At 38.9% G+C, this 54,283-nt stretch carries 40 protein-coding genes and 8 pseudogenes (1 of these 48 running past the window's edge); 34 read left to right on the plus strand and 14 right to left on the minus strand.

Annotated elements, in window-relative coordinates; translation table 11 throughout:
- The 10 genes and pseudogenes from A3835_00555 to A3835_00600 form a co-directional block, all read left to right on the plus strand.
- Positions 1–454: the 3' portion of a nitrite reductase gene (locus tag A3835_00555; protein ID ORI10836.1), read on the plus strand. The gene continues 218 nt to the left of window position 1, outside the view; only the last 454 of its 672 coding nucleotides appear in the window; the start codon falls outside the window, past its left edge; its stop codon occupies positions 452–454.
- A 1-nt stretch (position 455) separates the two neighbouring features.
- A complete protein-coding gene (locus A3835_00560) occupies positions 456–1,421 on the plus strand; it encodes a nitrite reductase (protein ID ORI10837.1) in 966 nt (321 codons plus the stop codon).
- A gap of 14 nt (positions 1,422–1,435) precedes the next feature.
- Positions 1,436–4,051 (plus strand): NAD(FAD)-utilizing dehydrogenase, encoded by a 2,616-nt coding sequence (locus A3835_00565; GenBank protein ORI10838.1) that lies wholly within the window; start codon positions 1,436–1,438, stop codon positions 4,049–4,051.
- An 8-nt stretch (positions 4,052–4,059) separates the two neighbouring features.
- Positions 4,060–4,781: pseudogene (locus A3835_00570) on the plus strand (HcpA family protein).
- Positions 4,782–4,860: 79 nt separating this feature from the next.
- A complete protein-coding gene (locus tag A3835_00575; protein ORI10839.1) occupies positions 4,861–5,982 on the plus strand; it encodes a NosL family protein in 1,122 nt (373 codons plus the stop codon).
- Between the two features lies 1 nt (position 5,983).
- Positions 5,984–6,169 (plus strand): hypothetical protein, encoded by a 186-nt coding sequence (locus A3835_00580; protein ORI10840.1) that lies wholly within the window; start codon positions 5,984–5,986, stop codon positions 6,167–6,169.
- Positions 6,159–7,268: an acyl-ACP--UDP-N- acetylglucosamine O-acyltransferase gene (locus A3835_00585; GenBank protein ORI10841.1), complete on the plus strand. Its 1,110-nt coding sequence runs from the start codon at positions 6,159–6,161 to the stop codon at positions 7,266–7,268. Before A3835_00580 ends, A3835_00585 begins: the two co-directional genes overlap by 11 nt.
- Positions 7,265–7,933 carry an ABC transporter ATP-binding protein gene (locus A3835_00590; GenBank protein ORI10842.1) on the plus strand — a complete coding sequence of 223 codons (669 nt, stop codon included), beginning with the start codon at positions 7,265–7,267 and terminating at the stop codon, positions 7,931–7,933. The genes A3835_00585 and A3835_00590 overlap by 4 nt, the downstream gene beginning before the upstream one ends.
- Positions 7,930–8,883, plus strand: a complete 954-nt coding sequence (locus tag A3835_00595) for a hypothetical protein (protein ID ORI10843.1) — start codon at positions 7,930–7,932, stop codon at positions 8,881–8,883. Before A3835_00590 ends, A3835_00595 begins: the two co-directional genes overlap by 4 nt.
- Entirely contained in the window at positions 8,880–9,389 is a 510-nt protein-coding gene (locus A3835_00600) for a hypothetical protein (GenBank protein ID ORI10844.1), read from the plus strand. Before A3835_00595 ends, A3835_00600 begins: the two co-directional genes overlap by 4 nt.
- Before the next feature lie 93 nt (positions 9,390–9,482).
- On the opposite strand, the gene A3835_00605 is transcribed toward A3835_00600, so the two are convergent.
- The 5 genes from A3835_00605 to A3835_00625 form a co-directional block, all read right to left on the minus strand.
- Positions 9,483–10,118, minus strand: coding sequence for a hypothetical protein (locus A3835_00605; protein ID ORI10845.1), 636 nt, complete (start codon positions 10,116–10,118; stop codon positions 9,483–9,485).
- 9 nt (positions 10,119–10,127) lie between these two features.
- The gene (locus A3835_00610) at positions 10,128–10,901 is read right to left on the minus strand and encodes a pseudouridine synthase (protein ID ORI10846.1); all 774 of its coding nucleotides are present in this window, start codon (positions 10,899–10,901) and stop codon (positions 10,128–10,130) included.
- 2 nt (positions 10,902–10,903) lie between these two features.
- Positions 10,904–11,857 (minus strand): hypothetical protein, encoded by a 954-nt coding sequence (locus A3835_00615; protein ID ORI10847.1) that lies wholly within the window; start codon positions 11,855–11,857, stop codon positions 10,904–10,906.
- 9 nt (positions 11,858–11,866) lie between these two features.
- Positions 11,867–13,588, minus strand: a complete 1,722-nt coding sequence (locus A3835_00620) for a ribonuclease J (protein ID ORI10881.1) — start codon at positions 13,586–13,588, stop codon at positions 11,867–11,869.
- 340 nt (positions 13,589–13,928) lie between these two features.
- Positions 13,929–14,804: a 16S rRNA (adenine(1518)-N(6)/adenine(1519)-N(6))-dimethyltransferase gene (locus A3835_00625; GenBank protein ID ORI10880.1), complete on the minus strand. Its 876-nt coding sequence runs from the start codon at positions 14,802–14,804 to the stop codon at positions 13,929–13,931.
- A gap of 106 nt (positions 14,805–14,910) precedes the next feature.
- Between A3835_00625 and A3835_00630 the strand changes: the two genes are divergently transcribed.
- The 4 genes and pseudogenes from A3835_00630 to A3835_00645 all read left to right on the plus strand — a co-directional run bounded on the left by A3835_00630 (position 14,911) and on the right by A3835_00645 (position 20,759).
- Positions 14,911–18,195: a hypothetical protein gene (locus A3835_00630; GenBank protein ID ORI10848.1), complete on the plus strand. Its 3,285-nt coding sequence runs from the start codon at positions 14,911–14,913 to the stop codon at positions 18,193–18,195.
- Positions 18,192–18,947, plus strand: coding sequence for an imidazole glycerol phosphate synthase subunit HisF (locus A3835_00635; protein ID ORI10849.1), 756 nt, complete (start codon positions 18,192–18,194; stop codon positions 18,945–18,947). Before A3835_00630 ends, A3835_00635 begins: the two co-directional genes overlap by 4 nt.
- The gene (locus tag A3835_00640) at positions 18,947–19,627 is read left to right on the plus strand and encodes a purine-nucleoside phosphorylase (protein ORI10850.1); all 681 of its coding nucleotides are present in this window, start codon (positions 18,947–18,949) and stop codon (positions 19,625–19,627) included. Before A3835_00635 ends, A3835_00640 begins: the two co-directional genes overlap by 1 nt.
- Positions 19,624–20,759: pseudogene (locus A3835_00645) on the plus strand (23S rRNA (adenine(2503)-C(2))-methyltransferase RlmN). The gene A3835_00640 and the pseudogene A3835_00645 overlap by 4 nt, the downstream one beginning before the upstream one ends.
- A gap of 271 nt (positions 20,760–21,030) precedes the next feature.
- On the opposite strand, the gene A3835_00650 reads toward A3835_00645, so the two are convergent.
- Complete coding sequence (locus tag A3835_00650) at positions 21,031–21,945, minus strand: RNA pseudouridine synthase (protein ID ORI10851.1); 915 nt, start codon at positions 21,943–21,945, stop codon at positions 21,031–21,033.
- 185 nt (positions 21,946–22,130) lie between these two features.
- Between A3835_00650 and A3835_00655 the strand changes: the two genes are divergently transcribed.
- From A3835_00655 to A3835_00665, 3 genes and pseudogenes are all read left to right on the plus strand, one after another.
- Complete coding sequence (locus A3835_00655; GenBank protein ID ORI10852.1) at positions 22,131–23,462, plus strand: adenylosuccinate lyase; 1,332 nt, start codon at positions 22,131–22,133, stop codon at positions 23,460–23,462.
- Between the two features lie 5 nt (positions 23,463–23,467).
- Positions 23,468–24,031 (plus strand): hypothetical protein, encoded by a 564-nt coding sequence (locus A3835_00660; protein ORI10853.1) that lies wholly within the window; start codon positions 23,468–23,470, stop codon positions 24,029–24,031.
- Between the two features lie 21 nt (positions 24,032–24,052).
- Positions 24,053–26,427, plus strand: a pseudogene (locus tag A3835_00665) (ribonucleotide-diphosphate reductase subunit alpha).
- A 113-nt stretch (positions 26,428–26,540) separates the two neighbouring features.
- Here the strand turns inward: A3835_00665 and A3835_00670 are convergent.
- Together A3835_00670 and A3835_00675 are read right to left on the minus strand one after the other, a co-directional pair.
- Entirely contained in the window at positions 26,541–26,993 is a 453-nt protein-coding gene (locus A3835_00670; GenBank protein ORI10854.1) for a hypothetical protein, read from the minus strand.
- Positions 26,977–27,510 carry a hypothetical protein gene (locus tag A3835_00675; protein ORI10855.1) on the minus strand — a complete coding sequence of 178 codons (534 nt, stop codon included), beginning with the start codon at positions 27,508–27,510 and terminating at the stop codon, positions 26,977–26,979. The genes A3835_00670 and A3835_00675 overlap by 17 nt, the downstream gene beginning before the upstream one ends.
- A gap of 312 nt (positions 27,511–27,822) precedes the next feature.
- On the opposite strand from A3835_00675, the gene A3835_00680 reads away from it, so the two are divergent.
- From A3835_00680 to A3835_00730, 11 genes and pseudogenes are all read left to right on the plus strand, one after another.
- The gene (locus A3835_00680) at positions 27,823–29,925 is read left to right on the plus strand and encodes an anaerobic ribonucleoside triphosphate reductase (protein ORI10856.1); all 2,103 of its coding nucleotides are present in this window, start codon (positions 27,823–27,825) and stop codon (positions 29,923–29,925) included.
- 260 nt (positions 29,926–30,185) lie between these two features.
- Positions 30,186–30,860: an anaerobic ribonucleoside-triphosphate reductase activating protein gene (locus tag A3835_00685; GenBank protein ORI10857.1), complete on the plus strand. Its 675-nt coding sequence runs from the start codon at positions 30,186–30,188 to the stop codon at positions 30,858–30,860.
- A gap of 74 nt (positions 30,861–30,934) precedes the next feature.
- A pseudogene (locus A3835_00690) lies at positions 30,935–32,079 on the plus strand (butanol dehydrogenase).
- Between the two features lie 29 nt (positions 32,080–32,108).
- Entirely contained in the window at positions 32,109–32,750 is a 642-nt protein-coding gene (locus A3835_00695; protein ORI10858.1) for an oxidoreductase, read from the plus strand.
- Positions 32,747–33,505, plus strand: coding sequence for an oxidoreductase (locus A3835_00700; protein ID ORI10859.1), 759 nt, complete (start codon positions 32,747–32,749; stop codon positions 33,503–33,505). Before A3835_00695 ends, A3835_00700 begins: the two co-directional genes overlap by 4 nt.
- A gap of 21 nt (positions 33,506–33,526) precedes the next feature.
- Positions 33,527–34,962, plus strand: a pseudogene (locus A3835_00705) (alpha/beta hydrolase).
- A 15-nt stretch (positions 34,963–34,977) separates the two neighbouring features.
- Positions 34,978–35,658 (plus strand): annotated as a pseudogene (locus tag A3835_00710) (antibiotic biosynthesis monooxygenase).
- A 270-nt stretch (positions 35,659–35,928) separates the two neighbouring features.
- Positions 35,929–36,489 (plus strand): NAD(P)H dehydrogenase, encoded by a 561-nt coding sequence (locus A3835_00715; GenBank protein ORI10860.1) that lies wholly within the window; start codon positions 35,929–35,931, stop codon positions 36,487–36,489.
- Positions 36,486–36,710 (plus strand): hypothetical protein, encoded by a 225-nt coding sequence (locus A3835_00720; protein ID ORI10861.1) that lies wholly within the window; start codon positions 36,486–36,488, stop codon positions 36,708–36,710. Before A3835_00715 ends, A3835_00720 begins: the two co-directional genes overlap by 4 nt.
- Positions 36,711–36,803: 93 nt before the next feature.
- Positions 36,804–37,448, plus strand: a complete 645-nt coding sequence (locus tag A3835_00725) for a rubrerythrin family protein (protein ID ORI10862.1) — start codon at positions 36,804–36,806, stop codon at positions 37,446–37,448.
- 99 nt (positions 37,449–37,547) lie between these two features.
- Entirely contained in the window at positions 37,548–37,838 is a 291-nt protein-coding gene (locus A3835_00730) for a hypothetical protein (GenBank protein ORI10863.1), read from the plus strand.
- 30 nt (positions 37,839–37,868) lie between these two features.
- Here the strand turns inward: A3835_00730 and A3835_00735 are convergent, their stop codons facing one another.
- Both A3835_00735 and A3835_00740 read right to left on the minus strand, forming a co-directional pair.
- On the minus strand, positions 37,869–39,437 hold the full coding sequence (locus A3835_00735; protein ID ORI10864.1) for a hypothetical protein: 1,569 nt from the start codon (positions 39,435–39,437) through the stop codon (positions 37,869–37,871).
- Positions 39,438–39,518: 81 nt separating this feature from the next.
- Positions 39,519–41,192 carry a dihydroxy-acid dehydratase gene (locus A3835_00740; GenBank protein ID ORI10865.1) on the minus strand — a complete coding sequence of 558 codons (1,674 nt, stop codon included), beginning with the start codon at positions 41,190–41,192 and terminating at the stop codon, positions 39,519–39,521.
- A gap of 547 nt (positions 41,193–41,739) precedes the next feature.
- Here A3835_00740 and A3835_00745 point away from each other — a divergent pair.
- Positions 41,740–42,090, plus strand: coding sequence for a hypothetical protein (locus A3835_00745; GenBank protein ORI10866.1), 351 nt, complete (start codon positions 41,740–41,742; stop codon positions 42,088–42,090).
- A gap of 35 nt (positions 42,091–42,125) precedes the next feature.
- Here the strand turns inward: A3835_00745 and A3835_00750 are convergent.
- The 4 genes and pseudogenes from A3835_00750 to A3835_00765 all read right to left on the minus strand — a co-directional run bounded on the left by A3835_00750 (position 42,126) and on the right by A3835_00765 (position 47,028).
- Positions 42,126–43,894, minus strand: a pseudogene (locus A3835_00750) (aryl sulfotransferase).
- Between the two features lie 264 nt (positions 43,895–44,158).
- Positions 44,159–45,283 (minus strand): cytochrome C oxidase assembly protein, encoded by a 1,125-nt coding sequence (locus A3835_00755; protein ID ORI10867.1) that lies wholly within the window; start codon positions 45,281–45,283, stop codon positions 44,159–44,161.
- On the minus strand, positions 45,276–46,811 hold the full coding sequence (locus A3835_00760; GenBank protein ID ORI10868.1) for a cytochrome C oxidase subunit II: 1,536 nt from the start codon (positions 46,809–46,811) through the stop codon (positions 45,276–45,278). Before A3835_00760 ends, A3835_00755 begins: the two co-directional genes overlap by 8 nt.
- Before the next feature lies 1 nt (position 46,812).
- Entirely contained in the window at positions 46,813–47,028 is a 216-nt protein-coding gene (locus A3835_00765; GenBank protein ORI10869.1) for a DUF4492 domain-containing protein, read from the minus strand.
- Between the two features lie 124 nt (positions 47,029–47,152).
- Between A3835_00765 and A3835_00770 the strand changes: the two genes are divergently transcribed.
- The 5 genes and pseudogenes from A3835_00770 to A3835_00790 form a co-directional block, all read left to right on the plus strand.
- The gene (locus tag A3835_00770) at positions 47,153–48,787 is read left to right on the plus strand and encodes a CTP synthetase (GenBank protein ORI10870.1); all 1,635 of its coding nucleotides are present in this window, start codon (positions 47,153–47,155) and stop codon (positions 48,785–48,787) included.
- Between the two features lie 105 nt (positions 48,788–48,892).
- Positions 48,893–49,444, plus strand: coding sequence for an NADPH dehydrogenase (locus tag A3835_00775; protein ID ORI10871.1), 552 nt, complete (start codon positions 48,893–48,895; stop codon positions 49,442–49,444).
- A gap of 352 nt (positions 49,445–49,796) precedes the next feature.
- Positions 49,797–51,371, plus strand: a complete 1,575-nt coding sequence (locus A3835_00780) for a single-stranded-DNA-specific exonuclease RecJ (GenBank protein ORI10872.1) — start codon at positions 49,797–49,799, stop codon at positions 51,369–51,371.
- Between the two features lie 226 nt (positions 51,372–51,597).
- Positions 51,598–53,594: pseudogene (locus A3835_00785) on the plus strand (nitrilase).
- Positions 53,595–53,816: 222 nt separating this feature from the next.
- On the plus strand, positions 53,817–54,283 hold a 467-nt coding region (locus tag A3835_00790; protein ORI10873.1), incomplete at its 3' end, for a hypothetical protein.

Genomic DNA, 54,283 nt, shown 5'->3' on the forward strand with positions numbered 1-54,283 from the left:
TTTTATAGAAGATAAGACTAATCCTAAAAATTTACTCGATAAAAGATTTGTAAGAGTATCTTGTCAGCAGTGCGTCGATGCGCCTTGTGTAGCTGTTTGTCCGACCAAGGCTTGTCATAAAGACGAAAAAACTGGCATACAAACTACAAATATAGATGATTGTATCGCCTGTAAATACTGCATCGTAGCCTGTCCATATGATGTGAGATATATCGATAAGGTTACGCACTCAGCTCAAAGCTGTAACTTTTGTGTAGATACAAATTTAAAGGACGAAAAAGAGCCAGCTTGCGTAGAAGCTTGTAGATATGAGGCGATCGTCTTTGGTGATCTTAACGATGAAAATTCGCACATCAGTAAGCTACTAGCCGTAAAAGATAGCATAAGGCTAAGAGCAGAGCTTGGCACAAAACCAAGCCTTAGATATATTCCTAAAGTAAAAATGGGGGTGTAAGATGGATGGTGCATTAAATTTTACTGCAACATTTTCGCATGGAGTAGAGTGGGGCTGGCCGATCGCTGTTTATCTTTTGCTAGCTGGTATGAGTGGTGGAGCGCTAATCGCTGCCATACTTTTAAAACACTATAAAAAGCAAGAGAGCTTTAGCTCATTTTTCAAGGCTGCTTCGCTTTTAGCATTTGTTAGCATCATGCTCGGTATGGTTTGCTTGATAGCTGATCTTGAAAAGCCGCTTTTATTTTGGAAAATTTTGATTAATTATAATTTCACATCAGTTATGTCTATCGGTGTTGCTGGACTTTGTGTATTTATACCGCTTAGCTTTTTGATGTGCCTTTATGCATTTAATGATGAGATTTCAAATTTCTTAGCCAAAAGTTTAAAATCCTTTAGCGCTCTTTTTGCATTAATAATGAAAATTTTAATACCGCTTTATCCATTTTTAAGTCGTATTTGTCTTATTTTTGCTGTAATAATTTGTGCTTATACTGGATTTTTGATCTCAGTTTTGATTAGATTTCCACTCTTAAACACAGCTGTGCTTCCAGCTTTATTTATAGCTTCAGGACTAAGTGCTGGTATAAGTGGCAGTAGCTTGGTCGCAGCCGCTTTATTTAAAGAAGATCCTCATTCAAGCGACCTTCATTCGCTTCATAGCGTAGAATTTAGCGTTTTGGGAGCTGAAATTTTACTCATTTTAATGCTTTTTGTATCGCTTTTGCTTGGTTCAAGTTATCAGCAAAATGCAGCTGTTGCTTTTTATAGTGGCGTTTGGGCAAATTTCTTTTGGCTTGGCGTTGTGCTAGTTGGCTTCATTGTGCCTTTTGTTTTAAATTTTGCATTTGGCAAAAAAGTAGCTAGTCTAAAATTTAGCTTTTATATCAGTTCATTAGCAGCTGTTATCGGTGTTTTACTGCTTAGGGTGTTTATACTTTATGCGGGACAAACTTATAGCATTTAAAGTAGAGGCGAGCGATGAGAATTTTAAATATCTACCGCTTGTCTTTGATATTATTATTTATTCTTGCTTTTGGTGCAGGGCTTGCGACTTTTTTAGAAAATTTTTATGACACACAAACGGCCAGAGTGCTTGTTTATGAAGCGCTTTGGTACGAGTGTGTTATGTTTGCTTGTGCCATTTGTTTAGCCATTAGTATCGTAAAAACCAAGATGTATAAAAAATTTGGCGCATTTTTGATACATCTTGCTTTTATCGTTATCTTCATCGGAGCTGCGCTTACAAGGTATTTTGGCGAAGAGGGCGTTATGCATCTTAGAACCTTGCAAAGCTCAAATGTAATGCAAAGCGTTAAGCCTTATCTTAGAGTCGAAATGCTTGGAGAAAATTTTAGTTATCCATTAAAATTAAGCTTATTTGGTAAAAACGACTTTGAGTTTAAAAATTTTATAGATGGCAAGGAATTTATAATTAACCTGCTTGGATATAAAAAAGATGAGAAAAACGCTCCTGCTACGCTTAGTTTAGAGATAAGCTTTAACGGCGAAAAAAAGAGTGTTAAGCTAAAAGGCGGAGCTGGATATGAGCTGGAGCCAAGTGTGCTAAGTTTTGGTGGGCAAGAGGTGAAATTTTACTTTAGCTCAAAGGCTTTAAATTTACCATTTTCATTAAAGCTTGACGAGTTTATTTTAGAGCGATATGCGGGGCTAAATACTCCATCATCTTATACAAGTAAAGTAAGTATCGCTGGCGGCAAGTACGACATCTCGCTAAATAATCCACTAACGATTGATGGCTATAAAATTTTTCAGTCTTCATACGATCCTGACGAGCTTGGAAGCGCTTTTGAGATCAGCCGTGATCCTGGCAAAATCCCAACTTACATAGGATATTTTTTACTTTGCCTTGGCTTTGTGGCAAATTTATTTAGTAAAAAGAGCCGATTTTTTAGACTGCTAAATTTTATAAAAGGTTCGCAAATTGCATTTTTGGCGATTTTGCTTTTAAATGCTACTCCAAATTTTGCTAATGAAAATAATAAAAATTTAGACGCTCATGCAAGCAAATTTGCCAAAATTTTAACTCAAGCTGATAGCAGAATCGCTCCAGCTGGCTCTTACTCAAGAGCTGTGATAAGTAAAATTTCAACCAAAACCACGCTATTTGGGCTTAGCAGCGAGGAGCTAATGCTCTCTTTTGCCATCTCGCCAAAAGAGTGGATGGACAAAAGGATAGTAAAGATCACAAGTGAGCGTGTGGGCGAGCTTTTGGGAGTTAATGAGAAATTTGCTAGTTTTAACGATGTCTTTAATGAAAATGGCGAGTATAAGCTTGCTAAATTTGTAGAAGCTGCAAATGAGAAACCCGTCTCGAAAAGAGATAAATTTGACAACGACGTTATCAAATTTGACGAGAGATTAAATGTCTTGTATCTTGCACTAAAGGGAGAAATTTTAAAATTTATACCAGCTAAAAATGGCGATAAATTAACGTGGCTAGGCGTAAATGAAGCCTTTGGCTCAAGCGAAATTTCGAATGAGCTTAAAAGCGTTTTAGGCGCTTATATAGAAAATTTAAGCCTTTGCGTAAAAAGTGGCGAGTGCAAAGAGGCTGATAGGAGCTTGGAGAAAATTTCAAGCTATCAAAGAAGCACTCTAGGCTCTCTTGCGCTAAGCGAGGGAAAGGTTGAGCTTGAGGTGCTTTATAACCAAATGGAAATTTTTAAATTTCTTATATATTTTTACATGATTCTTGGGCTAGTTTCGCTCGCTCTTGGTTTTTATAGGCTATTTTCTGGAAAGAAATTTAGATTTGAAAGCGCATTAAGCCTTGCATTTTATTTTGGCTTTGCGGTGCATTTGTTAAATTTAGCTCTTCGTGCTTATATCTCAGGGCATGCACCTTGGAGTGATGCCTATGAGAGCTTAGTGTATATCTCGCTTGCAAGTGTACTAGCTGGAGTTTTATTTTTTAAACATCAAAGCTTTGCTCTTGGAGCTGCTTCACTTTTTGCAAGTGTGAGCTTGCTTGTAGCTCATCTAAATTTTATAAATCCACAAATAACAAATCTAGTTCCAGTTTTAAAGTCATTTTGGCTTAGTGTGCATGTAAGTGTCATCACGGCAAGCTACGGCTTTTTAGGCTTTAGCTTTGTGCTTGGGCTTCTTGGGCTTCTTTTAATGGCTATAAAAAATCAAAAAAACGAGCAAAAGCTTAGCGAGCAGATAAGATACCTCACCGCAACTAATGAGCTAAGCCTCATCATAGGACTTAGCTTGCTAACTATTGGAAATTTCCTTGGCGGTGTCTGGGCAAACGAGAGCTGGGGTAGATACTGGGGCTGGGACAGCAAAGAGAGCTGGTCGTACATTACGATAATTATTTATGCCATTGTGCTTCATTTAAGATTTATTCCAAGATTAAAAAATATTTTTACCTTTTTAGTAGCTAGCGTACTATCTTTTAGTTCAGTTATTTTTACCTATTTTGGTGTAAATTTCTATCTAAGCGGACTTCACTCATACGCAAATGGCGATGGATTTAGCGTTTCAAATTTGCTTTATTTGCTTTTAATGCTCTTGGCTTTGCTAATCGCCTTTGCTTATAGAGGTAAGGATATAAAAGAGATTTAGGAGATATGATGAAAAAGAGTTTGGTTTTATTGTTTGCTTGTTTGGGACTATTAAATGCTGGCTATATCAAAGAGGCTTTAAGCGCAAAAGACGATCACAATAAGCTAGCACAAATTTATGAAGATGCTTGCGATAAAGAGAAAAAGGCATCAGGCTGCTACAATCTAGCTGTGCTTTACAGCAGGGGCGACGGCAACGTCAAAAAGGACGAAGCAAAGGCGGCTATACTTTATGAAAAAGCTTGTGATCAAAATTTCTCTATGGCTTGTAGCAACCTTGCTACGCCTATGAAAAAGGCAAAGGTGTGGAGAAAGACCTAGCAAAAGCAGTTAAATTTTATGAAAAGGCTTGCAAGGCAGGTGATGGCATAGGATGTAGCAACCTTGGCTATCTATACGCGCAGGGTGAAGGTGTAGAAAAAGACTATGCAAAAGCCAAAGCAAACTACGAAATGGCTTGTGCAAACGAAGCTGGCATAGGGTGTGATAATCTTGGATTTTTATATGTTTATGCACAAGGCGTTGATCAAAACCTCACAAAAGCCACAAAACTTTACGAGCAAGCGTGCATATATGGATATGAAAAGGGCTGCAATAATTACGCTATCATGCTAGCTGAAGGCAAAGGTGTAAAAGAAGACGTGGAGAAAGCACGTGAAATTTTTACTAAAAGCTGTAAAAATGGCTTAAAAGAAGCGTGCGAGAATTTAGAAATTTTAGGAAAGCATTGATGCTTGATAAAGTTAGCTCAGTGGCATTTAAAGCTTATAAATATAAATATAAAAATAAAAAATACTAAAGGAGATAATTATGATTTTACGTTCTATCTTGGGTTCAGCACTGCTAGCAACCATACTTTTTGGTGCCTCGGCAAATGAGCAAACTGTCAAAATGAAACCGATGTTTCAAAGCGTGGATCCTAGTAAGGCTACACTAGTAGGAAGTGGCGAGGGCAAGGAGTATTGTGCTGTTTGTGGAATGAATTTGGTTAAATTTTATAAGACTAATCACGTCTACAATGGCAAACAAGTAGCGTCACTACACTGCCTATACGAGCTAACAGAAGGCAAGATCCCAAGCGAGGCACAAGTCGTTGATACTAAAAATCTAAATTTAATCGATGTCAATAAAGCTTTTTATGTCGTTGGTAGTAGTGTCAAGGGCACAATGACTAGAAATAGTAAATATGCCTTCTCAACCGAGGCTGATGCAAAAGAATTTCAAGCAGAAAATGGCGGCGAGATAATGAATTTTGCTAAAGCTTACGAGATCGCTGGACAGGATTTTGAAGGCGATAATAAAATGATAAAAGCTAAGCGTGAGGACGGCGTTTACGTACATGGTAAGGAATTTTACGAGGCAAACTGCGACAAAACTGATCCAAAAAGCTTTAAGGCTATCTCTGAGCTAAAAGCTCATCTTAAAAAAGTATGCGACGCAAAAGAGGCTAACAAAGCTCCAGAGTACGACAAGCACTTGCAAGCCGCTGCTCTTTATCTATGGGACGCTCCAGCAAATTTAGGTACTAGCAACCAAGCCTCAAAACCTAAACAAGAAATAAAAAAACCTGAGAGAATAGTCGTACCAAAAGGTGCAAGATGTGCGGTATGTGGCATGCTTGTCAAAAATTCTCCATGGGCGACGCTCATCAAAGCAGATGGCAAGGATTATTATTTTGATGGCGTAAAAGATATGGCACAATTTTATTTTGCGGATAGCAAAATGAAAGATGCTTATGTGAGCGATTATTACACGCTAGAAAAGCTTGATGCAAAAGATGCGTTTTATGTTCATGGCTCAAACGTTTATGGACCAATGGGCGATGAGTTTATCCCATTTAAAGATGAAGCAAAGGCAGTGAGCTTTTTAAAAGATCATGCTGGCAAAGGTGTCATAAGATTTGACGAGATAAAGAATTTTATCGGTAAATAGTGTGAAATTTCTAGTTTTTTTGGCGTTATTTTTTGGACTTTCTTATACGCTTTTAGCGGCACACTATCTTAGCTTTGATCATAAAGCAAAGCAAGATGAGCTAAGAGAAATTTCTAAGATAACAAGAGCAAATGCTGCTTTTAGTTTTAATCAAAAGGGGCAAAAAGGCTTTGTCTATGATAGGTAAAAATTTTATAAACTACGCCGCGGTTCTGCTTTTTAAAGATAGAAAGGATCACCTTTTTAGCTTTTGCCTCTTTGCACTCATTATATTTGTGCTAAGCTCGGTACTTTTCATTTCTGGATCGATCCAACATGATCTTATAAATTTAGTAAAAGATAGATCCAGTATCGTAGTGAGCGCATTTCGTGCTGGCAAAAATGATCTCATGCACCCTGGCTATATCTACGATATCTCGAAGATCGATGGCGTAAGTGATGTAAGGGGCGTGGTTGATGGAGAGTACTACTTCGTTCAAAAGCGTGTTTGGTTTCATCTATATGAAGATGATAGCTTAAAAGAGGATGAGATGATCGTCGGAGAAGGTGTAAAGGCGGCGATGAATGAGCTTTACTACGACGAGAGCTTTAATTTTTTGACTGAAGAGCGCATGATACCAGTAAAGATATTAAAGACCATGCCGGTACAAAGTGGCTTAATCACAAATAACGCTATATTTTTGCATCCAAATACGCTAAGGGCTATCTTAAATTTAAAAGATGAAGAGTATACAAAGCTCTACGTTGAGGTGCCAAACACCGACGAGATCAGTGAAGTAGCTTTAAAGATAGAGAATTTATATCCAAATTCTTTCGCTCTTAGTATAGAAGATGAGGTGGCTAAGGTTAGGCACCTTTACTATTATAAGGGTGGAATTTTTATGAGCATTTATGTTAGCGTTATGCTTATATTCTTTGTCTTGCTTAAAAACCAAATTTCACTCGCCTATGGTAGTAAAAAGCGCGAAATAGCTATTTTAAGAAGCATTGGTTTTTGTATAAAAGACATTATATTTTTAAAATTTATACAAAATTTCATCGTTAGTGTTAGTGCTTTTTTGCTAGGTGTTATGCTGGCTTATCTCTTTGTTTTTGTATTAAATGCTCCACTTTTAAAAGGGATATTTTTAGGTGATGAGCTTTTAAATTTTACAAATTTCACGCCTATTTTAGAGTTTGATAAGCTCTTTTTGATCTTTGTTTTTGGTGTTATACCATTTTTAGCATTTGTGCTCATACCTTCATGGCGAGTAGCAAGTAGTGACATAAATGAGGGGCTGAAATGATAAATATAAGAGGTGTTAGCCTAGTTTATAACCAAAACAAACAAAATGAGTTTTGTGCTTTAAAAAATATAAATTTAGATATTAATGACGGCGAGTTAGTGATACTAAAAGGCATTAGTGGAAGCGGTAAAAGCACCCTACTTTCACTTATTGCCCTACTTCAAAAACCAACTAGTGGAGAAATTTTGATAGATGGCACTAACATCGCAAAGTTACCTGATGCCTTTTGCTCCGAGTTTAGACACAAAAGGCTTGGACTTGTATTTCAAAATTTTAACCTCATCGAGGGACTAAGTGTATATGAAAATTTACTAGCTCCATTTGCTCTAACAAATTTCAAGGCAAATGTGCGAGATGAGATGATAAAGAGGGCACTTGAGCTTGCAAACATCTCTCACAAAAGAGATGAAAATGTATCAAATTTAAGCGGCGGCGAGCGTCAAAGATGTGCGGTAGCTAGGGCTTTATCTATGGATGCTAACATCATCTTGGCTGATGAGCCAACGGCAAATTTAGACAGACAAAACGCACATGCATTTTTAGGCTTGCTAGAGTCTTTTAAAGCTCTAAAAAAGAGTGTTATTGTCGCTACTCACGATAGCATTTTTGATGAGCTAAGTGCAACAGATAGGGTTGTCAGCTTGCAAAATGGAGAGATAGTATGAGTGTCTTTTTATCAAACGCCGTTATTGCCTTTTTGTTAGCGGAGTTTGTACTGTTAGTTTTGATGAGTATTTCGCTCTTTTACGTCGTTAGGATCGTGAGGTCGTGGGACTACAATGCACTAACATCGCTTCAATACTCACTTGAAAAGCAAAACTATCTTGTAAATACGATCTTGCTTTTTTGCGTCTGCATAAAGATCGTTTTGTTTATATTTTTTGCACTTTGCCTAAATGAGCTCTCTGACATCGTACCTGGTGCTATGTGCTCGGCTGGAGTGATCGGCTCGAATAAATTTGGTGGTATATTGATGCTCACTAAAATTTTGCTGATCTTTGGGCTTGGCATTTGGCTGGTTATAAATAAGCTTGACTTGCAGGCTCTAAATTTCCCTTATCTAAAGAAAAAATACGCCATTTTTATCTGCCTTTTTGTCATGATATTAGTCGAACTTGGTATAGAAATTTCGTTTTTTTACAATATCCCACTAAAAGTGCCGGTCTTTTGCTGTTCTGTTACTTTTCAAGCTCCAAAGTTACCATTTGGCTATACAAATTTTGGCTTAGTGAGTGCATTTTATGTGCTCTTTTTTGTCATTTTGGTGCTAAATTTCTTAAAGCAAAGCATGGCAAGCTTTGTGGCAAATTTGCTATTTTTGGTGCTTAGCTACTACGCCATCACCTATTTTTTTGGCCTTTACGTTTACGAGCAACCAAACCATAAATGTCCATACTGTATGCTAAAAGGTGACTATTTTTATGTTGGCTACCTTATCTGGGGTAGTTTGTTTCTCGGTGTATTTTACGGCCTTATGCCATATCTTGTTGAGATAATCACAAAGACAAACTACTCACACAAGCTTAAATTTTCATCGATCTGGCTAGGTATTTGCGTGCTGATATGCTCGCTTTATGTCCTAAAATATTATTTGTTAAGAGGATTTTTATTTTGATAAAGCAAATTTTTTCTTTGTGTTTGTTGGCTCTAGTTCTAGCTGTGCTTGCCTATAATGCCGACATAAGTGATGATAAAATTTTAGTTTTAAATAATGGCAAATCAGAGCCGATCGAGCAACTTACGCCAAATAAATTTATATGTTATGAGAGTAGGACGCTTATCGCTGATAACAACGATACAGCCCAGGCAATCATGCCAAACGGCGACATCTACTTTTTTAACGACATCACAAATTCTTTCATCTGGTATATGGCGCAAAAGAGCAAAGATAAGATCAAGCTATATGTCTATTCAAGAGATACGAATCGCTACATCCTAGCGCAAAATGCGTGGTATTCAAGGGTTGATATCACGCCTATGGGATATGGCATAGGGGCGTACGAGTTTCACACGTATGGCATAAACGACAACTACTTTAAAGAGGTCTTGCTATACGCAGCACGCGGTGAAACGTTGCTAAATCCATACATAAACATCCTACTTTCAGAAAATAAGATATAAATTTGTAAAGATATTTTTTAGTCTTATTGCCTTAAATAATATTTTTATATAAACATATTATTTGTTAATTTGATATCAATTTTTATACTTTGTCTAGTTTTTTTTATCTTTTAATTGCTGAATTTGCTTTTCTAAACTTGCTATCTTTTTTTCTTTTGGTGTTAAAACATCCATTGCTAAAGCAATGGATAAAATTATAATAAATAGAACACCCAATAATGATATCATAAAAGTTAATTCATAGTATTTATCAAAAAACTTTTGTTTTTTCTGAGCCAATGAACTATCTGATGATATATATAAATCATTTTGTGAATATAAGATATCTGTGTCTATACAAGAAAGACCTGTAAATTTTATTTGAATTTTAGCTTTTTCTTTTTGTCTAAGTTCTGGAATTTGGATAAAGTTTGCTTTTGTTTTATTAAACTCAATATTTTTAATATCGCTATTTATTTCAATATTATTGAATGGGGTTTCATAGATATTTGGGATTTTAACTTGAATATTTTTTTCATTAAAATTTGAATTATTTTCTATGCTTAAATTAATTAGGGTTATACATTGCTTGTATTCATAGCTATTATGTTTTTCAATTGATTGATAATTGGCGGACTTTACTTGATATTCTAAGTTGCCCGCGCTATATTTAGAAATAGCTATCTGTGCAAGAAAAGTTGAAATAATAGTAGCTACAATGGTTACCGCAGTATTTAAAATATTTTTCAAATTTTATCCTTAGTATCTAACGTTATTAACCTTTAAAAAGTCTCTTAGGTCTTCATATTCGCTATTTTCGAAGTAGCGCCATTTGCCAGGCTTTAGCATATCAAGGCTAACACGTCCAAAGCTAACCCTTTTTAGATCCATTACTTCAAGGTCAAAGTAGCCAAAGAAGCGGCGAAGCTCCCTATTTTGCCCCTCGTTGATGATTACCTTTAGTTTTGTATAGCCACCACTTGAGCCAAAGACTTTGTAGGCTAGAAAAGGCTTAAATTCCATTGATTTTATAGTGGTTTTTGCGTGAGCGCCTTTGGTGGCGTCCTTGGCGAAAAAGCCATTTGTCATCGCCTCAATTACCTCTTTTGTCACTTCGCCTTTTACCTTTAGATAGTATTCGCGCTCTAAGTCACTATTCATGAGCGCTGTGGCGATTGCTGGGGCGTCAGTTAGTAAAAGTAGTCCCTCGCTTGCATAGTCTAAGCGCCCTACGCTAACAAATTTAGCAAATTTCTTATCTAATGTGTCGTAGATCGTCTTTCGTCCGCGGTCATCTTTTTTGCTAACAAGCTCACCCTTTTGTTTATGATAAACGATAACAGTAAATTCCTTTTTTAGCTTTATCAAACGACCATTTATACGCACTTTATCATCTTCATCCACACTTGTGGCAAGGTCGCTAACCACACGTCCTGCTATGCTAACCTTACCAGCTTTTATCAGCTCATCTGCCTCACGGCGTGAGTAGTTTGTGTTGTGTGAGATAAATTTATTAAGTCTTGTTTTTTCCATTTTTATAGTCCTAAATTTGCAAGGTCATGGATGTGTAAAACACCAACAGGTACGCCATCTTCCACAACGGCCAGAAGCTGAATTTTATATTTTTCTATCAAAGCTAACGCATCCACGGCTAACATTTCCTTGTCGTTTATCTCTTTTGGATGCAAGGTTGCAAATTTCATCGCTGGCTCGTCTAGATCAAAGTCTTCTCTCATAAGCGCACGTCTAAGATCGCCGTCGCTTAAAATAGCATTTAATACACCATCTTTATCGACGATTAGGACCGTGCCAAGTTTACCGTGTGTCATAGTATCGATTGCTTTTTCTAGGCTCGCATTCCAGCGAACTATCGGTAAATTTTCGCTTCTCATCACATCTTTTACCTTTAAAAATAGCCTCTTGCCAAGGCTGCCACCTGGATGAAAATTTGCAAAGTCCTCTTTTTTAAAGCCTCGCCTTTGCATCAAACAAACAGCCAACGCATCGCCAAGAGCTAACGTTAGTGTGGTTGATGCTGTTGGAGCAGCGTTTAATGGGCAGGCCTCTTTCTCTATGTCTATACTAATAAATACATCGCTAAATTTACCAAGCGAGCTTGTTTTGCTCCTTGCCATGGCGACTATTTTTACGCCAAAGCGCTTTACGTGAGGTAAAATTTTGATAAGCTCATCGCTTTCGCCACTAAAACTAATGGCTAACAAAACGTCGTCTTTTTCTATCATGCCAAGATCGCCGTGCATAGCCTCTGTTGGGTGTAAGAAAAAGCTTGGTGTACCAGTGCTTGCAAGCGTGGCAGCGATCTTTGCGCCTATGTGACCGCTTTTGCCTACGCCTGTTACTATTACCTTGCCTTTTGTATTAAATATCAAATTTACAGCATCTTCTATCTCTAAGTTTTTGGCATGTCTTAAAAGCTCGTTTGCTTCTATCTTCAAAACTTCGGCTGCGATTTGGTTGATTGTTTGCATAAATTTCCCTTACATTAGATAGATAATCGGCACGATAGTTGGGTACTTTTTGACCTTTCTAAAGATATGCTTTCTAATCACTTGACGTACTTGTGACTCGAGTAGTCTGCCATCTTTTAAAAGCTCCTCTTTGACGTTGCTTAAAAACTGCGTCAAAATTTCTTGCATCTCTTTGCTAAACTCCGCATCTTGTTTATTGCCTACAAGTCCGTAGCTAATGACACGAGGCTTGTTTATTAGCTTTGCGCCATGACGTGAAATTTGAGCGATTATCATGACGACACCTGCTTCGGCAAGATTTTGTCTATCGATGACGACATCGTCTGATATTTGTTTATTTATTTGATTGTCTATGAAGACTTTACCAGTTTTTACCGTTTTTACACGTTTTAAGTATTTTTGACAGATCTCCATTTGATCGCCATCGCTCATTAGATAGATATTTCTCTCGTCTACGCCGCAGCTTATAGCTGTCTCTTTATGCTTTGCGATGTGATTGTACTCGCCGTGAACTGGCAAGAAAAATTTTGGTTTTATAAGACGTAGCATTAGCTTTTGTTCTTCTTGTGCTGCGTGACCGCTGACGTGGATCTCGCTAAAGTCTTGATAAGCGACACTTGCACCTGATTTTATTAGGAAATTTAATACAGTTGAGATACTGCTTTCATTACCAGGGATCGCCTTTGAGCTGATTATTATCTGATCGGTTGGTTTTATTTTGATGTATTTGTGTTCATCGGTAGCCATTCTGTAGAGTGCGCTCATAGTCTCACCCTGAGAGCCTGTAGTGACAATCAGCACTTCGTTATCTTTAAATTTGCCGACTTCGTTAGCATCGATAAAAATTTTCTTATCGAGTTTGATATAACCAAGCTCCATTGCAGTATATAAATTTCTCTCCATTGATCTACCGATGACGCAGACCTTGCGGTTGTATTTTAGCCCCCACTCGATTGCTTGATAGACGCGGTGGATGTTTGAGCTAAATGTGCTCATTATGACGCGACCCTTGGCCTTTGAGAAAATCGCATCAAAGGTTTTGCCCACGCTGCTTTCACTTTTAGTAAAGCCCTCTCGGTAGCTGTTCGTGCTATCGCTCATTAGGCACAATACACCTCTTTCGCCGTAGTATGCAAGTCTGCCAAGGTCGGTTGGATAGCCATCTATCGGTGTGTGGTCAATCTTAAAGTCACCCGTATGGATGATGGTGCCCGCCTTTGTCGTGATGGCTAGCGCGCTAGCATCGATGATAGAGTGTGTGATGTGTATCCATTCAACCTCAAAGTCGCCTATTAGATATGGCTTTCTTTTTTCGACAGAGCGGAAAAGCGAGCGCTCCTGCTTTAAGCCGTGCTCTTCGAATTTGTTATTTATCATGCCAAGCGGCAAAGGTGTGGCGTAAATCGGAAATTTAAACTCTTTGTAAAAATATGGTACCGCGCCGATGTGATCTTCGTGTGCGTGAGTGATGATGACGCCTTTTATCTTGTCTTTTATTTTTCTAACATAGTCAAAGTCAGGGATTAGTATATCCACGCCGTGCATGCTCTCGCTCGGAAAACTCATGCCGATATCAACGATGATGGCGCTGGTTTCGGTTTCAAAGATAGTCATATTTCCGCCGATCTCGCCTAGCCCGCCAAGTGGAGTTATGCGAATTTTATACTCACTTGAGTTTAGATACTTCATTGGCTCCAGACGAAGCTCGTGAACGGCCTTGTTTGCCACCATTGCACTTGCGATATCTTGCTGCCATTGTTCATTGCCGTTTAGCTTAGCTGGTAAATTTTTCTTTGGCTTTTTAGCCTTTTTTGGTTTATCTTTTTGTTCTTGTGTTTTGGTTTTTGTTTCTTGTGATTCTTGTTTTTGCTCTTTTGGCTTATTGTTTTCGCCATTTTTGTTTTGATTTTTGTTATTTCTTGGCTTTTTTGGGCGAGAATTTTGGCTCTTTGGCTCGGCGTGCGCTTCATTCTCAGCCTGCTCTACTGCAAAAAAGTTATCTATCACGCTTTTGCTTGCTAGTGAAGCTTGCTCGGTGGTTTCGCCTTCTTGTTTTGGTTTATTTTTTGGTCTAAATCTTCGTCTTTTGTTGTTTTTGCTTTGGTTGGTTACAACTTTCTCTTCGTTTTTGTCGTTCATTATCTTCCTTTAATCTTTCAAATACTTTTAGATAAGAATCGACATCTAGCTCGTGTGGACGCAAATTTTGAGCTAAGCCTAGGTCTTCAAAAATTTCTTCTAATGCTTTTTTTTCGAAATTTGTAGATAAATTTTTCAAAAGCGTCTTTCTTGGCGAAACAAACGCAGCTCTTAAAAATGCTTTAAAAGCCTCGTATTGTTTCACATCTTTGAAAATCCCGTCTTTGCCAAAAATCTTTTTTGTTTTTTGTAGTTTGATGACCGAAGATATGACCTTTGGAGGTGGATTAAAAAGCTTTGCATCCACGTCGAACAAAAGCTGACACCTACCTTGAAGTGAAGCGAGGATCGATAAAGAGCTAAATTCTTTATCCTTGCTCTTTGCACTAAATTTAAGAGCAACCTCTTTTTGTATCATCACAATAAGCCCAAGGCATTTTTCGTCATCTATCGCATTTAGGATCATCTTCGTAGCAACATAATAGGGCAAATTTGCGACCAAAAAGTAGTTCTCACTACTTAGTCCGCCCTCTTCTTGCCACTGCTCTAAAGCATCTTTACAAAAAAGTTTTAATTGTCCATTTTGTATCTCATTTGCAAATTTGGCCTTTAAAATTTGAAACAGCTCACAATCTATCTCAAAACAGGTCGTCTTGTAAATTTGCAAAAGTCTAAATGTCAAATCACCTAAGCCAGGCCCAATCTCAACGACGTTTGCTACGTCCTTGGGTATCGCTTGGATGATCTTGTCTAGTGTCGCTTTGTCTTGTAAAAAATTCTGTCCAAAGTGCTTTTTTGCCTTTATCATAGCCGCGATATTAGCCAAAGATTACTTATACTATGATTACAAGTTTAGTTTAATCATATATAAAATGGATTATAATCACTAAATAATAACGAAATAGGGCATAAATTTGAGCAAGGCAAATACCTTAAAATACTTTTTATTATCACAATATTTAGAGCCAAAAACCTTAGATGAGCCAAAAAAGACAAATACCAAATTTAAAAAATCAATAGACCTTGACATCGCAAATTTCGATGAGAAATTTATGCAAATTTTAAGAGCATTTGATAGCTCGCTTTTAAAAAATGGTATAGAAATTTCGATTTATGGCGGCATTTTTGAGACTGACTTGCTTGCTATTTATATCTCAAAGCTAGCAAATATTAAATTTGAAAAAAAGCAAATTTTAGATGAGCTACGCTCTGAGCAAACGAGCTTTGATAAGGCATTTTGCTATAAATTTAAGCTTGCCGGTGATTTGGTATTTTGCAAAAATGAGCAAAGTTTTGCTTTAAAAGATGTAAATTTAGATGATGATTTAACTCTATTTTTTACACCAAACTCGTCTGATGATCTTTTCATCTCAACAGCTCCTTGGGCAATGGCTCGCCTAGATTATCTAAAAGAGATAAGCCAAAGTGATTTTAGCAAAGAGTGTGAGCGCATCAAGGATAAAATTTCTATCCACAAAGAGAAAATGAGGCTTAGCGACTATGTAAAAGCAGTCCATGAGGAGCTAAAAAGCTCGCTAAAGACGCCATTTTGCAAAGATGTGATCAGGCTTGAAGTAAAGATCATAAATCCAAATTTTAAAGAAAATGATAGCCTTTTAAATAGCTTTTTCATAGATGATATAAATTTGCTTATCAAATTTTACGAGTCAGGCAGGACGCACGAGCTAACGGATCAGTTTTTGGATGAGGGCAGTGAGAATAAATTTGAAAGACTTGATGTAAGAGATGAGCAAAATAAAAGGCTTGTTAGAGATTTCTTTAAAGCAGAAGAGTATCCAAGATCAGCCTTTGCTAGCGACTTTGCTTTAAATTTTTCACAGCAAATTGCCGTTAATAACATCATTAAAAAATTTAAAGAAAAAAGTGGTGGAATTTATAGCGTAAATGGTGCTCCAGGCACTGGTAAAACAACGCTTTTAAAAGACGTAATGGCTGAAGTTGTTACGCTTAGAGCGATGAAGCTCGCACAAATGAGTAGACATGATATCTTTTCTCCAGTTCGAGATAGTAGCGATAAGGTGCTTTATTTTACTCTAAATAAAGAACTTCAGGGCTATGAGATGGTTGTTAGCTCTTGCAATAACGGTGCGGTTGAAATTTTAAGTAAAGAGCTTAGCCAGTTAAAAAGTATTGGTAGTTATGCAGGCGAGATTGATTATTTTAAATTTATAGCTACAAGGCTTCTCTCGGCTGATGAAAAGACAAATTTTGGAGAAAAATCTTTTATCTCAAAACCTGCATGGGGGCTTTTTTGCATACCTCTTGGCTCAAAGCAAAATAAGTCAAATTTTGTTTTTAACGCGATTAATGGCGTAAAGATCGAAAAAACACATAGTCAGTTTGAAGATATTTCAAAAGAATTTAAAGAATTTATAGAACAAGATGGCTTTTTAATGGGGCTTGGCAAGTATTTGGCTACTGGCGAAGGAATTGATGATTACGACGAGGCAAAGGAGAAATTTAATCAAGCCCTACACGAAGTAAATCTACTTTTTAGCGAGATCAGGATCAAAGAAGAGGAGCTAAAAAGTATAAATAGTGAGCTTATGAATATCGATAAAAGACTTGATAACTATAATTCAGCAAAGCAAATAGACGAGCTTTTAAAACCACTAATAGACGAGCTAGATTTGAGCAAAAATGAGCTAGAGCAAAAGGCTACGGAAGCTAACGAGCTAACAAAACTTATTGGTCAAAATGAAATTTTGCAAGAGTATCTGAGTGCGCCTATAAAGCCATCATTTTTTATTTTCCAGCAAATTTTAAGGACGCAAGCTTTTGAAAAATATAACAATGAAGCACAAAAAGTTAGTGAGATAAATCGCCAAATAGCCGAGCAAAATTTGAAAGCAAGTAAACAAAATAGTGAAAATAAAGAGAAGAGTGAAGCAAAAATAAACGAACTAAAAGTTCAAATATCTCAGCTTGAAGAGAAAATTTTAGAACTTAACACCAAGATAGATCATCTCAACAAGCTTAATGATGACTTTATTAGACGTCAAAAATTAATTGGTAGAAGCGAAGAGCTTGATAGCTTTTTAAATGGTAGTTTTAATCAGAGTAATGAAGAAATACAAAAGAGCATGCCATTTATGATGGAGCTTGGCCTTGATGAGAAATTTCATAAGACAAAGCTTTTTAACGCAAGAATCAAGCTTTTTAAAGAAGCGCTTAATCTGCATAAAGCCACTATCTTTGCTTGCAAAGAAGCTGTTAGAACAAATTTACGAGCTCTTAGTGTTATATTTAATGATGAAAAAATGGCTGAGAAAAACAGGCTTGAGGCTAAAGATAGACGCGAAATAATAAAAGGATTATTTTTACTAACGCCAGTTGTTAGTTCTACTTTTGCATCTTTTAATAATAGCTTTAAAGAGCTACTAAATGGCGATATAGGTTTGCTCTTAATAGATGAGGCAGGGCAGGCAAATTTAACTAACGCATTAGGCGCATTGCTTCGTTCAAACATGGCTGTTGTAGTTGGCGATCCACTTCAACTTGAGCCTGTTGTAACATTACCACCAGCTTTAAATAACGCTATTTTACGCTACTGTGATGCAAAGGATGAGTTTAATCTACTAAAATCATCAGTTCAACTTCGAGCCGATAAAGTACAAAATATTGGTACATGTATAAAAGGAGAGGGTAAGTCCATTTGGGTTGGTTCGCCACTTATCGTTCATAGAAGGTGCACCAACCCTATGTTTAAAATTTCAAACGAAACAACATATGATGATATGATGATACTTGGCAGAAGTAGTGAAAGTAAACTTAGTGATCCTAATATCAAAACAGAATGGATTGATGTTAATAGTGATGAATGGATAGGTAATTATAATAAAGCCGAAGGTATGATCGTTAAAGAGCTTTTAGATGGTAAGCTAGCCAAGCTAAAAGATAGCGTTAAGATAATAACACCTTTTAAAGATGTTTGTAAAAATTTAAAAGGGGCTGGTACCATTCACACCATGCAAGGCAAAGAAGCCGATGTTGTTATCTTTGTTCTTGGTGGTGCTACAAAAGGTGCTAGAGCATGGGCTGCTAGTACGCCAAATTTACTAAATGTAGCACTAACAAGAGCAAAAGAGGTTGTTTATATAGTTGGTAACCGAGAAAATTGGTCTAATCTGCCATATTTTGAGGTAGCTGCTAGAAAAATAGATAAAGGACAGATTTGAATCATTTTGCAAAACGCATAATCCCATGCCTTGATGTAAAAGATGGCAGAGTCGTAAAGGGTGTAAATTTCGTAGGACTTGTCGATGCTGGTGACCCAGTCGAGATAGCTAAAAGATACAACGACGAAGGTGCTGACGAGCTTTGCTTTTTGGATATCACAGCCTCTCACCTTGGTCGTGATACGATAGTTGATGTCGTAAAAAAGGTCGCAAGCAAGCTTTTTATACCCCTAACCGTTGGTGGAGGTATACGCACGATAGACGATATCTCACGCCTTTTAAATGCGGGCTGCGACAAAGTGAGCCTAAACTCATCGGCGATAAAAGATCCAAATTTGATCGATGAGGCAGCTAAGAAATTTGGCTCGCAATGTGTTGTCGTAGCAATTGATGCTAAAAAGACCGAAAATGGTTATAGTGTTTTTATAAATGGTGGCAGGATCGATACTAAAAAAGACGCCTTTTCTTGGGCTAAAGAGGTTGAGTCGCGCGGAGCAGGGGAGATATTGCTAACGTCTATGGATAACGATGGCGTCAAACAAGGTTTTAACCTTGAGCTAACAAGAATATTTAGTGCGCTTTCTATACCAACTATCGCAAGTGGCGGCGCTGGTAAGATAGAGCACTTTAAAGAGGCTTGTGAAGCCGGGGCTGATGCGTGTTTAGCTGCTTCGATATTTCACTTTGGCGAAATCGAGATAAAAAAACTAAAAGAGTATCTCAAGGCAAATGGCGTTGAAGTTAGGCTCTGATGTTAGTTATCTCTGCTGGAAAAAACGAAATTTTTGACTTTGCTTTGCCAATGGGTGTAGGGCTAGTTGATATGGCGATAAATTTGACAAAATTTTTGCAGAAACGAGCATGTATTCTGGCAGATGAAAAGGGTATAAATTTAAAAAATATCGATCCGCACTATCTTGCAAAGATTGAAACTAAATTTGCAAACTCATCAAATCCAGAGCTACAAAATCTAATCCGAAATTTGTCAAAAAATCCTGAACGAAATTTGTATCAGATGCCAGAAAAAATAGTTTTCGTTGGCTCAGCTGGTCTTTATAAAGATGGTGAAATTTTACAAATTTATGAAAGTTCGGTTGGGGCAAATATTGAAATTTCTAGCGTAGAAAATAGATCTTACTCGCCTATCGAGTGTGAAATTCCTTCTATTGTTTCACGTGGAACTATCAAAACAAATTCATCAAATTTCATAACTACAGACAAAAATTTGGCTCATAAGATGTTTGAAAAGGGTTATTTTTTAGAAAATATGGAGTTTTTTTCTGTTCTAAAAGTGGCTCAAATTTTTAAAATTCCAGCTTATGGAATTTTCGTAGCGACAAATTTTTGTGATGAAAATGCACATGCTGATTTTATAAAAAATCACTCTGCAGCCAAAGAGCTACTAACAAAATATATAAAGGAAAATATGTGATAAATTTGCTTGATCTTAGTATTGATGAGCTAAAAGAGTTAGTTTCTCCACCATTTAGAGCAACACAAATCTACGAGTGGATATATAAAAAAAATGCAACCGAATTTAGCCAAATGCTAAATTTACCTAAAGATATGCGTCAAGATCTGGCTGAAAAATTTTATATCGATCCTTTAAAATGTGTAAAATTTGAGCAAAGTAGTGATGGTTCGATCAAGTATCTTTTTGAGCTAAAAGATGGGCTAAAGATAGAGAGTGTCTTACTCCCGATGAAAGAAGAGATTAGTGATGAGAATGGAAAGATCAGTCGCCATGCTCGCTATACGGTTTGTGTTAGTTCGCAGGTTGGCTGTAAAATGGGATGTGCTTTTTGTCTAACAGCAAAGGGCGGGCTTGTTAGAAATTTGACTGCAGGTGAGATTGTGGGGCAAATTTTATGGATAAAAAGAGAAAACAAAATACCTTATGAAAGACGTATAAATATCGTTTATATGGGTATGGGTGAGCCACTTGATAATCTTGCTAACGTTAGTAAAGCGATCAAAATTTTAGCTCTTAACGAGGGTCTAGCCATATCTCCACGTCGTCAAACCGTTTCAACTAGTGGCTTGGCAGCCAGATAAAAAAGCTTGGCGAGATGGATCTTGGTGTGTTATTGGCCATATCGCTTCATGCTGTTACTAATGAGCTTAGAAGCCGTCTAATGCCGATAAATAAGGCGTATAATATCGAAGCTGTTATGGATGCTGTTAGGGGATTTCCTATCGATATGCGCAAACGCGTGATGTTTGAATATCTTGTTATCAAGGACCTAAATGACAGCGTTAGTGATGCAAAAAAGCTGGTAAAACTGCTGCATGGTATCAAGGCAAAGGTAAATTTGATCTATTTTAACCCGCATGAAGGTAGTGAATTTGGACGGCCTGAGCTTGCTAGCATGCTAAAATTTCAAGAATATCTAAGAGATCATGGTATTACTTGCACGATCAGGCAGAGCAAAGGGCTTGATATAAGTGCGGCTTGCGGACAATTAAAACAACGCAATGAAAATGCAAAATTTAAAGCTATTTCCAGCGATAAAAATTTAAAAACACAGTCGCTTGAAAATAATAGTAAAGCCAGTGTGAGTTAGAATGAGTGCACTTGATATAGCCGAAATAGTCTTTGTTGCTGTTGTGGTTTTACTTGGATTAGGGCTTATTTTAAAAGTTTTAAAAGATGAAAAAGATAGGCATAAATTCTAAGCCTTAACATCAAGATAAAGCCTAGCTCTCATAAAGAAATAAAATGGAGCATTAATTGCATAAACTACAAAATTATCATTGTGGTATTTAAAAGTGATAAACTTTGGCAAAACGTAGGTAAAGGTTTATGAGAAATAGAAATTTATTAAAAATTTTAGACTAAAGTAAGCTCTCTTTTGCATACCTATAAAACTCGCTTTCAGCGTCAAATTTACTTTTTATGTTATAAAAAATTTTATCAAATTTAAAAGAAATTTCATCCGAGTGAAGCAAGAGCCTTTTTGCTCCAGTTAAATTTATCCGTTCACGCTCGCTCATCTCTTTATCTAAAATTTTCTCTATCTGCGGACGTGACAAACCATAAAGTGGTTCGCCAAGTATCTTGTGTTTCACATGAAACAAATGCAAGCGAATTTGATGCTGTCTGCCAGTGAGAGGAATGGCTCGAACCAAAGTCGTATCGATGTCGTCAAAATACTTTATAGGCAAAATTTTAGTCACCGCACTTTTTCCATTTTCACAAATTTGCATTCGCATTTTCACATCGTCGTAGTTGTTTGCCAGATCCATCTTAGCATTGATCGTAAATTCTCGCTCAATCTTGCCTTTCACCATCGCGACGTAGCTTTTTAAAACCTCTCTGTTTTCAAAGATTTTCTTTAGTTTTATTGTAGAATTTCTATCTTTTCCAACGACTATCACGCCACTCGTCTCAAAGTCTAGCCTATGTGCCACGCTCGCTTCTCGCCCAAAAAGTGTGTAAATTTCATCATTTAGTGAGTACTCACAGTGTCTGCCATTTGGGTGGCTTAGCACGCCGCTTGGCTTGTCAAATACAGCAAAGCTTTCGCATTCAAAGATAGGCTTAAGCCCCTTTGGCTCTGCTTCATAGTTGATCAGAAATACATCCCCGCACAATATGGCATTTTTCTCGCTCACGGCATTGCCATTGCAGATCAGCCTGCCTTTATCTATGAGGCGTTGTGCTTCCCTCATACTAAAGCCATTTTGTAGCAAAATTTCGTAAGCTTTTTGGCAATCTGCAGTAGCGATAAATTTATTTACGTAGGGCAAAAATAATCCTTTAAAAAAGAGCAAACTATCTTAAGTCCAAATTTATAAGTGTATAACCGACATTTCAGCCCAAATTTTATATAATCAAAACTTAAATTTATAGAAATTGCACGACGTGATTTCTGGCTCAAAAAGCCAAATTTATACTTTCAGGACAAAAGCAAACTAATAAAAAAGGTTCAACAATGGTCGAAAGATACTCACGCAAAGAGATGGCTGAAAAGTGGAGCATACAAGCAAAATACGACGCTTGGCTCAAGGTAGAAAAAGCTGCTGTTAAAGCTTGGAATAAGCTCGGCTTCATAGGCGACAGCGACTGCGAGAAAATTTGCAAAAATGCCAAATTTGAAGTGGCTCGCATCGACGAGATAGAAAAGACGACAAAGCACGACGTCATCGCATTTTTAACAAGCGTCAGCGAGAGCCTTGGCGAGGAGAGCAGGTTTGTACACTATGGTATGACCTCAAGCGACTGCATCGACACAGCCGTCGCACTTCAGATGAAAGAGAGCTTGGAGCTCATCATCAGCGACGTCGAGGAGTTTATGCAGGCGGTCAAAAACAGAGCAAACGAGCACAAGCACACGCTTATGGTCGGCAGAAGCCACGGCATCCACGGCGAACCGATAACCTTTGGCCTCGTGCTTGCCATCTGGTACGACGAGATCGCAAGGGCGCTAAACCTCATCAAAGATGCAAAAGATACGATCAGCTATGGCAAACTCTCAGGCGCCATGGGAAATTTAGCCCACGCCCCGATGGAATTTGAAGTGCTAACATGTGAGGAGCTCGGTCTTAAAGCTGCCCCAGCGTCAAACCAAGTGATCCAGCGCGACCGCTACGCCCATGTGGTAAGCGCTATCGCTATCTTAGCCTCTACTTGCGAGAAGATCGCAGTTGCTATTAGGCACTACCAAAGGACCGAGGTTTATGAGGCTGAGGAGTACTTTAGCCCAGGACAAAAGGGCTCAAGCGCTATGCCACACAAACGCAATCCAGTCCTTAGCGAAAACATAACCGGTCTTTGCAGAGTGCTACGCTCATATGTCACGCCAGCACTTGAAAATGTCGCCCTTTGGCATGAGCGCGACATCAGCCACAGCTCTGTTGAGAGATTTATCCTGCCAGATATGTTTATCACGGCTGATTTTATGCTGGTTCGCATCAAAAATTTGATAGCAAATTTAGTCGTATATCCAGAAAATATGATGAAAAATTTAAATTTAACAGGCGGACTAGTCTTTTCACAGCGTGTGCTTTTACAATTGCCGCAACGCGGAATTTCCAGAGAAGATGCCTACAAGATCGTTCAGCGCAATGCCATGAAGGTCTGGGCAGACTTACAAGAGGGCAAAAAAGCGATCGATGAACAAGGTCACAGCCTATTTTTACAAAATTTGCTAAACGATGAGGATCTAACCAAGAGCCTTAGCAAAGATGAGATCAAAGAGTGCTTTGACTACAACTACTACACCAAAAACGTAGATAAAATTTTTGCTAGAGTGTTTGGGAGATAATTTGAATGGCAAATGATAAACAAGTTGAAATAATATTAAGAGATATAGATAAAGCACGTATTGTTATAAATGAAAAAAATGATGAAAAAACGTATCGATTTTTGTGTAGCATGGCTGATAAATATCATAAAGATGAAATTTATATTTCTTATGACAATATATCAAACTATGAAACAGATGAAATTTATTACGAAAAATGTTCCGACGAATTACAACAATTTATTGAAAAATTAGAATTATACGCCGCTAAACTTCAAGATGGAGCCAATGGAGTACTTAAAAAAGATACCCAAAGTTCTATAAGTATAAATAATACAAATACAGCTAACGCCAATATCACTCAAAATATTAGCATCAAAAGCGCGATGGAAAAAATAGATCAAATTCCAGATGAGATTTTTGCTAAAAATTTGAAGCATGAATTAAAAGGAATACTTAGTGAGCTTGAATATTGTAAAGACAATCAAGAAAAAAAATCAAAGCTAATGGAAGTCGTCAAATGGCTTGGCGATAAATCTGTTGATGCCCTTATTGCTTGTTTGCCGTATTTTGCCGGACTTGGCTTATAAAATTATAGATAAGGAAAAAATTTGAAAGTTATAAAACGCAATGGAAGAACTGAAGAGCTTGATATAAGTAAGATTAAAAAATATACAAATGAAGCCGTTTTTGGCCTTAGCAATGTAAGCCTTAGTGAACTTGAAGTGGACGCGAAAATCCAGTTTAGAGACATGATAACGACTGAGGAAATCCAACAAACTCTTATAAAAACAGCAGTTGATAAGATCGACATCGACCGTCCAAATTGGACATTTGTCGCTGCGAGGCTATTTTTGTTCGACCTTTATCACAAAGTGACTGGCTTTAACGGCTACAATCACTTAAAAGATTACCTAGTAAAAGGCGAAAAAGTAGGCCGCATCATCCCTGGGCTAAAAGAGAAGTACGATCTTGAGGATCTAAATGCATACATCAAGCCAGAGCGCGACCTCAGTTTGCATACCTTGGTATCAAGACGCTTTATGATCGCTACCTCATCAAAGATAAGAATGGCATGCCGATCGAGCTACCACAGCACATGTTTATGGCTATTGCGATGTTTCTTGCGCAAAACGAGCTAGATAGCCAAGGCTGGGCGAAGAAATTTTACGATCTCATCTCTAAATTTGAAGTGATGCTAGCCACGCCAACGCTTTCAAATGCAAGAACTACACGCCACCAGCTAAGTAGCTGTTACGTAGGTAGTACGCCTGATAATATTGAGGGTATTTTTGATAGCTACAAAGAGATGGCGCTACTTTCAAAATTTGGTGGCGGTATCGGCTGGGATTGGAGTAAGGTGCGTGCGATGGGCGGCAGTATCGACGGACACAAAAACGCAGCCGGCGGTATCATACCATTTTTAAAAGTGACAAACGACATCGCAGTAGCGGTCGATCAGCTAGGCACTAGAAAGGGCGCGATAGCCGTTTACATCGAGCCTTGGCATATGGATGTGAGCGATTTTCTCGATCTTCGTAAAAACTCAGGCGAAGAGAGACGCCGTGCACACGAGCTATTCCCTGCGCTTTGGATAAACGACCTATTTATGAAGCGTGTTAAAGAAAATGGCCGCTGGAGCCTCTTTGACCCAGCTCAAGTAAGTGACCTTTGCGACCTTTATGGTGAGGAGTTTGAGAAGAGATACTTGGAGTATGAAAACGATGAAAACATCCAGAAAAACACCATCCTTGCAAAAGAGCTTTGGAAGAAAATTTTAACTAGCTATTTTGAAACTGGCATGCCATTTTTGTGCTTTAAAGACAATGCCAACAAAGCAAATCCAAACGACCACGAAGGTATCATCAGAAGCTCAAATCTATGCACCGAAATTTTCCAAAACACAGCGCCAAACTACTATAAGATCAAGATCACTTATGAAGATGGCGGGGAGGAGCTATTTGACGAAGAGGAAGACGTAACGGTCGATAGCGGCATAACTAAAAAAGCCAAAAAGCTTAGCGCGCTTGACAGCCTAAAAGGCAAACAAATTTTCATCGTAGAAAAAGAGAGCATCGAGGGTAAAACAGCAGTTTGCAACCTCGCAAGTATAAATTTAAGCAAGATAAATAGTAAAGAGGACATCGAGCGTGTTGTGCCGATAGCTATTAGAATGCTTGATAACGTTATAGATCTAAATTTCTACCCACATAAAAAGGTAAAACACACAAACCTATCTTCTCGCTCGATCGGCCTTGGCGTAATGGGCGAGGCGCAAATGCTAGCTGAGAAAAACGTAAAATGGGGCAGCTATGAGCATTTGGCGCTGATTGATAGCATAATGGAAAACATAAGCTACAACGCCATCTACGCTAGCTCAAATTTAGCCGTAGAAAAGGGCGTCTATCCAAAATTTGAAGGCTCAAAATGGAGCAAAGGCATCATGCCGATAGACACCGCAAACGAAAATGCAAAAGCTCTTTTAAACGACAAAGGTGGACTGTTTGACGAAAATGTCTGCGACTGGGACAAGCTAAGAGAGAAGGTCAAGCGTGACGGCATGAGAAACGGCTACCTAATGGCGATCGCTCCAACTAGCTCGATCTCGATCCTCGTTGGTACCACTCAGACCATCGAGCCAGTCTATAAGCGCAAGTGGTTTGAGCACAACCTAAGCGGTATGATCCCAAATGTCGTGCCAAATTTAAGCCCTGATACTTGGCAGTTTTACACGCCAGCATACGAGCTTGATCAGAGAATTTTGATAAAAGCAGGTGCTATACGCCAAAAATGGATCGATCAAGGTCAAAGTCTAAATATTTTCATGAGCTTAGACAAAGCAAGCGGTGGATACCTAAGTGAAATTTACACGCTTGCATGGGAGCTTGGACTAAAATCAACCTACTATCTACGCTCTGAAAGCCCAGACAGCGAAAAGCTAAACGACGTGGCCGACCGCTCAATCGAATGCGAGGGTTGCCAGTAATAATCAAAATTTAAGAGAGAAATTTCTCTCCTGAGAAGTATGTCTATATTTTAAAATTTATATAGAATTTTAATAGGCTTTAGATAAGTTGTTTTATATAAAGCCTAAATTTATCACTCTGAGTGATTTGTCTCTACTATCTCTTTTTGGCAGGTTTGTTTATCAACTTGTTTTAAATGAGGTCTGCCAACTAAAAAACCTATGCCAATGCTAGCTTTTACACAGTAAGTTTCATTTGGTTTTGTTTCGATTGTTACTGAAGACTTTGCTTCAGTTTTAGCCCACACTTCAACTTCTTCATTTGCTTTTAAATTTGTCTTTAAAAAGCCACCATTTTTCATTGTTCCAATTATTATAGTTTGTGTCGGATTTTGTGTAGTGACCTTTACATCATAAGTTACAGCACTGCCTCCAAAGCCCTTTTCCCTATATACATAAAGGATTGATTCGTCTTGTTTTGGTGTTTCAAACCCACTAAATTTAGCTCCTTTTGCTCCACATCCACTGAAGCCAAACATCATTAAAAGTGCAATGCAAATTTGCACCAACTTATTTTTTAAAAACATTGAAATCTCCTTTTTCATAAGATTGATTTATCTGTGTTTGTAAATTTTCCCTCATTCTATCTATGCATTTTTTTCTAAGCTCAGTCATATTTGTATTTTTAAATATATTTCTGCTCACATTACTTAGACAAGCAGAGCTAAATTTAATCTCGCCATGCTCATTAAAAACTCTTAAATTTGCAATCATGTTAAATGTATCTTTACTCATTGGAAAACCAAAAAGCACTAGCGGATTAAATATATTTATGCTGTCAAAGTTTGTTTCACATTCTTGGTCAGTGTAAATAAATTCATAATTTGCGTTGAGCTCAGATTCGCCAGAGGTAATATTTGGAGGTAAATACTTAATCATATATTCTTTTGTATTTTCTAATTTTGCTATAAATTTATAGTCATGAGTAGTTTTTGTTACATTTGGAGCCATTTGGATATTATAGCCACAGCCTTGAAGTATAAATAATGCTAGTAGTGTTATGCTAAATTTGTCTACAAGCCATCCTATGGTTTGTTTTCTCATTTTAAATTCCTTTTTAAATAAGTTAAATTAATGTTATGTTATCCCTTTATTTATTAATTATTTATTAAAACCTTTTGTATTTTATAATAAATATTTTTAAAAAGTAAAACTAAAATAATTACTTAAGTAAAATAATCAAAATTTAGTTTAAAATACTTAAATAATGTAAATTTATCCTTTAAGAAAAGTTCTTAAAATTTTATATTTTTTGATAAATATTATTAAACAAAATAAAATAGTTATCTATTGTTTAAGCTTTCTTATCCTATACTTTTAAACTTTATATTGAAAATTTAGAAGAAAGAGCGAGTAATGCGTGAGATTTTGAAGAGAGATGGTACAAGACAAGAATTTGTAGCATATAAGATAGTGGATGCGATAAAAAAAGCATTTGCTAGCGAAAATTTAGCTTATGATGAGAAAGTTTTTACAAATGTTGTCCAAGATATCTTTCAAAAGTCAAGCGCGATAACAGTCGAAGACATCCAAGATGCGATCGAAAAAGAGCTATTTAATAGCGGATATTTTGACGTTTTAAAAAGCTTTATGCTCTACCGCCACACACACAAGCTTCAGCGTGAGCAAATTTTAGGCCTAAATGACGATACGACTTACATAAATTCAACTCAAACGATAAATGAGTATATAAACGGCACTGATTGGAGAATTTCTGCAAACTCAAATACAAGCTACTCAAATGCAGGCCTCATCAACAACACCGCTGGTAAAGTCATAGCAAACTACTGGCTAGACGCTGTTTATAGCAAAGAAGAGGGACTTGCTCATAGAAATGGCGATTATCACATCCACGACCTTGACTGCCTTACAGGGTATTGTGCTGGCTGGAGCTTGCGAGCATTGCTAAATGAAGGCTTTAACGGCGTTCGTGGCAGAGTTGAGAGCAAAGCGCCAAAGCACTTTAGAGAAGCGCTTTATCAAATGGCAAATTTCTTAGGAATTTTGCAAAGCGAGTGGGCGGGTGCTCAAGCTTTTTCTAGCTTTGACACTTACCTTGCACCTTATGTTTTCAAAGATGATCTAAGTGACGCTGAGATCAAAAAGGCGATAACTAGCTTTATTTTCAACCTAAATGTGCCTGCACGCTGGGGACAAAGTCCATTTACAAACGTAACTATCGACATCACTTGCCCAAGCGACCTAAGAGATCAGATCCCAACGAGCGATGATATACACCTCTTTACAAATGTAAAAGATGAGAAAATTTTGAAAAAAGCAAACGAGCGTGGCAGGAAAAATTTGATCGATATGACCTACAAGGACTTTGAACCTGAGATGGCACGCATAGATAAGGCATTTTACGAGGTTTTAACAGCTGGCGATAAGTGCTCGCAGCCTTTCACATTTCCTATACCAACGGTAAATATCACAGAGGATTTTGACTGGGATAGCGAAGTAGCGGATGTACTCTTTGAAAATACTGCCAAAATGGGCTCAAGCTACTTTCAAAATTTTATCGGCTCACAATACACTTATGACGAAAATGGCAATAAGATAGAAAACGAAAAAGCCTACAAACCAGGACATGTTCGCTCTATGTGCTGCCGCTTACAGCTTGATCTAAGAGAGCTTTTAAAACGAGGTGGTGGTCTTTTTGGTAGTGCTGAGATGACAGGCTCGATCGGTGTTGTCACTATAAATTTAGCTCGCCTAGGCTACAACTTCAAAGGTGATAAAGTCGCACTTTATAACAGGCTGAGTTATCTTTTGGAGCTAGCTAAATCAACCCTAGAGAAAAAGCGTAAATTTATACAAGAGATGTATGACAGAGGACTTTATCCTTATACGGCTAGATATCTAAAGCACTTTAATAACCACTTTAGCACGATTGGTATAAATGGTATGAACGAACTTCTTAGAAATTTCACAAATGATAAAGAGAATATCTCAACAAAATTTGGACGTGATTTTGCTATTGAGATGGTTGAGTTTTTACGCGACAAGATAAGGACATTTCAAGAAGAGACTGGAAATTTATATAACCTTGAGGCAACACCAGCTGAAGGCACAACATACCGCTTTGCTAAAGAGGATAAAAAACGCTATCCAGACATTATCCAAGCAGGTGGTGGGGAGAATATTTACTACACAAACTCAACCCAGCTACCTGCAAATTTTACAGATGACGCTTACGAGGCACTTGATTTGCAAGATGAGCTTCAAACCTCATATACTGGTGGTACAGTCTTTCACCTTTATATGAAAGAGCGCATAAGCTCAGCCAAAGCTTGCAAGGAGCTTGTAAAGAGCATAATCTCAAACTACAAACTCCCATATATCACGATAACGCCAGTATTTAGCGTTTGTGCAAAACACGGATACATAGCTGGAGAACATGAGTTTTGTCCGCTTTGTGATGCAGAATTGATAGAAAAAGAGAAAAATAATTCCAAATAAGGAGAGCAAATGACAGAAAAAGAGATCTTGGAAAAACTACAAGACAAGCGTACAAAGTGTGTAGTTTATACACGTGTTATGGGCTATCATCGCCCAGTTGAGAGCTTTAACCTTGGCAAAAAAGGTGAACACAAAGAGCGTGTAAAATTTGACGAGCACGCGAGTTGCTGCAAAAGATAAATCATTGCAGTAATATACAACAATAAAATACAAAAAGGCACAATCTTCTGTGCCTTTTAAATTTCAAAAGGTCCACAAATTTGCAAAAAATCTTTAGTATAACGCCATTTACTACGCTTGACTATCCAGACAAAGTCGCTGCCGTGGTTTGGTTTGCAGGCTGTAATATGCGGTGCGTATACTGCTACAACGTGGAAGTCGTAAACTCAAATGGCACTATAAGCATGGATGATGTTTGCAGCTTTTTAGATCGTCGTATCGGCAAGCTAAATGGCATCGTTTTTAGTGGTGGCGAATGCACAGCAAATCCTTTGTTTTTAAAACTTGCAAAAGAGGTTAAGTCAAGAAATTTTTGCTTAAAGGTCGATACAAATGGCTCTCATATTGAGATTTTAAAAGAGGCGATAGGCGAAGGGCTGATTGACTATATTGCACTTGATTTTAAAGCACCAAAAGAGAAATTTACGGGCATAACTGACTCAAATTTATATGAAAAATTTATTAGCACGCTAAAATATCTGCTTGAGATAAATTTTGATTTTGAAGTAAGAACAACCGTGCATGCAGATTTTTTAGATGAAGCAGATATTTCTTTGATGTCTGAAATTCTTTATGGCCTTGGATATAGAGGCAATTATTATTTGCAAAAATTCCTTAGCACAGGTGAAAATTTTGGAAATTTGGTTGATGCTAAAAGTAGCTTTGATCCGAAAAAAATCATCTCAAAACTTCCTATCAAACTAAGAAATTTTTAAATTTCTACTCATTATTTTTAACAAAAATTTTTGCTTTGCAAAACTATAATCATTAAAACTAATAAGGAGAAAATATGCAAAATTTTAGCTTTTTAAACCCTACAAAAATAGAATTTGGCAAAGACAAAGAGCAAAACATCGGCAGATATATGAAGGAATTTGGCGTTAAAAAGACGCTTATCATCTATGGCAGCGATAGGATCATAAAAAATGGCCTTTTTGATGTCGCAGCAAAGAGCCTAAGTGCAAATGGCATCGAGTTTTGTAAGATAGGCGGCGTGAAGTCAAACCCAGTTTTAGCAAGGTAAATGAGGCTATAAATTTAGCTAAAAAGCAAGGTGTCGATAGCGTGCTAGCCATAGGTGGTGGCTCGGTGCTTGACACGGCAAAGGCTGTGGCTGCTGGAGCTAAATATAACGGTGACGTTTGGGACTTTTTTACCGGTAAAGATCCAAGTGAAGCGCTTATGATATTTGACATCATAACGCTTGCAGCGACTGGATCAGAGATGAACGGCGGCGCAGTCGTCACAAATGAAGCCACAAAACAGAAATTTGCTATGCACGGCGCTTGTCTTTACCCAAAGGTTTCAGTTATAAACCCACTACTTCAAGCAAGCGTGAGCAAAGAGTATTTGGTCTATTCAGCTTCAGACATCATCGCTCACAGTATCGAGGGATACTTTACGGCAAGCATTCGGCCTGAGATCATAAATTTATACATCGAAGCAAACATCAAAACGGTCATGAAAACGACTGAAATTTTGCTAAAAGAGCCAGATAATTACGATGCTAGAGGTGAGTTTGCCTGGGCTGCTACGATGGCGCTAAATGGCTTAACATACGTTGGCACGGCTGGCTACTCTTATCCAAATCACATGATCGAGCACGCCATAGGTGCGGTGGTTGATTGCGCGCACGGGGCTGGGCTAAGTGTGGTTATGCCAGCTTGGATGAAGTGGTATAAGAGTAGAAATTTAAAGGCGTTTAAGCGCTTTAGCAAAGAAATTTTTGGCGTTGATGACGCAGACGCAGGCATAGAGAAGCTAAAAGAGTGGTTTAGCAAGATCGGCACACCAACAAGCCTCATAGAGATCGGCGTTGATGAGTCCAATTTAGACGAGATCATGACGCTAGTTTATGACTACGCCAAGGGCAGGGGCTTGGAGCAAATTTATACAAAAGAGGCCATAAGCGAAATTTTTGCCTTAGCGAGATAGAATTTATCCAAAATTTACAAAGGATAAACATGAAAAAAGTCGCCCTTATAGCAGGAGCCAGCGGCGCTGTAGGAAGTGAAATTTTAAAAGATTTATGCGAGAGTGAGCACTATAGCAAGGTGGTCGCTCTCGTTAGGCATGATCTAGAATTTACTCATGAAAAGCTTGAAGTAAAGATAGTAAATTTTGATGATTTTAAAGATGAGGTGCCATTTATCGCTGATGACGTATTTTGCGCGCTTGGCACGACGATGAAAGCCGCAAAGCACAAAGAGCAGTTTTACAAAGTCGATGTGACCTATCCGATAAATTTCGCCAAATTTGGCTTGGAGTGCGGTGCAAAACGCTTTGTCTTGCTCTCGGCTGCAGGCGCAAACAGAAAGTCAGGCTCGTTTTACCTAAAGGCAAAAGGTCAAGCAGAAGCAAAGATAAAAGAGCTTGGATATAGCTCATTTCATATCGCTAGGCTGCCACTTATCGAAGCTGAGAGAAAGGAATTTAGACTAGGCGAGTATCTGGCGATAAAGGCGTTTAAATTTATCCCAAAAGGCTTTTTTGACGAGTATCGTCCGATGAGGGCAGCTGACATCGCTAAAGTGATCGTGGAAGTAGCGCAAGATGACCACAGCGAAGGTGTCAAAATTTATAGCCCGGTGGAGTATGCGAAGTGAAAAGATACATCGCCATCACTGGGGCAAGCTCAGGCATAGGAGCGGCGGCGGCAAAGGCATTTGCAAGGCGCGGGGAGAATTTGATACTTGTTGCAAGACGCAGGGAGCTTTTAGAGGAGCTAAAAAGCGAGATAGCTAAATTTGCAAATGTCGATGTGGCGATAGAGCTTTGCGATCTCTCAAAGCAAGAAAATGCCCTAGCTCTTTGGCGTAATTTAGAAAAATTTGAGCTCAAAGCGCTTATAAACAATGCTGGCTTTGGCGACTATAACAAGGTTGGCGAGCAAAATTTAGACAAAATCACGCAGATGATAAATTTAAACATCATCTCGCTTGTGACGCTCTCAACGCTCTTTACTAAAAAATATAAAGATAAAGATACACAGCTTATAAACATCTCTTCGATAGGCGGCTACAAGATCGTGCCAAACGCCGTCACATACTGCGCTAGCAAATTTTTCGTAAGTGCCTTTAGTGAGGGACTTTACCACGAGCTAGCACAGGACAAGCAGGCAAAGATGCAGGCTAAAGTGCTAGCCCCTGCTGCCACAAAGACAGAATTTGGCATGGTGGCAACTAGCAAAGAGAGCTACGACTACGACAAGGCGTTTAAAAAGTACCACACGAGCGAGCAGATGGCGGAGTTTTTGCTGCGACTTTATGATAGCCATTACTGCGTTGGTTCGGTGGATAGAGATAGCTTTGAGTTTTCGCTACACCAGCCCAAATTTGACTATGTGTTAAAGCAAAAGTAGGACAAAATAAAAAGGCAGATCATGAAATGCGTTAGAGTTGCTATTTTAGGGGTTTGTTTAGTAGGTGCTTGCTTTGGTAGTGAGCTTAAATTTGATGAGAGTAAATTTGAGCTAAAAAGCGTGCAAGTTGGCGATAGGACGCTTAAATTTAGAGCCTATGAGGGCATAGTCTATGTGACAAAGCCAACGAGCGACTATGAGGTGCTAAATTTTTACGTGCCAGAGGGTAAATTTGACGATAAAACTACGGCTATTTTTATGCCAAACGGCATTGGCGGCTACATGCCAGCCAAACCCCAAAAGCCAGAAACTAAAAACGAAAAGCCAAATGCCACTCTCGAAGCGCTTCTTAGAGGTTACGTCGTGGCAAGCGTTGGCGCTAGAGGCAGGACGCTAAAAGATGGCGAGCGCTTCATCGGCAAAGCGCCAGCTGCGATAGTCGATCTAAAAGCGGCCGTTAGATATCTAAAATTTAACGATAAATTTATGCCAGGCGACGCAAATAAGATCATCTCAAATGGCACGAGCGCAGGTGGTGCGATGTCGGCACTTCTTGGCACAAGCGCAAATGCAAAAGAGTATGAGCCATATCTTAAAGAGCTAGGCGCTGCAAAGGCGGATGATCAAATTTATGCCGCTTCAGCCTACTGCCCTGTGACAAATTTGGAGCATGAGGACGAGGCGTATGAGTGGATGTTTGGGGATTTGGATAAATTTGAAAGGATTGATTTTACAAGTCTTGACGCGGGCTCTTTTAACGACAGAAGTAAAAAGCCAAACACTATCACAGGCGAGCTAAACGCCACGCAAAAAGAGCTCTCACGCGAGCTAAAGAGTAAATTCCCAGCCTATCTAAACTCGCTAAATTTAAAAGACGCGAAAGGTCATGCGTTAAGTCTTGATGAAAATGGCGAGGGCAGCTTCAAAGAGTATATAAATGCTCTCGTCTCAAGGGCATTTACCGCTACAAAAAGCAGCGACAAAAACACGCTCACACCTAAATTTATAACTCTTGACACGCAGGATGTTCGCTTGGATATACGTTTAAGCTTGAAGACTTCATTGCCTCGCTAAAACGTGCCAAAGCGGTGGTTGCCTTTGACGGAATTGGGCTAGAGAATCCTGAAAATGACCTCTTTGGTGATAGCAAAACGCCTGCAAAGCACTTTACTAAATTTGCAAAAGAGCGAAGCAAAGGTGAGATGGCGGATGCTGGCGTCATAAAGATGATGAATGCGATGAACTACGTCAAAAACAAAAATGCAGCGAAATTTTACCGCATAAGGCAGGGGACAAACGACACTGACTTAGCACTTGCTGTGCCTGCTATACTCGCACTTTCGCTTAAAAATGCTGGCAAAGAGGTTGATTTTGAAGCGGTCTGGGGACAAGGACATGGCGGCGACTACGACTTAGACGAGCTTTTTGCTTGGATGAAAAGAGTTGAACAGAGATAAATTTAAGGAAATTTGATGATTAAAAAGCTATTTTTATTAGTATTTTCGGCAGCTTTTGCCTTTGGGGCGGAGGCGAAAGTGAGCTTATATGAGCTGCTTTCAACGCCAAATAACAAGAGCTTGCTAAAGCAACTTGGCAGGGAAAAAATACTAAGCTCAAAGAGTGAGCCAGGCACGCATGTGATGTTTTTCATGAGCAAGAAGAGTAAACCGGAGCTATTTTACGTGCTTGAGTTTACAAGGACGAGGCGGCTTATAAAAAGCATATAAGCTCGGCGCATTTTAAGAAATTTGCAAGCGCAAGCACTGAAATTTTGGCTAGCAAAAAGGCTATAAGCTTGAAAAAAAAGAGCTGCATTTTCTAAAAATTTAACGCCAGAGCGCCTAAAAGATGCCTACTTTCACATCACAAATTTAAGCCTTTTAGCAAAGAGCGATGCGAAATTTGAAAAGATCATCAAAAAATATATGCAAAAAAGCGTAGATGAGGGCGCTTACGCGCAGTTTGCCTCTAGTCAAAAAGAGGCACCTAACAAGTGGGTGCTGGTTGAAATTTACAAAGACGAAGCTAGCTTTGAGAGCTACCACCACAGCGAAAACTACAAGGCTTACGCCAAAGAGCGAGCTGGACTTATAGATGAATTTGATGGCTTTGGTCTCAAAAACGAGACCTCATTTAGCAAGGTAAAATTTTAGGAGATGTTATGAAGAAAATTTCATTTTTTTGCGCACCAGCGCTTGTTCGTAGCACGGCTCTTGCCCTTGATAAGGCTGGATGTGAAATTTTAAACAACGAGATGATAGATGCGGTGTGGAACGAAAAGGACAAAGAACATGCTAGCTAAGAGTAAGACCTACGCTGGCAAGGAATTTTTGGTGTGCGCGTATCCAAAGGTGGCTACATACGTGGGTGGCGACACGAGCAAGGCAAGTAGCTTTGTTTGCAAGTAAATTTAAGGAGTAAAAATGAGTGAAATTTTAGTCGTATCAGGTCACACCGACCTTGAAAATTCCTTTGCAAATAAGATTATATTGGGTGAGCTAAAAAAGCAGGTACCAGAGGCTAAATTTGACATACTAAGTGAGCTTTATAAAAACTACGCTATCGATGTAAAAGCTGAGCAAGAAAAGCTAGTAAAGGCTGATGTGATTGTGCTTGTTTATCCATTTTTCTGGTACGGCGTGCCGTCACTTTTACAAAAGTGGTTTGAAGATGTGCTAGTTCATGGCTTCTCTCATGGCAGCAGTGGAGATAAGCTACGGGGTAAAAAGCTGGTGCTTTCATTTACTTCTGGCGCGCCTGAGGAGCTTTATAAAAAAGAAGCACTTCAGCGCTATGAGATAGAGGAATTTTTGCCGCCACTTAAGGCGTTAGCAAATATGTGTGGCATGGAGTTTACAGGATATGTTTATAGCGGAGGGCTATCATATCAGAGTAGGCACGATGAGGCAAAGCTTGCTTTGATGAGGCAAAAGGTGCTTGATCATGCAAAAAGGTTAGGGGAACTGATAGGCAAGATTTCATGATACCGGCGAAATTTTATAGATATGTTTTTGCGTTTATAATGTCAGCATTTATGGCTTTTTTCATGTCATTTGTGCTGACATATTTAAACCTTGGCTTCGTTGATGGCTTTGTAAAAATTTGGCTAACTGCTTACGTAAAAGCCTTTGTAGTAGCTTATCCTGTGCTTTTGCTAGTTTATCCATTTGTAACAAAACTCACGCAAATTTTGTGTAAAAAATAAAATAATAATATACGTTATCAATAAAAATTATTATTTACTTATTTTAATTATTTGGTTATAATCCAATCAAAATTTATCAAAATAGGAGTCAAAATGAGACAGTATGAAACATACAAATGCGAAAAATGCGGCAACGAGATCGAAGTACAAAAAGTTGGTGGTGGTACACTAACCTGTTGTGGCGAAGAGATGAAATGTGTGACTGAAAATTTAACAGCGGTAAATTTGATGAAGGCATTTGCTGGTGAGTCACAAGCTAGAAACAAGTATGAGCTTTACGGTGATCTAGCCAAAGAAGCAGGCTATCACGCAATAGCTAGACACTTTTACGAGGCAGCTGAAAACGAGAAATGGCACGCAAGGGCTGAGTTTAAGAAATATCACGAGATGATTAACGATCCGATCGATAAGATGGATAAAAATTTACTTGATGCTGCAGCTGGCGAAAACTACGAGCATACGACTATGTATCCAGACTTTGCAAAGATCGCAAAAGAAGAAGAGCTAAGAGATGTTGAAAGGCTATTTAATGCGATCGGTAAGGTTGAGGTTGAGCATGAGAGAGAGTATTTGGAACTTAAAAAGATGCTTGATGAAGAGGGCTTTTTTGAGAGCGATGAGGAAGATATCTGGGTTTGTGAAGTGTGCGGACACGTTCACAGAGGCAAAAAAGCTCCAGGTGCTTGCCCACTTTGCAAAGCTCCAAAAGAGTATTTTAAACGCGAATTTCTAGGCTAAAAGCCAAAATAGTCAAGGTGTTTGCCTTGACTATTAATTTAAGTTATAAAATATTATAAAAATGATACAATCCTTTCAAATTTTCACAAGGAGAAAGAGATGAAAAAATCACTTTTAGTTTTAGCTACTCTTGGCTTTGCACTAAGCCTAAACGCTGCAGATCTTACAGATACTTGCAAGTCTTACTTCTCAGACATTGATAAGATGGTTGAAGCTTACAAAAAAGCCGGTCAAGAGCAACAAGTAAAAATTTATGAAGATCAAAAGAAGCAATCAATGGACCAACTTGCTGCACTTCCAAAAGAGCAACAAGACGCTACTTGCAAACAAGCTAAAGAGATGTTTGCTCAAGTAATGGAACAAATGAAAAAACAAGGTCTTTTAAAATAAATTTTTATGGCTAGTTTTTCTAGCCATATCCTAATCCTCTTTTTCTAATTCGTTATTTACGCCGATCTCTTTTACTTCTATATCTTTTTGCTCGTCTGGAGACAAGCGTTTAAAATTTTCAAGTCTACTAACAAGACCATCTCTACCACTAAAACTTGATGCAAGGGCGTTAAAATGTTTATTCGCAGTATTTAGTGTATTGCTAAGTCTATTCATATGCTCGGCCACATTGCGGACTTTATCATAAATTTTAATCGCACTCTTTACGATATTTTTGGCCTCTTCATTGCCACGCTCTATGCGCCATAAATTTGCCACTGTGCGAAGAATAGGCATAAGCGTAGTGTGAGATACTAGTATTACGCGCTTTTGAAATGCGTAGTCAAAAAGTGAACTATCAAATTTCATAGCCTCGATATATGCTGGCTCAATTGGTATAAACATCAATACAAAGTCAGGGCTATCAGGTACGATCTCACCGTAATTTTTACTATTTAAGCTATCTATGTGATTTTTCATAGAAGCAATATGCTCTTTCAATGCTAAATTTAGCTCCTCCTCATTGCTGGCTGTGATAGCCTTTTCGTAAGCTATAAGTGAGACTTTAGAATCAACTATTAGGTGTTTGCCATCTGGTATCTTTACTATAAAATCAGGAATAAGACGTTTGCCTTCTTCGTTCTTGAAATTTTGTTGTGTCAAGTAATGCTCGTCTTTTACAAGTCCAGAAGCCTCAAATGTGCGTTCAAGCTGTATTTCACCCCAGTTCCCAAGTGTTTTATTGCTACCTTTTAGTGCAGTGGCTAGCGAGTTTGCCTCTTTTGACATCGAGATACCAATTTCACTTATGTGCTTAATCTGCGTTCCTAACGCACTCATGCCTTTAACTGATTCGTCGTGGACTGCATTTACGCGTTCTTGAAAGGTTGAAATTTGCTCCTTTAGCGGCTTTAGTAAAAGATCTAAAGAATTTTGGCTATTTTGTGTGAAATTTGCACTTTTTTCTTCAAATATTTTATTTGCAAGATTAGAAAATTCCAAATTTAACTCATTTTTTACTTTTAATAAATTTGCCTCTTGCTCTTTTAGGCTATTTTCTTTTGCTTCTATTTCATTTCTAAGCACAGCCATATCACGTTTTAATCTATTTTCTCTCTCATTTGCTTCAGCTAAAGCATTTTTATTTTGATTTAGCTCGGCTAGAGTTGCAGTGAAATTTACCTCGTTATTTTTGGCCCTTTCATTTGCTGTACCGATACTCTCTTTAAGCTCGTTTATCACGCGCTCCATCGCATCTTCGGCTTCATCTTTTTGCGCTATTTTGGTTTTTAGTGTATCGATCTCACTGATGAGCTCGTCTATTCGCTCGTGATTTGACATAAGCCTTGCTTTTTGCTCGCTAATTAGTTGCAGATTTTCACTATTTTTAGATACTAAATTTGTTAGATTTGATGAAATTTCAAAATTTTCTTGCTCTTTTTGCGCCAAATTTCTCTTTAGCTCGAGCTTGTCTCTATTAAATGAATAGATGACAAATATCGCAATCAAAAATAGTACTCCTAAAAATATGGCAGCATAAAAATAGAAATCTTGTTGCATTTAGTATCCTTAAAAAATGAAGAAATTTTTATATTTTTATAAAAGCAAAGAGGGCTGCTCCTTGCTTTTGTAATAAATTTTTTATGCTTCTAGCACTGCTCCGTTGCTAGCGTTTGTGACTAGTTTGCGGTATTGCCTTAGCCAGCGAGAGGTTAGCGCCTTATCAACTGGTTTAAATTCCGCCCTTCTCTTTGCGATCTCAGCCTCGCTTAGGCGAACGTTTATCTCGTATTTATCGACGTCTATATCTATGATATCGCCGTCTTGTAGCAAGCCTATCATGCCGCCCTCAGCTGCTTCTGGGCTTACGTGACCGATACTTAGACCCCTTGTCGCCCCGCTAAAGCGACCATCTGTGATGAGCGCTACATCTGCGCCAAGGCCTCGTCCCATGATGAGTGAAGTAGGGCTTAGCATCTCTTGCATGCCAGGGCCTCCGCGCGGGCCTTCGTAGCGGATGACGACGACGTCGCCTTTATCTACTTTACCGCTTGAGATGCCAGCGATGGCTTCATCTTGTGAGTTAAAGCAGACTGCTTTGCCACTAAATTTACGCTCGCCAACGATGCCAGCTGTCTTGATGACACAGCCTTGCTCGGCTAAATTTCCAAACAAAATGGCAAGTCCGCCAACTTGAGAATAGGCATTTTCTACCTTGTGAATGATGCTTTCATCTTTGATGTCACTTACCTTGACACGCTCTCCTAAAGTTTCGCCACTAACTGTGAGATTGTCCAAATTTAGCATACCGTGGTCTCTTCGTGAAATTTCTTTTATCACTGCATTCATACCACCAGCTCTGCCGATATCCTCCATATGCACATTTGGCAAGCTTGGGCTGATCTTAGCGATGTGAGCGATATTTTGGCTGATCTTGTTTAGCTCTTTGATGTCTAAATTTACGCCTGCCTCTCTTGAGATGGCTAGCATGTGAAGAACGGTGTTGCTGCTACCACCCATTGCCATATCAACGACAAGCGCGTTGCGGATTGCTTTTTCATTTAGTATGTTTCTTATCTTAAATTTCTCATCAAGTGCGATTTCACAGATCCTGCGAGCAGCTTGCCTGATGAGCTCCTCACGCTCCGGAGTTAGCGCTAGGATGGTGCCGTTACCAGGGAGGGCTATGCCCATCGCTTCGCAAAGCGTGTTCATGGAATTTGCTGTAAACATACCACTACAGCTACCACCACTCGGACATGCGTTGCATTCGATATCTCTTAGCTCGGCCTCGTCTATCTCTTTGGTCTCAAATTTACCAACCGCCTCAAATGCAGTTGCAAGGTCGATCGGCCTGCCGTTCTTTGTGTAGCCCTTTTTCATCGGGCCGCCGCTTACAAAAATGGTCGGGACATTGACCCTTAAAGCGCCCATAACCATGCCAGGGACGATCTTGTCGCAGTTTGGCATACAAACAAGCGCATCAAGTGCATGAGCATTCATCACGGTCTCTATCGAGTTTGCGATGATCTCGCGGCTAGGCAAGCTATATAGCATGCCTCCATGCCCCATCGCGATGCCATCATCCACGCCGATGCAGTTAAATTCAAACGGCACACAGCCATTTTTACGAATTTCATCTTTTAAAATTTGTGCGTATTTGTTTAAGAAAAAGTGCCCTGGTATGATCTCTATAAAGCTGTTTGCAACGCCGATAAAGGGCTTATCAAAGTCCTCGTCCTTTAGCCCAGTCGCACGTAAAAGTGAGCGGTGTGGGGCTCTTGTGTAGCCTTTTTTTATTATGTCGCTTCTCAAATTTGATCCTTTTTTAAAATTTTTAGAGATTTTATCACATCTAAAGTATCAAAGTTTTTAAGCTTGACTATAAAAGTAGAGCTACATAAAATTTAATATTTATTGAGATTTGATACTTTTTTAATAAATTTTATTATGCAAATAACACTTTTAATTTTTAAAAATCCTAAAAAGGTGAGCAAAATAATAATGAAATCACCCTAGTTTTTAATCAAAATGGTATATAAATTAATAACGTAAAATTATCACCAATGTGTTATAAATATTGATTTATAGGGCTTTATTGTACTCAGGTACAATTTACAAAGTTTATAAAAATTTATACAATGCGATAAAATTTTTTGACAAGGATGGAAAATTCCAATGAAACAAGGAAGTGTAAAATTAATACCAATGCAAACCAAAACATTCTCAACAGATTTAAACACTAATGGTAATTTTTATGAAAATCATGAGACAAAAACAAATTTAATATTTTCTTCTTGCACAAAGAAGATGTTGTTTTTGTTAAATTTTTAATTTATTTTGTAATTAAGAGAGTTTTTGTATGAAAAATGAAAAAACAGAAATTTTAATTGATGAAGTGAATGAAACAATAGATTCGATATTTAGAACCTGTAATAAAAATGGTGGAACAAAGAAAGCTTTGGAAAATAGAAAGCTAAATAAAGAAATTTTGAAAGATAAATTTGCATCGATCTTTTTAAAATTTGACCAGATAGACGTTGATAATTTTAAAAGCACAGTTCTTGCAAGCGATGAGACAAAAGAGCTAAGCGAGATGGTAAAAGCATTCGAAGTAGATAAAGATATAGACTTGCCAGAACTAGAGCGAGCGATAAATTTTAACCTTACTAGAATCAAAGAAGCAATCTACAAATTTCAAAACAACAACTAAAAGCTGGTGCGAGAAAAATCTCACACCAGATACTGCTAATAACTAAATACCTCCGGATCAATAACCATCGCCCTATAAGCAACATCATCTCTTGAAGCAGAGTCCACATCCATCTCAAATTTGATCTCATTTGTTTTTGGATCGATCTCAACTAAGACCATTTTGATAGTCTTATCAGGACGGAGCAAATTTACATTTGAGCTTGAGATGAAGTAGGTATTTTTATCTTTTTGCCACTCGACGTTGCTAGTAACTGCGCTGTAAAAGTCAAAGCCACGCTCCTTGCCAAACTGCCAAGTCTGCTCTACTGTGCCCTTTTTCTCATCTATCTTGTACTCGACCGCACGAGAGTATTTATCCTCTTTAAATGCTGGCTGCTCCATGCCTCTGCCGTCGCCATTGTCAAAGACGCTTAGGTGTTTTACGCTGCCTTTGTTATCATATCTTGGCGTTAGCCATGCAGTGTGCTGAGTCCAAGACCAGTCAAATTCGCCCTCGCATTTTGAGTTTTCGCATTTTATCTTATTGCCTTTGCTATCGACTGGAGTTAGCACTTTGGCTTTAAATTCTTCACTCCAGCCCTCAGGCGAAGCGAGTATCCATTTTACTTTTTTATCGCGTCCGATTTTAACGATGCCTTGGTGGCGAAGTGAGAGGATGATGCTATCATCGCTCTCATCGTATGAGATAGAATTTACGTGAGCCCAGTTTCTACCTGTGCCAGTAGAGGTGATGTCGCCAATGGTAGATCGTTGCTTATCTTTATCTCTTTTGCGTCCATATCGATATTTAGACAAACAGCTCTTGCATCAAGCGCTTTTATGAGGTTGCTGCGGTAAACATTATTGCCAAAAATTTCATTTAGATCCCACTCTTCGACCACCTTACCGGTGCTATCGACCTCGATGATGTGGTCTCTTATAGTGTGAGAAATTTTGCCATCTTTATGGTGGTAGTTGTATTTGCCAACTCTAAGAAGTGCGTGATCGTCCTTTAATGGCATAACTTCATGACTTAGATCGATGTAGCCTCTTGGAAGCGGGCGATTATAAATTTCTTTTCCCATAAGGTCATATCTTAGATATCTTTGAGCCATACCAAAGCTGATATCGCCATTTTTTAGCTGATGAAAGCCCATCATCATGCCTCCATCCATCACTCTGCGCTCGCTGCGGTCGTAAAATTTCTGATAGTCAAGATACCATCTGACCTCGCCTTTGGTATCTACGATGTAGTTTTCGGTAAAGTCATTCCAGCTAGCAGCTCCGCCATTTTTCCAATCAAGTGGTTTGTAGACGCTTGTGATCGTGTTGTTTATGAGATAGAGCCTGTTTTTAAATGCAGGATCGACCTTTTTGACGCGAGTCTTTTGCATGTGTGAGAACCTATAATCACGGCTATATGTGACGATAGGCTGGGCATAAATTTTATACGTTTCTACCTTTTTAGCTCCGTTAAATGTGTAGCTTACGACTACTTCATTTAGATAGTCAGGGTAAAGCCCCCAAATAGGCACGCCGTCATGTGTGAGCAAGGCATGCTCTGAGACATTGTAGTCGATATCGATACCACCATCTGGCTTGCCTTTTACTTTGACATGGATATCTTTGATATCTTTGCCAGCCCTATCTATAACCGCAGTTAGCGGCGATACGTCGTAAGGGTTTATAAAGACTGATCCAAGCTCGCCTTGAACCTTCACGTGATGAGCCAGGACTCCAGCCTCTAGTGGTGTGATACCTATACTAAGACCACTAACCAAAACAGCCGCAAGGGCAACAGAACCTAAGAAATTCTTGCTCATTTTCGCTCCTTTAATAAAATTTAATGATATCTTACTACCCAAATTTCACACAAAACTAACGCTTATATGAAAAGTGGCTTAAGTAAATTTATAAAAGAGTCGTTTAAAGGGTAAAAATAAAAAGAAGAATTTAGGAGCAAATGCCCCTAAATTTTAGTTATTTGCATCAAATTTCTTAAGAGAAAAAAGAACAAATTTATAGCTAGCAAATAGTGTCACTGGCCAAAGTATCAAAAAAATTCCTGCTTCTAACATCTTTTATCCTTAGTATGCGTGATGATCGTTTTTGATCTCATCTTGTGTGATCTTCTTGCTATCTATCGCTCTCCAGACGACGATGATATAAGCAAGCACTACTGGTACTAGCAAGCTAACATAGGCCATAACGCCAAGTGTATAGTGGCTAGAGCTTGCATTTTTGATAGTTAGCGAGCTAGCAAGGTCACTAAATGATGGATAAAATGCAGTGCCATTTAGTCCAGTTATCAAAAATAGCGCGGTTACAGCTAGCGTTACGCCAACGCCATAAGCAAAAATTCCATGTATGCTTTTTGTAAATGCCCCTTGGAAAATTCCAACAAGTACCAAAACAACGCCAACAAGAAGCAATATACCAACGATAGGCATCTCGATCAAATTTATAGCGTATTTGTAAGGCATAAGGCTAACTACGCCATTTGCGTCGTATGCAAAGCCATCTTTTGTAAGTATCCAAGCAAGAAAGCCTAGGAAAAATGGTAAGAATAGCACGGTGTTGATAAGTAGCTGTTTTCTAGCGTTTTGTATAAATTCGCCATCAGCGATGTTGTTCATAAGATATAAGCAACCGCCTACGCGAGATAGGAAAAACATTGCTATGCCAAGTAAGTACAAGTAAGGATTTGCCAATGCTTCAAGGCCGCGAAATGGAGTCTTCCACTCGACAAAATTGTGCTCATTTAGCACAAAGTCGCTTCCGCTAAAGAATGTACTAACCGCCATGCCAATAAGGATAACACCAAGTGAGCCATTTATGAAAAGGAAAATTTCATAAGTTCTAGCGCCCAAGAAGTTATCAGGCTTTTTGCGGTACTCGTAGCTTACAGCTTGGATGATAAAGCAAAATAAAATAGCCAACCAAACCCAGTAAGCACCACCAAAGCTAGTAGCGTAAAATAGCGGGAACGCCGCAAAGCATGCGCCACCAAACATAACAAGCGTTGTAAATGTAAGCTCCCATTTTCTACCGATAGAATTTATGAGCATATCTTTTTTAAGCTCGTCCTTACCAAGGCTAAAGATGAGCGTTTGACCACCTTGAACGAACATCATAAACACCAAAAGTCCGCCAAGAAGGCTAACTATAAACCACCAATAAATTTGTAAATTTTCTAAGCTTAAACTATGCATGGTCGTTAAATCCTATCTTTATTTGCTTAAGCATGATTTTGATCTCGGCAATCAGCAAGACCGTAAATAAAACAGCAAATAATATAAATGAAATTTTGACATTTGAGTCAGATAAATTTGTTGCGCCAACGCCAACGGTCATGAGATCTTGTATTACCCAAGGCTGACGGCCGACCTCTGTTACTATCCAGCCAGCCTCAGCTGCGATGTAGCCAAGTGGTATGGTAAAGAGGCAGACCCACAAAAATACTCTTATGTTTTCAAATTTATATTTTCTTGAGAGATTTAGATAAAGAGTGATAGCAAAAAGAGCTATGAAATATGTGCCAAGTGCGACCATGATGTGGAAGCTATAAAATGTAAGTGCAACTGGCGGCACAGCATCTTTTGCGTCCTTAAGATAGCCATATCCTAAGAAATTTAGGTTGCTCTCTAAATTTGAAAGCGAGCTCTTCATCAAGCTCTCGTCGTTTGCTTTTTTAGCCTCTTTGTAGTTTTTAAGAGCTTCGATAGCTACTTTGCCCTTTGCCATCTTCTCTTCTACGCTTATTAGATTGTGCTCGCTGTTGCCGTAAAGTAGGTCGTTTATACCCGGTGTAAATGAGTCAAGCTCCCTGTTTGCCATGATGCCAAGTGCGTAAGGCACCTTTATCTCAAGTAAAAATGGCTCAGTGTTATCGCCAAGCTTTTTAGCTGGGTTTAAAATACCAGCTGCAACTAAGCCAGCGTTTTTCTCGCCATTATAAAGTCCCTCCATGGCTGCTAGCTTCATAGGCTGCTTTTGAGCTGCAAGATATGCGCTCTCGTCGCCGCTAAGTAGTAAAAATGCTGAAGTGATAAGGCCAAATGCGCTAGCAACGACGATACTTTTTTTAGCAAGCAAGATGTGGCGTTTTTTTATCAAAAACCAAGCAGAAATTCCTATCACAAAAAGAGCTGAGATAGTGTAACCGCTAGTTACTGTGTGTAAAAATTTAGTGATACCAAGTGGATTTAGCGCGACTTCGAAGAAATTTTGCATCTCCATTCTAGCGGTATCTGGGTTAAATTTCATGCCTATTGGATACTGCATCCAGCCATTTGCGATCAAGATCCAAAGTGCGCTTAAATTTGAACCGATCGCAACAAGCCATGTTGAAAGTAGGTGAAATTTCTTACTAACCTTCTCCCAACCAAAAAACATAATGGCAAAAAATGTACTCTCCATGAAAAATGCTAGCAAGCCCTCGATCGCAAGTGGAGCGCCGAAGATATCGCCGACAAACCAACTGTAGTTTGCCCAGTTTGTACCAAACTCAAACTCCATGATGATGCCAGTAGCCACGCCAATAGCGAAATTTATACCAAAGAGCTTTAGCCAAAATTTCGTTATCTCAAGCCATGCTTTATCGCCAGTTTTGACATATATCGTCTCCATAATGGCGATGATAAAACTTAGCCCCAGCGTAAGCGGGACAAACAAAAAATGATAAATGGCGGTTAGCGCAAACTGAGCCCTAGACCAGTCGACAAAATCCATCTCAGACATTTTATTCCTTTATTAAATTACGAATTACAAATTCGCTTTTTTCTTCGTCAGTTTGAAATTTGGTATTAAGGGTCTCGTCAAAGATGAAGACCTTTAATATACCAAACATAATGATAAGCTTTATCGCTATGAGAAACCATAGTTTCTTGCCTATTTTCATATTTTTAAAGCCCTCTATATATAAAGAGGCGATGTTTTTTAAGCAGTTTTTAATCATAATGGCGAAGTCTATAATAAAAAGACTTAAAGAATAATTTTTAAAATTTGTACGATTAATGCCTTACTAAATATTTAAGGGGTATAATCGGCAGATAAAAAATAATTAAAGTTAAGGAAATTTGATGGCAAAAGAGACGAAGTATATTTTTATCACAGGTGGCGTTTTAAGCTCACTTGGGAAAGGCATCGCAGCTGCGTCTATCGCGACATTACTTAAAAATTCTGGCTTAAAGGTGAGTGTTTTAAAAGCTGACCCATATATCAACGTAGATCCTGGCACGATGAGCCCGCTAGAACACGGCGAAGTCTTTGTCACAGACGATGGCGCGGAGACAGACCTAGACCTTGGTCACTATGAGAGATTTTTAGATGAGAGCCTAAGTCAGGACAATAACTTCACAACGGGCAGAGTTTATAGCTCAGTCATCGAAAAAGAGCGACGTGGCGACTACCTTGGAAAGACTATACAAGTGATCCCTCACATCGTTGGCGAGATAGTTGATCGTATCAAAAAAGCAGGCGAGGGCAAAGATGTGCTCATCGTTGAGATAGGTGGAACCGTTGGCGACATCGAGGGCTTGCCATTTTTAGAGGCGATAAGAGCCTTAAGAGTAGAAGTTGGCAAAAAAAGAGCGCTAAATATACACCTAACACTCGTGCCATTTATCAAAGTAGCTGGCGAGCTAAAGACGAAGCCAACTCAGCATAGCGTAGGCGAGCTAAGACGCATCGGCATAAGCCCAGATATCATCATCTGCAGATCTGAAATGCCACTAAACCGCGAGCTAAAAGATAAGATCGCAGCAAGCTGTGGTGTGGAGAAAAACTGCGTCATAGAGAGCTTAGATAGCGCAAGTATCTATCAAATTCCACTTTCATTTTTAAAGCAAGATATATTAACGCCGATCGCTGAAAATTTAGGCTTTGGTGAGCTAAAACCAGACATGGCAAACTGGGATAGCCTAGTAAAAAGGATTATCGCTCCAACAAACGAAACAACAATCGCCTTTGTAGGCAAATATATCGATCTAAAAGAGAGCTATAAGAGCCTAACTGAGGGCATCATCCATGCTGGAGCAAATTTAGACGCTAGGGTAAATTTACGCTGGATAGATAGCGAAAAGATAGAAGAGAGCAATGTAAATGAGCTCTTAAAAGACGTGGATGGCATCTTGGTCGCTGGCGGCTTTGGCGAAAGGGGCGTTTTAGGCAAGATGCAAGCTATCAAATTTGCCCGTGAAAATAAAATACCTTATCTTGGAATTTGTCTTGGCATGCAGCTAGCACTCATTGAGTTTGCAAGGGATGTTTTGGGCTTAGAGGATGCAAATTCTATGGAATTTGACAAAGAGTGTAAAAACCCTATCATCTATCTAATCGATAGCTTTATCGACGCTCACGGCAAAAAACAGATAAGAACGCACACAAGCCCACTTGGCGGCACGATGAGGCTTGGAGCATATAACTGCGACATCAAACCAAAGACACTTCTAGCTGAAATTTATGGCAATGCAAAAAGTGTCAAAGAGCGCCACCGCCACCGCTACGAGGCAAATCCAAAATATAAAGAAATTTTTGAGAAAAATGGTCTTTTAGTAAGTGGCGAGAGCGATGGGCTGATAGAGGCTATCGAGCTAAAAGGCCATCCATGGTTTGTAGGCGTGCAGTGCCATCCTGAATTTACTAGCCGTTTAACTAAACCAAATCCTGTGATATTAGGCTTTATAAAGGCAAGTTTGGAAAACGTCAAATCTTAAATTTAGAGCCATCTGGCTCTAAAAATTCTTTTAAAATTTTGCTGTTTTTATTAAATTATTTATCAAATAAATCCCACTACTTGCCATAAATTTTTAAGGACAAAAATGAAAACTCTAATCATCTTAGCCCACCCAGACATCCAAAACTCGGTCATAAACAAACGCCTGCTGCAAGAGGCTCTCAAAGAGCCGCAGCGCTTTAGCGTCCATGATTTGACGCAGGTTTACGGGAGCGGCGATATCGACGCCGCGAGCGAGCAAGAGCTCATCAGAGCCCACGACGCCCTCATTTTGCAGTTTCCGCTTCATAACTTCTCTTGCCCTCCGATTTTAAAATCATGGATCGACGCGGTGATGACGCACGGTTTTGCCTATGGGCGCGGCTCGGACGGTGTCGCGGGCCGCAAGGTAGCGCTAGCCGTGACCGCAGGCATCAAAAAGAGCGACTACTGCCCGCAAGGACGCTATCATTTTAGCTTGCGCGAGGTTCTTACGCCGTTTGAGCTTGCGTTTAAATACTATTTTCACGCCGATTACCGCGATTTTTTCGCATTTTACGGCGCCGAGGAGACTCCGGGCGTGGACTACATATCAAACGACAGCGAAATAGAACGCGGCGCTATAGAATACGCGGAGTTTTTGAGAAATTTGGAATAAATTTTTATAAAAATGGTTTAAGCTTTATGGCATAAACTATTTAAAATTTATAAATTTAATTGTATAAATTTTTTGCTAATACTTGCCATTTTTGGTGTGCTAAATTTGTAAAGACTATCAATTTAACAAAGCTTTTAAGCTTGCTATGAGCCCTAAAATCTTACTTTCATTTAAAATTATAAGAAATTAAATTTCAAAAAGATATAATCCAAGCATTCAAAATAAAGACGAAAGATTGCGATGAAAAAGAAGTATTTTTATAGCCAAATTTTTGGTAATATGGGTGTAAATTTAAGTGAACAAGTGGCATTAAATAATGTTGGTAAGTTCTTTAAAAATTCTTGCCAAAACCATGCTAAATAAAGAGGATATAAGGAATTTACTAGCGCATAGATTTTGTAACGACATACATAAAAAAATTAGTGAAATTCCGACACCAAGTGCCTTAAAAGATATTTACAAAGGCGCTAATCGCATAAAAGAAGCGATCGAAAAAAACGAGCGCATAGCCATTGTGGGCGATTATGATGTTGATGGTGTGGTTTCAAGTGTGATTTTGGCCGAGTTTTTTGATGATCTTGGCGTAAAAGACTACCTAGTAAAAATTCCAAATAGATTTAAAGACGGATATGGGCTAAATCCTGAGATAATAGACGAACTCTCAGCTGATGTAAGCCTGATTATCACCGTTGATAACGGCATCTCTGCAAACGATGCGGCCATTATATGTAAAGAAAAAGGCATCGATCTTATTATTACTGATCATCACATGCCTCCAGCTGTTCTCCCAGAAGCTTATGCGATCATTAATCCAAAACAAGAGGACTGCAACTTCCCAAATATCGAAATTTGTGGTGCTGAGGTCGCTTGGTATTTGGTTGGAGCGCTAAAGGATGTTTTTGGGCTAAATTACGATATGAGCAAATTTCTAGAGCTTTTAGCTATCGCGATAATCGCCGATATGATGGAGCTAAGAGATATGAATAGAATGCTCGTTCGCATGGGTATTTGCAAGCTAAATGCCTCGAAGCGCTCGGCATTTTGCGTCATAAAAGAGTTTTATGGCAAGGATAAATTTGAGTGCGATGATATCAGCTTTCTTATAGCGCCTCTTATAAATTCAGCCGGACGTATGGATGATGCGATGAATTCATTTAACTTCTTGCGTGCAAAGAGCATTGAAGAGGCTTACAACTACCTTGATACGATCATTGAGTTTAACAACTCCAGAAAAGAGGAGGAGCGCCAACTCTTTGAGTGCTCGCTAAAGGACGTAAAAGAGGACGATGAGGTCATCATCACTTGGGGAGAGCAGTGGCATGAAGGCGTGATAGGCATCGTGGCTAGCCGCCTTGCGAAGCACTTTGCAAAGCCAGCTATCGTCTTTAGCATCGATAAAGGTCGCGCAAAAGGCAGTGCTAGAAGCGTTGGTAAGCTTGATATCTTATCACTCATCGCAAGTCACGAAGATCTGCTAACAAGCTACGGCGGTCACAAAGGTGCAGCAGGGCTAACCCTTGCGCCTGAAAATTTGGAGAAATTTAAAGAGGCGATAAACAAAAGCTGCTCATGCCTAAATATGCAAGAGTGCAAAAGCTCAGATGAGCTACTTGGCGACATAATGCCAAGCGAGATCGACTTTGAACTACTTGAAATTTTGGAATTTTATGAGCCGTATGGACAGAAAAATCCGCGCCCAGTCTTTAAGATAAAAAATGCTCTTGTTAAAAACGAAAGACTTATAGGCAGGGATCAAAACCACTTAAAGCTCATCTTGCAAAAGGATAATAAAACACTTGAGGCTCTATTTTTTAACTTTACGAAACACGCTAGAGTAGGCGAGATGATAGATATTATCTTTTGTATATCAAAAAATTCATTCCGCGGACTCGTTACTCCACAGCTACTCATAAAAGAGATTTTATAAATTTTATCTCGGTTTTATAATGCTAAAATTTTAATGAAACCGAGATTGCTTCGGTTTTAATTTACCAAAATCGTTTCTTTATATATTTAATGCAGTCCAACTAAAGTAATACTATTTGAGCCAAATTTCTGTATTGTAAAATTAATGTTATATAAATATTTATACTTTATTTAAGTTTGTTTTTGCTTTAATTTTAATTTTAAATATTAATTTCATAGGACTAAACATGAAAATTTCTTACGTTTTAGCATTTGCTTTAGTACCAAATTTAATGCTTGGTGCTGAAGAAACGATAGACCTGGCTCCGGTTACCGTTTCCGCAAAGATACAAAAGTCCGTTCTTGACGAACCGACAAAGGCTCAAATAGTTGGCAAAGGCGCGATACTAGAAAACGGCGACATCGCTAAATCGCTTTTAAATTTGAGCGGCTTTACGATGGAGCGCAAGGGCGGAGGCGGCAGCGAGGTTTATTACCGCTCACAGACGGCGGCCAGACAGCCGGTGCTAATCGACGGTAGCACGCTAAACGGCGGTTGCGGTATGCGCATGGATACGCCCATACTTACATCTCGGCGCAAAATTATAGCTCGGTTCGCATCATAAAAGGCCCACAAGACGTCAGATACGGCGCGCTCATTAGTGGCGGTATATTTTTCGATAGGGAGATAGTAAGGCTGTCAAAACCGAGCTTCGGAGGAAACGTAAGCGTGCTGGGCGGTAGTTTTAGAAGATTTGAAACTGCCGCGGACGTAGCGGCGGGCAACGAGTTGGGCAGCTTGGAAATTTCCGGCGGACACTACCAGAGCGGCGATTATAAAAGCGGTGACGGACAGAAAATGCATACGCACTATAAACGCAACAGCGTCTCTCTCGTGGGTACGCTAACGCCCACGGAAACTACCGCCTTGCAGCTAAGCGCGGACTTGGGTAATGGAGAAGCAGCATATGCCGACAGGATGAGGGACGGCATACAGTTTGACCGTAAATCTTTCGGACTCAAATTTGAACAAGACGTCGGCGAGCACAAGATCAGGCTAAGCTCGTACTATCATCAAATCGATCACATAATGGACAACTTCACCATGCGTCCGGTGGTGCCGGGTACGGGGCGCGGCAAAGGATATAGTATCAGTCACCCGATACGCGATATGTACGGCTTTAAGCTAGAAGGCGAGTTAAATTTCGATAATCTAACAAGCTATCTTGGCGCTGGGTACTCTGAGGATGTATTTAAATGGCGAGGTGCCGGAAAGGGTATGGCGGGCGTATCTAAAGCCGAAATGGACGCCGCCCTATCAAAGCCACACGAAAAACAGCGCAAAGTAACATACAAAACGATATATACTCAAAACGAGTACGTTCTTGATAGTAACTACGGCCTTTTTGGTGGACTTAGGCTAGACGTCGGCGAGAGAAAGAAATTACTAACGCATAAAAGTAGGAGCGAAAATTTATTCTCAGGCTTTTTTAGATACGAAAAATATCTACAAAATTTAACGCTTTACGCAGGACTAGGTCACGCGCAAAGGTTACCGGATCACTGGGAAACAAATAATGACGATAACCTCAAGCTAAATAAAAAAAGAAACACTCAGCTTGACTTCGGTACCGTGCTAAAAGACAAAAATTACGAATTAAACGCGAATTTCTTCGTCTCGAAGATGGATGATTACATAATGATAAAATATAATCCTATGGGCATGTCTTCAAACGTATTTAATACCGATGCTTTATTATACGGCGGCGAGATCGAGGGCGATACGCTACTAGCCGATATGTTTAGGCTGGGGGCGGGCGTATCCTACGTCTACGGCAGGGTGACTAAAAACGCGGGCGGCCTAAAAGACGGCGACGCGTTGCCTAAGGTTTCTCCTTTAACGTTTAAACTAAGCGCCGGACTAGAAAAGCCAGACTGGTTCGTCAAAGCCGACTTCTACGCTAACGCGTCGCAAAACCGCGCGCAAAAAGGCTACGGCGACGTGGGCGGCATGGACCTTGGCAAGAGCGATAGCTTTTGGACGCTGGGGCTAAGCGCGGGCTATAAATATAAAAATTATCAATTCTTGCTAGCGGCGGAAAACCTAAACGACGCCAAATACGCCTATCATAACTCAAAAGGCGGCTACGGCGGCGGTATCGCAGGCTATGAGACTATCCCGAATGGCACGAGGCTTTATGAGCCTGGCAGAAGCTTTTGGGCGAAATTTAAAGTGCATTTTTAGGGCGTAACTTAATAAATTTGGCATGGCTATGGGCTTAGGATTTGCCCTAAAGCTGTGCCAAATTTAAGTATTTTTACTCTTATATTCTTAACAATACTCACGCTTACTACATTTACTATTAGTAATAAATCGGCACTTGGTATAAAATTTCTTATTAAATTTAAATTTTATATAGATTAAAAGCTTAGATGTAAAATCTCAGAAATTTTTTAAAGGAGAGGTATGAAAAATTTACTTGTAAAATCAAGCTTGATTCTAGCTTTGGTAAGCTCAGCAGCACTAGCTCAAGGTGCATTTGTCGGCGGCGAAGGTGATTATTCGTTTAACTCAAAAATCAAAACAAAAAACATAGCAAGTAGTGAGAAAAATAACTTCAAAAAAGGTCATTATGGTCTTGGCTTTTATGGCGGTTATGATTTTGACAGCTATAGAGCTTATGGCGGTTATTATTATGACTTTAAAGCTAGGAAAAATGCTGGCGAATCAGATGCAAAATGGAGTAAGCATAAATTTTTAGGCGGTGTTGATTATACGCCAAGCATCACTGAAAATTTTAAAGCCGTTCTTGGCGGATACACAGGTCTTGGCTACTTGAGCGTTAGAGAGAGATTTAATAACGAAACAAGTAAGAAAAATTTCAAAGGCTTGCTAGTTGGCGCAAAAGCGGGCGGCATCTACTCATTTGATGA

The organism is Campylobacter concisus (assembly GCA_002092835.1).
Lineage (GTDB): Bacteria > Campylobacterota > Campylobacteria > Campylobacterales > Campylobacteraceae > Campylobacter_A > Campylobacter_A concisus_K.

Coding starts and splice junctions, on each gene's coding strand:
- A3835_00680 (ORI10856.1), top strand. CDS start 27,823: ATGCGTGAGATTTTGAAGAGAGATGGTACAAGACAAGAATTTGTAGCA.
- A3835_00565 (ORI10838.1), top strand. CDS start 1,436: ATGAGAATTTTAAATATCTACCGCTTGTCTTTGATATTATTATTTATT.
- A3835_00620 (ORI10881.1), bottom strand. CDS start 13,588: ATGGTGGCAAACAAGGCCGTTCACGAGCTTCGTCTGGAGCCAATGAAG.
- A3835_00640 (ORI10850.1), top strand. CDS start 18,947: ATGTTAGTTATCTCTGCTGGAAAAAACGAAATTTTTGACTTTGCTTTG.
- A3835_00625 (ORI10880.1), bottom strand. CDS start 14,804: ATGATAAAGGCAAAAAAGCACTTTGGACAGAATTTTTTACAAGACAAA.
- A3835_00735 (ORI10864.1), bottom strand. CDS start 39,437: ATGCAACAAGATTTCTATTTTTATGCTGCCATATTTTTAGGAGTACTA.
- A3835_00755 (ORI10867.1), bottom strand. CDS start 45,283: ATGCATAGTTTAAGCTTAGAAAATTTACAAATTTATTGGTGGTTTATA.
- A3835_00615 (ORI10847.1), bottom strand. CDS start 11,857: ATGCAAACAATCAACCAAATCGCAGCCGAAGTTTTGAAGATAGAAGCA.
- A3835_00585 (ORI10841.1), top strand. CDS start 6,159: ATGATAGGTAAAAATTTTATAAACTACGCCGCGGTTCTGCTTTTTAAA.
- A3835_00725 (ORI10862.1), top strand. CDS start 36,804: ATGAGACAGTATGAAACATACAAATGCGAAAAATGCGGCAACGAGATC.
- A3835_00610 (ORI10846.1), bottom strand. CDS start 10,901: ATGGAAAAAACAAGACTTAATAAATTTATCTCACACAACACAAACTAC.
- A3835_00775 (ORI10871.1), top strand. CDS start 48,893: ATGAAAACTCTAATCATCTTAGCCCACCCAGACATCCAAAACTCGGTC.
- A3835_00575 (ORI10839.1), top strand. CDS start 4,861: ATGATTTTACGTTCTATCTTGGGTTCAGCACTGCTAGCAACCATACTT.
- A3835_00760 (ORI10868.1), bottom strand. CDS start 46,811: ATGTCTGAGATGGATTTTGTCGACTGGTCTAGGGCTCAGTTTGCGCTA.
- A3835_00765 (ORI10869.1), bottom strand. CDS start 47,028: ATGATTAAAAACTGCTTAAAAAACATCGCCTCTTTATATATAGAGGGC.
- A3835_00595 (ORI10843.1), top strand. CDS start 7,930: ATGAGTGTCTTTTTATCAAACGCCGTTATTGCCTTTTTGTTAGCGGAG.
- A3835_00655 (ORI10852.1), top strand. CDS start 22,131: ATGGTCGAAAGATACTCACGCAAAGAGATGGCTGAAAAGTGGAGCATA.
- A3835_00670 (ORI10854.1), bottom strand. CDS start 26,993: ATGTTTTTAAAAAATAAGTTGGTGCAAATTTGCATTGCACTTTTAATG.
- A3835_00560 (ORI10837.1), top strand. CDS start 456: ATGGATGGTGCATTAAATTTTACTGCAACATTTTCGCATGGAGTAGAG.
- A3835_00745 (ORI10866.1), top strand. CDS start 41,740: ATGAAAAATGAAAAAACAGAAATTTTAATTGATGAAGTGAATGAAACA.
- A3835_00720 (ORI10861.1), top strand. CDS start 36,486: ATGATACCGGCGAAATTTTATAGATATGTTTTTGCGTTTATAATGTCA.
- A3835_00590 (ORI10842.1), top strand. CDS start 7,265: ATGATAAATATAAGAGGTGTTAGCCTAGTTTATAACCAAAACAAACAA.
- A3835_00660 (ORI10853.1), top strand. CDS start 23,468: ATGGCAAATGATAAACAAGTTGAAATAATATTAAGAGATATAGATAAA.
- A3835_00715 (ORI10860.1), top strand. CDS start 35,929: ATGAGTGAAATTTTAGTCGTATCAGGTCACACCGACCTTGAAAATTCC.
- A3835_00675 (ORI10855.1), bottom strand. CDS start 27,510: ATGAGAAAACAAACCATAGGATGGCTTGTAGACAAATTTAGCATAACA.
- A3835_00770 (ORI10870.1), top strand. CDS start 47,153: ATGGCAAAAGAGACGAAGTATATTTTTATCACAGGTGGCGTTTTAAGC.
- A3835_00780 (ORI10872.1), top strand. CDS start 49,797: ATGCTAAATAAAGAGGATATAAGGAATTTACTAGCGCATAGATTTTGT.
- A3835_00730 (ORI10863.1), top strand. CDS start 37,548: ATGAAAAAATCACTTTTAGTTTTAGCTACTCTTGGCTTTGCACTAAGC.
- A3835_00695 (ORI10858.1), top strand. CDS start 32,109: ATGAAAAAAGTCGCCCTTATAGCAGGAGCCAGCGGCGCTGTAGGAAGT.